Genomic DNA, 45,536 nt, shown 5'->3' on the forward strand with positions numbered 1-45,536 from the left:
CTAAAGACTTGGTAACAGTAACACCTTGGCGCTGAACTTCATCGGGTAAACGGCGTATGACACCACTAATGCTATTTTGAACTTGTACCTGAGCAGTATCTGGGTTGGTTCCATTATCGAAACTAATGGTAATTCGGCTACGCCCAGATGAATCACTTGATGAGCTAAAATAGAGTAAGTGATCAATCCCTTGTATTTGCTGTTCTAAAATTTGGGTAACACTTTGCTCAACCGTTTGTGCATCTGCCCCGCTATAACTTGCCGACACTGTAATTTTTGGAGGTGCAATATCGGGATACCGTTCTACGGGCAAATGCATCACCGAAAAAATACCAAAAGCCATAACAATGATCGCCAGTACATTGGCAAAAATGGGGCGCTGAATAAAAAATTTAGATAGCATGGCTGCTCGGTATGGTGTCGTTAATTAACAGGAGAAAATGCCGCTTTGAGACCTTGTGATCATCAACGAGCGGTGTAAAAAAGACAAGTGGAATTAAAACAATAAATGTAATTAAGACAAAAACAAAGCGGGTTTCACTATTTCCAACAAAGCAATAAAGAACCAGTTAAATAGTGTCACTTAAAATTCATGAATTCTTCATCATCACGTCAAACTAAATCCCAATACTTGAGTCGTTTCAATTAAAACAATATGAGTAGAATTATGTTTAGAAAAGCACTTTTATGCTTAAGTTTAATTAGCTTGGTCGGTTGTAATGACGATGATAAAACCGAAACAACCCCAACCACACCAGAATATCAACTTCCTAAAATTTTAGTCATCGGACACCGTGGCGCAAGCGCTTTACGTCCTGAACATACCTTGGCTTCATATCAAAAAGCCATTGATGATGGTGCTGACTTTATTGAACCCGACTTAGTGTCAACAAAAGATGGTGTATTGGTTACGCGTCATGAAAACGAAATTGGTGGAACTACCAATATCAGTACCCTTGCCCAATTTGCGGACCGCAAAACCACCAAAAATATTGATGGTGTAAATTTAACGGGTTGGTTTACGGAAGACCTCACCTTAAATGAATTACAGCAAGTTAAAGCACGTGAGCGTATTCCTGAGTTCCGACCAGCAAATACAGCTTACAATGATCTCTATTCAATTCCGACACTTGAACAAGTCATTGAACTTGCCGAAGCAAATTATAAAAAAACTGGCAAGATTATTGGCTTATATATCGAAACTAAACACCCGACTTATTTTAAAAATAAGAATTTGGCTATAGAAGACACACTTCTTAAAACTCTTGCCAAATATCAATATACACGTGATATCGCGCCTATCTATTTGCAATCGTTTGAAGTCAGCAATTTAAAATATTTAAAAGATCAACTTGATCTTTATAAGACGCTTAAACATGCACAAATCATTCAGTTATATGATGCAAAAACATCTCGACCAGCCGACTTTGTTGAATCTGGCGTGTCTAAAACATATGGTGATTTAGCCACAGCACAAAGCTTAAAAGATGTTGCTAAATATGCAAATGGCGTAGGGCCAAGCAAAAACTATATTCTCAGTTTCAATAATGATGGTTCAGTACAAACCACTTCATTTATTACAGATGCACATGCCGCTGGCTTAAAAGTCCATCCTTATACTTTCCGCCCAGAAAATAACTTCTTACCACAGCCTTTAAAATGTAGCGATAAACCTGCTGAACGTTGTCCAACAGGTGCTCTAAAAGAGTTTGAAGCATATTTCAAAGCAGGCGTGGATGGTGTCTTTACAGATGACCCAGCACTCGGCCGTGAAGCAGTCAATAATTTCGAGAAAGCAACTAAATAGTTAAATGCTTAATAAAAAAACAGGGCATTGAATGCCCTGTTTTTTTACTTATCAAGACTGTTATTAAAATATAAAGGAATCCACTGGTATTGTTCTGCATTCACTTTATACACATGACCAATGCCTGGGAATGGCAAATGTGGAGCAGCTACCCATTGCTGTTTATTTGAAATTTCAGCAAACATTTTCAAACGAGTGTTAATTGCCTGCTCAGAATTTACATCAAAATCTACACCAGTTTTTGGAGCATCAAACTGTAAAGAATGTGAGTGGACAATGTCACCTACAAAGACAATTTGTTGACCTTTACTCTTCAAACGGAAGCTATGGTGACCCGGTGTGTGGCCTTGTGTATTGATCACTTCAAAACCTTGAATGACATCGCCATCTTTAAAGGTTTTAAATGCTTTTTTCGCTTCATACGGCGCAAGTGCAGCTTTTACATTTTTAACAGTGCCTAAATAATTTTCTTTTTGATTTGCTGGTACTGTTTTTTCAGAAGCTGGGTTTAACCAGTAATCTGCTTCACGTTCATGCGCATAAATCGTTGCATTAGGAAATACTGCTTTTCCATCTTTAGCAATTCCACAAACATGGTCTGGGTGCAAATGTGTCAATAAAACCGTTTTCACATTCGCAAGTTGATAGCCTGCCAGTTCAAGATTTTTAGCAATTGAACCCAACTGTGGGCCAAAACAACTTGAAGCTCCACTATCAACAAGCGTTAAACTTTTACCGTCATCTACCAAGAATGCATTTACCGAAGTTTGAATCCCCTTCTCATTAACAGCAGCGTACTTGGTTAAAATTTTAGTCTTCTCAGCCTGACTCAAATTTTTGAACAACTTAGGGGCTAAATAAATGGTACCGTCAAGTAAAGAGGTGATGCGGTAATTACCAAATTGATGCTTATAATATCCCGGTACTTGCTGAGCTGAAGCAGGCTCTGCATAGCTTACATGTAAGCCACCCATGACAAGTCCTAATGCTACAAATAGTTTTTTCATCTCTTCTTCTCTATCAAATTATAAAGTCAAAATCTTTAAAAAAGATTTAATATTTTTTTTGAGGGCCGCGATATATAATGCATGAAAAGTGTTAAAAATATAAGTGAATGAATAGTTATTCTCCCTACAAAGGCAAAAGCGGACTTAAGCGCATCTTGAATGCGACAGGTTATTCAATTTCAGGATTTAAGGCAGCTTATAAAAATGAAGCCGCTTTCCGACAAATTGTTTTAATTAATGTTGTGCTTATCCCTACTAGCTTTTTCCTAGATGTGACTCGTGGCGAACATGCACTTATGGTCGTTGTATGTTTATTTGCAATTATTGTAGAACTATTCAATTCTGCGATTGAGGCAGTAGTTGACCGCGTATCACTTGAAAAACATCAACTCTCTAAAAATGCCAAAGATATGGGAAGTGCTGCACAGTTTGTTGCACTGTCTATTATTGCGGTTACATGGCTTATCATTTTATTAGGCTAAAAAAAACCATGCTTATAAAAGGATAAGCATGGTGTAACAAAAAAGAGGAACTACAGCTACTGTTCCTGACTATAAGTTTAAGAATATCAACTTAACTTTTTCTTAATTTATATAAGAAATAAAAAAATCCCCGCAAATGCAGGGATTTTTTTATTTAGACGTTGATGTTTATTACATCATGCCGCCCATTCCACCCATACCGCCCATGTCTGGAGCAGCTGGTTTGTCTTCAGGAATGTCAGTAATCATACATTCTGTAGTCAACATTAAGCCAGCAACAGAAGCAGCGTGCTCAAGTGCAGAACGAGTTACTTTAGCTGGGTCAAGAATACCCATTTCTAACATATCGCCATATTCACCAGTTGCAGCGTTGTAACCGAAGTTACCTTCACCTTTCTTAACTGCATTGATTACTACAGATGGCTCATCACCAGCATTCGCAACGATTTGACGAAGTGGAGCTTCGATCGCACGACGTAAAATGTTGATACCTGCAGTTTGGTCTTCGTTAGCACCTTTCAAGCCGTCAAGAACGTTTACAGCACGTACAAGCGCAACACCACCACCTGCAACAACACCTTCTTCAACTGCTGCACGAGTTGCGTGAAGAGCGTCGTCTACGCGGTCTTTCTTCTCTTTCATTTCAACTTCAGTTGCTGCACCGATTTTAATTACAGCAACACCGCCTGCCAATTTAGCAACGCGTTCTTGTAATTTTTCACGGTCATATTCTGAAGTAGATTCTTCGATTTGAGCACGGATTTGTTGAACACGCTCAGCGATAGCAGCAGCATCACCAGCACCGTCAACAATAACTGTGTTTTCTTTAGAAACAGTGATTTTGTGCGCTGTACCTAAATCTTGAAGAGTCGCTTGTTCTAAAGACATACCAACTTCTTCAGAAATTACAGTTGCGCCAGTCAAGATTGCGATGTCTTGAAGCATAGCTTTACGACGGTCACCGAAACCAGGAGCTTTAACAGCACACACTTTGATGATACCGCGCATGTTGTTTACAACAAGAGTTGCAAGCGCTTCACCTTCAACATCTTCAGCGATAATAAGAAGTGGTTTACCAGTTTTAGCAACTGCTTCTAAAACAGAAATCAATTCACGAATGTTGCTGATTTTTTTGTCAACAAGAAGGATGAATGGGTTTTCAAGTTCAGCAGTCAAAGTATCTTGCTTGTTAGCAAAGTACGGAGAGATATAACCACGGTCAAACTGCATACCTTCTACAACGTCTAATGCGTCTTCGAAGCCAGAACCTTCTTCTACAGTGATTACGCCTTCTTTACCTACTTTTTCCATTGCTTGAGCAATAAGTTTACCAACAGTAGTATCAGAGTTAGCAGAGATAGAACCAACTTGTTCAATTGCTTTGAAATCATCAGCTGGTTTAGCAATAGAACGGATATTTTCAACTACAGTTTTTACTGCAATGTCGATACCGCGTTTTAAATCCATTGGGTTCATACCAGCAGTTACTGATTTGATACCTTCGTTTAAAATTGCTTGAGCAAGTACAGTCGCAGTTGTTGTACCGTCACCAGCGATGTCGTTAGTTTTGCTTGAAACTTCACGAACAAGTTGAGCACCCATGTTTTCAAACTTGTCTTTTAATGAAATTTCTTTAGCAACAGTTACACCGTCTTTAGTGATGTGCGGCGCACCGAAAGAACGGTCGATCACAACGTTACGGCCTTTAGGACCCAAAGTCACTTTAACCGCATCTGCAAGTACGTTTACACCTGCAATCATTTTTGAGCGAGCTGAATCACCAAATTTTACGTCTTTAGCTGACATATTAAACTCCGAATCTTTTTAAATACTGAATCTGATAATGAATTGAGTTATGGATCGATTAGCCTTCTAATACAGCTAAGATGTCTGACTCTTTCATGATTAAGAGTTCTTCACCGTTTACTTTAACTGTTGTACCTGCATAAGTACCAAATAACACCTTGTCACCAACTTTAACATCCAAAGCACGTACGCCGTTATCAGTGATTTGACCATTACCTACTGCAATTACTTCACCTTGAGATGGTTTTTCAGCAGCAGAACCTGGCAATAAAATACCGCCAGCAGTTTTGGTTTCTTCTTCTACACGACGAATCACAACGCGATCATGTAATGGACGAATGTTGCTCATAATTAACTCCATCAGACTTAGTCTTTTTGATTAATCGTTATTGCCTTAATCCAGAGCAATAACAAAATATTTAGATGTCACTTTTGTGGGGATGAAAAAAATGGCTTCAAGGGGAAATAAGAAAAATTTTCTTCTTTTTTGAATATTTTTTAAACAATCAAATATTTAATCTCATCTAAACCAAATCAATCTGAAGTGAATTCAGCCAACTGTTCATTGAACCAGTAATGCTGAATCTTTCCTGTATTTGAAACTGTATTAAAGCTATTCGGATTGTGATGATATAAACGAGTAGAAGTTGCTGTACCCGCATGAATATCATATATAGGATGGTCTATTTCCAGATGGTAAATCTGAGTTAAATCATATATAGCCGTTTTATGAAGATGACCATGCAGCATTCCAAATAATCCGGTTGTACTCCACTTTTCTAAAGCAATTTTGCCCAAAACCGGACAATCCTTTATCCCATGCCTATTATCGGGTGGTGTATAAAAAGGTTGATGGAAAACCACCAGCTTTATTTTATCTTTTGGCGCTTTTTCTAAACGCTCATAAGTATCTTGAATTTGTTCAATCGAAATATGCCCACGTGTGTGATAACGACGACGTATGCTGTTTACCCCAACAATATAGAAATGTTCGGTTTCTAAAGTCGGTTCTAATTCACCAAAAAAATATCGATACCGAGTAAATGGAGAAAAAAAACGGTTCCAGACATGATACAAAGGAATATCATGATTTCCAGGCACTACAAGATAAGGAATATTGAGGCTATCTAAAAATTGCCGACATTTAAAAAATTGTTCATATTTAGCACGTTGAGTAACATCGCCACTCACGACAATCACTTCAGGCTTTTGCTGAATACAAAAATGTCTTATTGCTTCTAAACACTCTTTTTTTTCTGTCCCAAAGTGTAAATCAGACAGATGTAATAACATTCGGCACCATAATATTTAAAGCATTTTTTTCTACAGTGAAATTTAGAGGTGGTTTCATCTCTATGATTTCACCATCTAAAGCCACTGTGAGTTTCGATTTTTTTGCACATTCCACCACAACATGATCTGCACAAAAACTATATACGTCTTCTGCATCTTCAACTTTACCTTGAACCCATTGCCAAAGCATATGCAGCAAACTCAGCTTATCACTTTTTGTAATTACAACTCCAGCCACTCTTCCCTGCGCCGCACACTCTGCAATCCTGAGTTTCATATCACATAACTGTAGTTGGTTATTTCCAAAGAAAATTAGAGGTGCTTTAACGGGATATTTTTTACCATCTACCGTTATCGACAACTTCATTGACTTATTTTCTCTTAATAAAACATCTAAAGCTGAGGTATAAGCGTGTAAAGGAAGTCTTCCTAAATATTTATTGTAGAGTTCGCGCTTTTTAATAAAGAGTGGGTATAGACCTAAACTGGCATTATTCAAATAAATATGATCATTGATGGCTGCTATATGAACCGATCGAGGTGTACCCGTGGCAATAACTTCGGCAGCGTCCAAAAGATCTAGCGGAATATCTAAAACTTTAGCCACATAATTAAAAGTACCTAAAGGCAAAATTCCCATTGGAATAGAGGTATTTCTAAGTTTAGATGCAACAGCATTTAAAGTGCCATCTCCACCTGCTGCAACAACTACCCCTATATTTTCATTTTGTGAATGTCGATGAATCACATTATTCATCAGATCATCAAACAATGTATTTTCATTTAATTCAAAAACTTGTATCTCAAAACCATGTTCAGTGAGTACAGTCATCAGTTGCTCATAAACATCTTCATGTTTTGAAGCATGAAATCCTGATTTTTCGTTATAGATGATCGAAAGAGGTTTCAAAGGCCGCATTTTATTATCGTAAAGTGGGATGTTTATTCTATTTTGTACACAAAATCACCTATTAAAAGTCTCTTTATGTAAATTTTGAATGATCTTCATTTGTTTAATCAATAATAATTCTCAAGAAAAATTTAAGAGTTAATTTATTGATTTAAAACAAAATAATTTAAGTAAATAACACACATACAACATAAAAATATAAAAGTAAAAACCTTATAAAAAACTATAAACAAATGATTTTCATCAAAAAATGATCGGAATTCCAAATATCTAATTGTTAGTCTTTAGTCTTATTTTTTTTATGATTTTATGCTTTAATACAGCCACTTTTTTATTTGATCTTTCATTGTACCCCAATGAATAGACTTGTACGTTGTACATATTTTGAATAGGCCTCACCATGACCACAGTGAACGCACCAGAATTCGTTCGTCATCCTAAGCTTATAGCATGGGTTGAAGAAATTGCAAACTTAACCAAACCAGCAAAAATCGAATGGTGTGACGGAAGCGAAGAAGAGTATCAACGTCTAATCGACTTGATGATCGCTAACGGCACCATGCAGAAATTAAACCAAGAAAAACATCCTGGTTCTTATCTTGCAAATTCTGACCCATCTGACGTTGCGCGTGTTGAAGATCGTACTTACATCTGCTCTCAAAATAAAGAAGATGCTGGTGCGACAAACAACTGGGAAGATCCAGCTGTTATGCGTGAAAAATTAAATGGTTTATTTGAAGGTTCAATGGAAGGCCGTACGATGTACGTTGTTCCTTTCTCTATGGGTCCTTTAGGTAGCCATATTGCTCATATCGGTATCGAGTTAACTGACTCTCCTTACGTTGCTGTTAGCATGCGCAAAATGGCTCGTATGGGTAAAGCAGTTTATGACGTATTAGGTACAGACGGCGAATTTGTTCCTTGTGTACACACAGTAGGTGCTCCACTTGCTGAAGGTCAAAAAGACGTTGCTTGGCCTTGTAACCCAGAGAAATATATCGTTCATTATCCAGAGACTCGCGAAATCTGGTCTTTCGGTTCTGGTTACGGCGGTAACGCATTACTTGGTAAAAAATGTTTAGCTCTTCGTATCGCTTCTGTCATGGGCCGCGAACAAGGTTGGTTAGCTGAACACATGCTTATTCTTGGTGTAACTAACCCTCAAGGTGAAAAACACTACATCGCTGCTGCATTCCCATCTGCTTGTGGTAAAACAAACTTTGCGATGTTAATTCCACCAGCAGGTTATGAAGGTTGGAAAATCGAAACTGTAGGTGACGATATTGCTTGGATCAAACCAGGTGAAGACGGTCGCTTATATGCGATTAACCCTGAAGCTGGTTTCTTCGGTGTAGCGCCTGGTACAAATACCAAGACTAACCCGAACTGTATGGCAACTCTTCATAAAGATGTTATCTATACAAACGTAGCGGTAACTGAAGATGGTCAAGTATGGTGGGAAGGTCTTTCTAAAGAAGTTCCAACAAACTTAACAAACTGGAAAGGTCAACCTCACGTAAACGGCGAAAAAGCAGCACATCCAAATGCGCGTTTCACTGTTGCAGCAGGTCAATGTCCATCTATCGATGCTGATTGGGAAAACCCAGCAGGTGTTCCAATTTCTGCATTCATCTTCGGTGGTCGCCGTGCAGATACAGTTCCTTTAGTTTCTGAAGCTTTTGACTGGGTTGACGGTGTATATAAAGCGGCAACTATGGGTTCTGAAACTACTGCTGCTGCTGTTGGTCAACAAGGCATTGTTCGTCGTGACCCATTCGCGATGCTTCCATTTGCTGGCTACAACATGGCTGACTACTTTGACCACTGGTTAAGCCTTGGTGCAAAAGTAAGCGAGAAAGCTGAGGCTTCTGGCAACAAATTACCGAAAATCTTCAACGTAAACTGGTTCCGTCGTGATGCTGAAGGCAACTTCGTATGGCCTGGTTTTGGTCAAAACATGCGTGTTCTTGAGTGGATCATTGACCGTTGTGAAGGTCGTGCAAACGCTGTTGAAACACCAATCGGTTTTGTTCCAACATATGAAGACTTGAACTGGAAAGGCACTGAGTTCAGTAAAGAACAATTTGACCTTATCACTACTCAAGATAAAGACCAGTGGGTTACTGAAATTGAAAGCCACACTGAGTTATTCAATAAACTTGGCGAGCGCTTACCAAAAGCATTAAAAGAACGTCAAGCAGCATTACTTGAAGCTGTAAAAACTGGCTTCTAATTGCTCAATATAAAAAAGGCCGCTTTATGCGGCCTTTTTTATTATGCGGCATCATCTTTTAGTCTACGTTCAGATAAATAAGCTTCTAACACTTTTACCTGTTTCTCATTAAACGCCAAACCTAATTTAGATCTTCGCCAGAGTATGTCTTCTGCAGTATTTGCCCACTCATATTCACATAAATATTTAACTTCACATTCAAATAAATCGTGACCAAAATTTTGCCCCAATTGTTCTATAGCATTTCGTTCTTGAAGCATGTTCCAAACTCTTGTGCCATATGCATGTGCCCAACGTTTGGCAAGGGATTCTGAAACTCCATTTACACGTAATTGAATCTGGTTGATTAAATCATCTAGTGTGGTCCAGTTCTCAGCACCGGGTAACGGCTTATTGGCAGTCCACTCCTCTGCCATTTCACTAAAGAACGGAGACAAATGTTCTAAAGCAGCCTCAGCCAGTTTTCGATAGGTCGTAATCTTGCCGCCAAATACTGATAACAATGGTGCATTAGTATTTTCTGTCTGTAGTGCCAAAGTATAGTCACGGGTAATTGCCGAAGGGTTATCAGACTCATCATCACATAAAGCACGTACACCTGAGTACTGACTTACAATATCTGCTCGCGTTAACTGCTTTTTAAAATGTGAATTTGTGACTGTCAAAAGGTAATCTATTTCTACATCAGTAATCTCTACCTTTTGTGGATCACCTGTATATTCCTGATCTGTCGTACCAATTAGGGTATATTTTTCTAAATATGGAATTGCAAAAACGATGCGTCGGTCTTCATTTTGCATAATAAAGGCTTTATGGCAGTCATATAGCTTTGGCACAACAATATGACTTCCTTGGATCAATCGGACTTGATAAGGCGATCTTAAATTTAAGTTTTCACTAATAATTTCTTCAACCCAAGGACCAGCTGCATTTACTAAAGCTTTCGCACGTATCTGATAAACCTCAGCTCCACTTTGTAGTTCCAAATGCCACAGTTCTTGTTCTTGATAAGCCTTCACACATCGTGTCCGTGTCACGACTTTGGCACCCTGTTCTTTAGCTTGGAGGGCATTTAATACAACAAGACGTGCGTCATCTACAGTACAGTCAGAATATTCAAAGCCACGCGTTATAGCTGGTTTTAAGGGGCTATCTTCTTTGAAATAAATAAGATTTGAACCTAATAATTTTTCTCGTTTTCCCAAATGATCATAAAAAAATAGGCCCGCTCGAATTAACCACGCAGGACGTAAATGTGGCCGATGCGGCATAATAAAACGCATTGGTGCAATAATATGTGGAGCTTTTGCCAACAACACTTCTCGCTCTGCTAATGCTTCTCTGACCAGTCTAAATTCTTTATGTTCTAAATAGCGTAGACCGCCATGAATTAATTTACTGCTAGCAGATGAGGTGTGACTGGCTAAATCATCCTTTTCACATAAAAATACGGATAATCCACGGCCTACCGCATCATTAGCAATACCGACGCCATTAATACCGCCACCAATTACGGCAATATCATATACTTTTGAATAATCATTAGATTGTATTTTCATTTCTCATATTCTTTTTATTGTTGATCTTATAAAAATTAAAACATCAAATTGATGAAACAACAATCTAAAAAGTAGAATAATCAAATTTGAATTAGCAAACCTTTAGCCATTAATTGATTACTCTACAATTTAATTAATTTAAGAAAAAATCAATCCTCAGCCCAATTTTGACTACGCTTAACCGCCTTAAGCCAACCTTTATAAATCAGCTCAGATTGTTCAGCAGACATTTTTGGCTCAAATACCTTTTCTATGGCAGATTTATTTCTTAACTCATGAAGATCCTGCCAAAAACCCGTCGCCAAACCTGCAAGGAAAGCTGCACCCAAAGCAGTTGTTTCTTTCATTATTGGGCGTTCTACTGGTGTCGCCAAAATATCGGCTTGGAATTGCATCAAGAAATTATTTTCCGTTACTCCCCCATCAACACGAAGAGTACGAAGCTCTTCTTCTGCATCTTGCTGCATGGCATCAAGTACATCTCTTGTCTGGTAAGCAATGGACTCTAAAGTTGCACGAATAATATGTTCAATGCTAGCTCCACGTGTCAGACCAAAAATTGCCCCACGCGCTGTTGGGTCCCAATACGGTGCACCTAATCCGGTAAAAGCAGGAACCACATATACACCATTACTGTCTTTTACCCGTGTTGCATAAAGCTCAGAGTCTTTAGCGTTCTTAATGACCTTTAATTCATCACGTAACCACTGTACACAAGAGCCACCATTAAATACGGCGCCCTCTAAAGCATAGTTCACCTCACCGCTCGCACCACATGCAATAGTTGTGAGTAATCCATGCTCTGAACGGACAATTTTTTTACCTGTGTTCATGAGTAAAAAACAGCCAGTACCGTAAGTATTTTTAGCCTGCCCTGCCTCAACACACATTTGACCAAAAAGCGCAGCTTGTTGATCACCTGCAATTCCAGCAATTGGAATACCGACTTCTTGCCCACTAATAGTATGTGTATATCCATAAACCTCAGATGAACTTCGTACCTCAGGTAACATTGCTTTAGGGATATCTAAGGCCTGTAAAAGCTTTTCATCCCATTCAAGCTTTTCAATATCAAACAGCATAGTTCGTGAAGCATTGGTAAAATCAGTGACGTGAACACCGCCATTGGTTAATTTCCAGATTAACCATGTATCCACCGTACCAAACAACAACTCTCCTCGCTTAGCGCGCTCACGACTTCCGTCAACGTGATCTAAAATCCATTTAATTTTTGTCGCTGAAAAATAAGGATCAATGACTAAACCCGTTGTTTTACGGATATATTCTTGCCAACCTGCTTTATGCAATTGATTACAAATTTCAGTCGTCTGTCGGCTTTGCCAAACAATTGCATTGTAAATCGGCTTACCTGTTTTTTTATCCCAAACAACTGTAGTTTCGCGCTGGTTTGTAATGCCAATTGCCGCAACTTGTTCACTCTTAATACCAGCTTGAGCCAATGCCTCTACCCATACCGCACTTTGTGTTGCCCAAATTTCCATAGGGTCATGCTCAACCCAACCCGGCTGAGGATATATTTGAGTAAATTCTTTTTGTGCAATACTGACAACGTTTGCATCATGGTCTAAAACAATTGCTCTTGAGCTTGTTGTTCCCTGATCAAAAGCAACAATATATTTTTTTGGGCAATTTGACATCTGAATGTCCCTTTCATTATCTACACACATCTAGTCCACAATGCTAAGACATTATGTCCAACTGCATTTATTTAAAATTTTCTTTGGAATATATCATTATTTTTAAGGGATATAGGTTTTGTTCTTCCAAAGATTGCTCATTCTTTATCAGTTTTTACTAATTGGGAAAAAATAACAGCCCAAAGTTTCAGATAAGATCACAAAAACCAGTTGGTCGACTGATTTGAAATCACATAAATATTCAACTTATTCCTTCGCTTAAATAATAAACATTGTTTTACAGACATAAAAAAAATAAAGTGAAATACTCTTCTAGATAATATGAAAAATCAGAATAAATCCTCTCTTTTTTAGCATTCAACCCAAGCAAAACATGGAGCGAATCATGGTTGATCAACCTTCTACCGCAACACCTCCACATTCTAATTTAGATACAAAAACTCGTCTAAAATCAATTTTGGGCGGTTCTGCCGGTAACCTTGTCGAATGGTACGACTGGTATGTATATGCCGCATTTACGCTCTATTTTGCTCATGCCTTTTTCCCAAAAGGAAGTCAAACAGCTCAACTCCTACAAGCAGCTGCAATTTTTGCAGTAGGTTTCCTTATGCGTCCCATCGGCGCATGGATTATGGGGATTTATTCAGACCGTAAAGGACGTAAGGCGGGTCTTACACTTTCCGTTACTTTAATGTGTGTTGGCTCTCTACTTATTGCAGTTACACCATCTTATGAAAGCATTGGTGTATTTGCCCCTTTACTTCTGGTTGTTGCACGTTTAATACAAGGTCTAAGTGTAGGCGGTGAATATGGTGCAAGTGCTACTTATTTAAGTGAGATGGCAGAAAAAGACCGACGTGGTTTTTTTTCAAGCTTTCAATATGTCACCTTAATTGCCGGACAGCTCACTGCCTTGTGTGTTCTTTTAATATTACAAATGGTACTTACCGAACAACAATTGCATGATTGGGGATGGCGTATTCCATTCTTTATTGGTGCTTTACTTGCCATTGTTGTGTTCCGTATTCGTCGTGGCTTATTAGAAACACAATCTTTTAAAAATGCTCAAGCTGAAAAAGACCAACCACAATCAGGCATGTTTGCTTTGTTTAAACACTACCCTAAAGAAGCATTCACCGTATTATTCTTAACTGCTGGTGGTACATTAGCTTTTTATACTTACACGACCTATTTACAGAAATATTTAGTGAATACTTCTGGTTTTTCTAAACCTGAAGCTACTCAAATTACCACTTTAGCGTTATTTATTTTCATGTGTCTACAACCTGTAGCGGGTGCTTTATCAGACCGAATTGGTCGAAAACCTCTTATGATTTTCTTCGGAATAACAGGTGTTTTATTCACATACATTTTATTTGATGCACTGGCAAACACGCATAACTACTGGACAGCATTTTGGTTATGTTTTGGAGGTCTAGTAATGGTGACTGGCTACACTTCAATTAACGCTGTAGTGAAGGCCGAACTTTTCCCTGCTCATATTCGCGCTTTAGGAGTAGCTTTACCCTACGCGATTGCCAATACTTTGTTTGGTGGCACAGCTGAGTTTTTCGCATTAAGTTTCAAAGAGGCTGGACATGAGTCTTGGTACTTTATTTATGTCAGTATCATGATTTTCATTTCATTACTCATTTATATTTTTATGAAAGACACTAAGCATCATTCAAAAATTAAAGAGCATTAATATTTTACAATTAGAGTCAATATCGTCAGTTAATATTGGCTCTAACCAAGCGAATAAGCACAAACAACACATCTATTTTATGAGATACTTCATATAAGAAAATAAGGACGATACTGATGAACAAAAGTATTTTATGTTTGGCATTAAGTAGTATGTTTATTTTAACTGCTTGTCAGACTACACCTCGACAATATAATGGTTCAACTGGCTATCAGATTGAAAACCAAACTAAAACTTCAGCGACTTTAGCTTATACTTTAGCTGGTCGTAGTAACCAGCAACTTGATGAGCGTAAATTACAACGTGCTTGCCAAAATGTGTTAGGTGCTCAGAAAGTTTATAAATTATCAATTTTAAGTGTCAATGAAATTCCAAACCCAGCTAAAGATGAGCAATATGGAATTAAATTGGGTGAAACTCGTGCTTCTTTCGGTTTATCAAACACACCAAGTCTAAATAATGGTGAAGATTACGCGACTCGCCAAGCACTTGAAGCTCGCCCAAGTACGTTAAAAGTGGTTCGTTATACTTGTTCATAATTAAAAAAAAGACGCTGTTATTTTACAGCGTCTTATAAAAACTTACGTTTCTAAATTCTCTTGCTTCATCCAGATCTGGCCACGTAGTAGCGCTTCTTTCTTCAATTTTTTCATATTTTGGATGACTAAAATTTTTAACTCTACTATCTGCCACCCAAACTTCTGGCGCAAATTTTAAAAATTCGTCTAAGAAAAAGCGGTTACATTGGTCATATAACACATCAGCAGCCAATAGAACATCAACTTGTTCAGCTTTATATAAATCATCCAGATATTCGAGTTCTACACTATTAAGCAATGCATTTTCACGGCAAGCATTTAGACTAACTTGATCAATGTCACAACAGATTACTCGTTTTGCTCCTGCCATTTTTGCAGCAATAGCGACTACACCAGAACCCGCGCCGAAATCTAATACCACTTTATCTTTAACATGGTGCGGCTCTGCAAGTATCCACTGAGCCATCGCCAAACCTGATGCCCAACAGAAAATCCAATACGGCGTGTCATTCCAAATACGGCGAATAACTTCATCATCTAAACGATCAGTTGGAAAAACAGGTGGAATCAACCATAAAGAGATTGGAGTTTCAGGCAACTGTTGTGCCATTAATTCACAATGAGGAATCACTTCATGTAAGGCTTGAAGTAAATGTTCTGGGGCTTTGGTCAATTGAAAGGTGCAGCTCATCAGATTTCTTTTAATTCATTTTTATAACAAGCATAACAGAGTCATTCCATTATGATTTGAATTTTTACCTTAACCTTGGTTAGACCTGAGAAGCCCTGCTTCGCAAGGCTTTCGTAAAAATTAGGTCTAACCATTGTCACCCGCAAAACTCGGCAGATACTCTCTAGAACCGAAAGCATCGCAGAAACATTAATTTTTTAATGTATTTCTGCCTCAAACAATTGCGGATGACGGTTACGCGTATCAATAATAGCCTAGTGTTAATTAAATTAACCTAAAGCTTTTTCAGCAGCTTCTACAGTTTGACGAATCAAAGTTGTGATTGTCATTGGACCAACACCACCCGGTACTGGTGTATAAGCAGAAGCAATTTCTTCAATACCTTGTAATTGAATATCGCCAACACCGCCACCATCACGTGGATGAAAACCTGCGTCTACAACAACTGCACCTTGTTTAATCCAGTCTTTTTGAATAAGTTCAGCTTTACCTACAGCACCAACAATAATGTCAGCTTGTTTTACAAGCTCAGGTAAATTTTGTGTACGTGAATGGCAAATCGTTACTGTTGCATTTGCTTGTAACAACATCATTGCCATTGGTTTACCTAAAATTGCTGAACGGCCAACTACAACTGCATGTTTGCCCGCAATTTCGATATTGTTTTCTTTAAGAATCGTCATAATGCCAGCAGGAGTCGCTGAACCGTACGCAGCTTCACCCATTGCCATACGACCAAAACCAAGGCAAGTTACGCCATCAACATCTTTTGCTAATGAGATTGCATCAAAACATGCACGCTCATCAATTTGTGCAGGAACTGGATGTTGTAAAAGAATACCGTGAACATCTGGATTGGCATTTAGCTTTTCAATTTCAGCTAACAATTGTTCTGTTGTCGTTTCTTGTGGTAATTCGATTTTTAATGAATCCATACCTACGCGGCGGCAGGCATTACCTTTCATACGTACATAAGTTGCAGATGCACCGTCATCTCCAACCAAAATAGTCGCCAAAATCGGGGTACGACCTGTTTTTGCTTTTAAAGCTTCAACACGTACCGACAAATTTTCTTCAATTTGCTTTGCTAATGCACGACCGTCTAAAACCAATGCCACAGCACATCTCCAAGGTAGACATGAATTTAATGTGCCAATAATACATGATAATTTCGCTAATTTTATTCTAGATGTTGTTTTTATGTGCATCTTCGCTCAAAACGGTATTGTTTTTTTCGTAAAGGTTGCTAATATGTGCATCACCAAATGTAGGCGGGGTGGCAGAGTGGTCATGCAGCGGACTGCAACTCCGTGGACGCCGGTTCGATTCCGACCTCCGCCTCCAAATTTGGTAAAGCCCGGGTGGTGAAATAGGTAGACACAGGGGATTTAAAATCCCCCGCCCACAAAGCGTGCCGGTTCGAGTCCGGCCCCGGGCACCATTTTCAAGTACTGAATATGGTGTCATAAAGAATCCAGCGTAAGCTGGTTTTTTTATATCTAAAAAAAAGGGCTACATATGTAACCCTCTATTCTTTTATGCTTTAAGCAGTTTTCTGATCTTGCTTTAAAGGCGTCAAATTCAGATCCAATATAATCTCGTTTTGCCTGCTTGAATCCACTTGATATTCAGCATTCTTAATTGAATCTAAAAATACCCACTCTGAATGAACTTGTGCCTGATCGAGAGTAACGAGCAAGTATCCACGTTGATTTAAATTACAATAGACCAATTCATCAATCAATGTAGTAAACGCAAACTCAAACTGCTGTAACTGTGCCAATGGAATACTTAAATATTTTTCTAAGCCAGGAGATGATACAGAGCTTGTTGCCAGTTCAACACCTACATATTTTCCTTTTTGGCTATATAAATAAGATGCCCAAGCATTGTGTGTATCTCCCGCAAGCACAATCATCTTTTTATTAAACTCTGCCAATTTATCGTATACAAACTCTCTCTCAGCATAGTAACCATCCCAAGCATCAAGATTGTATGGTGCAACCGTCATAATCCTTGCTTTTTCTTGAACTGTTAATGTCGGATCATTTTGTTGTAAACGAAGTTTTAAAGTGACCAACTCAGTAATTTGTGCGTTCATCTTAGCAAGTGCTTCAGATGAAGTTCCTCCTGAAGTAATCTGCCCTAAAGATGCCAGCAATTCGGCTGGAATCCACATTTTACTCATTAAGACTTGCTGACCCACCACATTCCATGTTGCTGTAGATTGCTTTAATTTATCGACCAACCAATCTCTTTGCGTATACCCCATTAAAGTACGCGCCGGATTTGTTAAATCTGCTTGAAATTTTGCAATATCTAAGCCAGAGGCTGTCATATAGTCCGCATATTCAAGTTGCTTGTCACGCGCAATAATGCGTGTATCTAGCATAGTGAGTTGGACAAGTGAGCCAAAGTTAAACTGGCGATAAATATTTAAATGGTCAGAACTAGAAACTGGGCGAATTGGCATCCATTCAAAATAAGCTTGTAGAGCAGCTAATTTACGATCTGAGAAAGATCCTTCGCTACTTTGATGGTTTTCCGCACCATCACGCCAAGCATCGTTCGCTAACTCGTGATCATCCCAAATTACAATAAAAGGATGGCGTTGATGAGCTGCTTGTAAATCTTTATCCTGACGATAAAGTGCATAGCGTTTGCGATAATCATCTAATTTAATAATTTCTTTATTATTGTCAGCAGGTAACGTACGACCTAGCTTTGCAGCATCTTCTGTCGCATAACCATCTGCCCCATACTCATAAATATAGTCACCTAAATGAATAATGACATCGACGTTTTGTTTTGCCATTTCACGATAAACATAAAAGTAACCCGCAGGATAGTTAGAGCAAGAACATACTGCAAAGCTTACTTTATTGGTCGATATTGGTAATGTTTTCGTCTGCCCTACTGGTGAAACCTTACTACCAAACTTAAAACGGTAGTAGTACACCGTATCTGGTTGTAAACCAGCTGCATCAACTTTCACTGTAAAGTCATCAGTTTTGCTTGTTTCAACCATCCCCGTCTTTAAATTTTGTTTAAACTGATTATCGGTTGAAATTTCCCACACAACTTTTAAACGCACCCCAGAGTCTGTAGGTGTCACTCGTGTCCATAAGATGACTTTATCCTGTAAGGGGTCTCCACTTGCAACACCATGAAGAAAATCTGCTTGTACTTGAGGACTTTCATCTTCTGAACCATCATTACAACCAGTGAAAGCAACAGGCATAGATAAAGCCCCAAAACCGAGTAGACTTTTTTGAATTAATTCTCGGCGTGAAATTTTCTCTGACATAAAATTCTCTAAGTTTTAAGCAATGAGTGCTTTAAACTTAAGTACAGAAGATGAACGTCTGATCTCAGTTTAATGAATAAATCATGACACAAACTGGTTAATTTATATAAATACCGACAAGAACTGATTGAAAATAAAGCAAACTCTCCGTTTTTCTCTTGCCAATCGCGCACTTGTCCTCTATTATTGCGCACATGCCCGGGTGGTGAAATAGGTAGACACAGGGGATTTAAAATCCCCCGCCCACAAAGCGTGCCGGTTCGAGTCCGGCCCCGGGCACCATTTTCAACTATTGAATTTGGTGCTACAAAGAATCCAGCGTAAGCTGGTTTTTTTATGCCTGATGAAAATAAAAATTATGATAAAAACAATCATATTTATTTCCACCCTACTTTTTATATCGATTGCAGATGCCGAAGATATCTTTAACGGCACAATCTTATTTAAAAATAATGATTGGCACTTTATACGCTGCTCTCTAACTCAGGATGACTACCTGATCAAAACATCTCAAGATGTAATTACTCAATTAAAAGCATTACAACATCAAAAGACAACCTATTGGATAAGCGTATTAGCAGATGCAAATGAGCAGCAAAATGGAAATTTAATTTTAAAAATTAAAAAAATAGATCAAGTACATTTAGGAGCATCATGTCATTTATTAGATGCGATTGAAAATTTTGAGAATCGAGAGTAATTACCACTCTCGATTCATCACCAGCTCTTCCATTTCAAGATCTAAAAATCCAGCATCTTGAACTACCATCATCATTGCCTCAGCAATGTAATCGGCAGCACTATCATCAAGCGATGAATCCAGATCTTCAAACTGTGGCTTCATTTCATTAATTTCATTTACAGTCTGATGAGCATATCGATAAACATCTTGATCAGCTAAAGCAGGCTTCTGAACTTTTTTAGCAAATTGTTCAATAAGCTGCTTAAGTTCAGCGACCAAAATATCTGGATAATATTCATCATCAAACATTGGGAGAAGTAGGTCTTCGAACATACAAAAGATTACACAACAGCAAAAACTTGCCGCTTATAACATATTTTCGCAAAAATCACGAGATTTTTACCCGACTCCTCATCCACCTTTATGTGATACACAGACATCTAATTCAATAAGAATACACTTTATGCCTGCTGCATAGCTTGCCAAACCAGAATTGCATCATGCATCGCTTTTACATCATGCGCCCTTACAATCGACGCTCCTTGCTGAATACTTAACAAATGCCCAGTAACGCTTCCTACAGCACGCTGATCAGCAGCTGCGCCTTTTAAAGCCTCACCTATAAAGCGTTTACGAGAAAGACCTGATAAAATTGGATAACCTAGCTCATTAAGTTTCCAAAATTCTTTTAATAATTTTAAATTCTGCTGTGCATTTTTTGCAAAACCAAATCCAGGATCAATAATAATATTATGCTGTTTAATTCCAGCAGCCAAAGCCTCATCAATGCGTTGTTGCAGCTCTTGCATCACATCAAGTGTTACATCAGTGTACTGATCCAACTGATTCATTGTGGTTGGCTCACCACGCATATGCATAATCACTACAGGTATATCTAACTCTGCTGCGGTCTTCAATGCATTAGGGCGTGTTAAAGCGCGTACATCATTCCAAATATGCGCCCCTGCTGCTTTTGCTGCACGAATAACTTCTGGCTGGCTCGTGTCGATCGATAAAATAATATTATGATGAGATAAAGCTTCAACAACAGGTACCACACGGCATATTTCTTCTTCTATCGCCACTTCTGAAGCACCTGGTCGGGTAGACTCCCCTCCAATATCAATAATAGTAGCGCCTTGTTCAATCATATTAAGCGCATGCTCAACCGCTTGGTCTAATTGGTTATGTTTACCACCATCGCTAAAAGAATCTGGGGTAACATTTAAAATACCCATAACATGTGGCTGAGATAAATCTAGTTGAAGCTGTCCACACTGTAAAATCTGCTTTGGTAAAGATATTAACTGCATAAAAAGCTCCGGTTCAAAATCAGGTGATATTTTAGCAAGTCTATACTTTACATGCTGTTGATTTCTTTTCAGCTTTAGCTGAATTTAAGACAAATAAAAAAAGCCACATGACTGTGGCTTTTTTATTAATTAACTTAATTCATCGCTGGTAATGGTGGTGGTGTAGATGGACCATCTTTTGGTGGTTCAAATGCAGCCACTGGATTTTCAGCAACATAGACTTTAGGTGGTTGTGGCTCACGACCTTCCATAATGTCACGAATTTGATCACGATCAATGGTTTCCCATTCCATCAAAGCTTTTACCATTGCATGGGCAATATCTTTATTACCTTCTAAGATATTACGTGCAACTTTATATTGCTCATCAAGAATACGGCGTACTTCTTCATCAACTAACTGTTGAGTTGCTTCAGAAATCGTACGACTTCCTACATTTCCAAAGAAACCATTCTGGTTCTCATCTTCGTAAACCATTACACCCATTTTGTCAGACATACCGTACTTAGTAACCATTGCACGAGCCATTTTCGTAGCACGCTCAAAGTCATTTGAAGCACCAGTAGATTGCTGCTGAATAAAGACTTCCTCAGCAATACGACCACCAAACAAAATTGCAATTTCATTTAACATTTTGTCTTTATAGTGGCTAATCTGGTCTTGTTCAGGTAACTGCCAAGTTACACCTAAAGCCCAACCACGCGGCATAATTGTTACTTTATGCACAGGGTCAGTACCCGGTAAAATCTCAGCAACAATTGCATGACCAGCTTCATGATAAGCAGTTGCACGACGCTCTTCTTCACGTAGAACCATCGACTTACGCTCTGGCCCCATGTAGATCTTGTCTTTTGCATCTTCAAAGTCATGCATATCGACAGTATTCTTATTACGGCGTGCAGCAAATAATGCAGCTTCGTTAACAAGGTTTGCCAACTGTGCACCAGAGAAACCTGGCGTACCACGTGCTAACACTTTCATGTCCACACCAGTCACTGAAGGTAACTTTTTCAAATGTACATTCAGGATTTGCTCACGACCACGGATGTCCGGTAGACCTACCATAACTTGACGGTCGAAACGGCCTGGACGTAATAACGCTTTATCCAACACATCAACACGGTTAGTTGCAGCAATAACGATTACGCCTTCATTACCTTCAAAACCATCCATCTCTACGAGCATTTGGTTTAAGGTTTGTTCGCGTTCGTCATGTCCACCGCCAGTACCTGAACCACGGTGACGACCTACTGCATCAATCTCATCAATAAAGATGATACATGGTGCATGACGTTTTGCTTGTTCAAACATATCACGGACACGGGACGCACCCACACCCACAAACATCTCAACAAAATCAGAACCAGAAATGCTGAAGAATGGAACTTTTGCTTCACCAGCAATTGCTTTAGCTAATAACGTTTTACCAGTACCTGGAGGACCAACCATAAGTACGCCACGTGGAATTGTAGCGCCCAAGCGTTTGAACTTTGCAGGATCTTTTAAGAAATCTACAATTTCTACAACTTCTTGTTTAGCTTCATCACAACCGGCAACGTCAGCAAAAGTCACTTTGATTTGGTCTTCAGAAAGCATTTTTGCTTTTGACTTACCAAAACTCATCGGACCATTTTTACCGCCTGCACCACCACCCATGTTACGCATAAAGAACATGAATAACAGAATGATTAACAGTACAGGGAAACTAGCAATGAGAAGTTGCATCAAAATGCCTTGACGTTGTGGTGCTGTGCCCTCTACAACAACATTTTGCTTGTTTAAGCTTGGCATAAGTTCAGTGTCTTCAACTTGCGGACGAACAGTTTCAAACTGAGATCCGTTAGTTTTTTCACCACTAATATTTAAACCGTCAATCGTGACTTGCTTAATTTGGCCAGCATTCACCGCTGCAACAAAATCTGAATATTTCATTGCAGAAGGCTTATTGCGGTCACTGATATTACTGAAAATTAAAATCAGAACACCCAGTATTATTAGCCACAATACGGCATTCTTGAAGTAATCGCTCAAAGCTTTATTCCCATATCGATCTAATTTGATCATGCCCAATCTTGGCCGATCGTCTTAAAAACAGCAATTGTCTTGCTTGCGGATAACCTAAAAGATACAAAATGCACAATTTTTAGGAGCTTGGCAAGTAAACTTTATTGCAATGCTTTCTTACGCCCTTGTCCAACCAAAAAAACTTCTTTAGACCGTGCCCGAGAAGCTGCTGGTTTTGCTGTTTTTAACACATCAAAACTATCAACTACTTGTTTACGAAACTCATCAAATCCTGCGCCTTGGAACACTTTAACAACAAACTGTCCATTGGGACCCAAGACTTTCTGAGCAAAGTCTAAAGCAAGTTCACACAAGTAAATCTGTCTAGGTTGATCAACAGCCCTATTACCTGATGTATTGGGGGCCATATCAGAAATTACAATGTCTACTTGTCTTCCGTTTAAAATATTTAACAATTTTTCAAATACAGCTTCTTCTCTGAAGTCGCCTTGTAAGAAAGTGACATCCGGCAAAGCATCCATAGGCAAAATATCGGAAGCAATAACTAAACCCTTGCTACCAACAAGTTTCCCAGCAATTTGCGACCAACTCCCAGGAGCTGCTCCCAAATCAACCACTGTCATGCCTGGCTTGATCAACTTATATTTTTCTTGAATTTCAAGAAGTTTATATGCTGCTCGTGCACGATATCCTTCCTTTTGTGCTTTTTTTACAAAAGGATCGTCTAGATGTTCCCTCATCCACGCACGACTACTTTTAGACAATTTTTGGTTTGTGATGCGTGTTGCCATAACTCACTAAATATCAAAAAAACTTCTGATTGTTCATTGTACGTGAAAATTACTCTCATTACAGTACGGATGTAACCTAATCTCAATAACTTTTACAGTTTTTTTCCAATAATGTTGATCGATTATTTATACAGTTTTTCGTACATTTGATTTTAAGTTTTTTGCTATACTAAGTCGTTTTTAAAATCAGGTATTTTTAATGGCCGCTTTATCTATTCATGAACGTAAACGTTTACGTCAAATTGGTCACGTGCTTAATCCGGTTGTCATGATTGGTGGACAAGGCTTAACAGATGCTGTAATCGAAGAAACTCTTCGTGCTTTAAATGATCATGAACTCATCAAAGTAAAAATTGCTGGTGAAGACCGCGAAGCTCGTGCAGCTGTAATTGATGCAATTGTAGAAGCGACTGGTGCTGAAGCTGTGCAAAAAATCGGTAAAATCGTTTTACTTTACAAAAAAGCAGCTAAGCAAAACCAACACTTATCTAACCTCGTTCGTCACGCTCACTTAGCAAACTAACTTATTGACTACTTATGGCAAGTTACGAACTTTCAGCTTTTGATCGTTTTCATGCTGTTTCTGTTGTTGGCGCAATTGAACAGCAAGCCCCGCATACATTAAATGTGGGTTTTTGGATTCGTGATCCAAACCAACTTATTATCTGGCCCCAAGAAGTCGCGGCTCATCCTCGTCAAGATTTTTTGTGGGAAGAGACTTGTTTTGAAATTTTTATCGGCGTGCATGATGAAGATTTCTACCGGGAAATTAACCTTTCCCCTTCTCAAGCATGGCAGACCTACCAGTTTGAAGAATATCGATATCCGGAAAGCATGCCTCCCCTCGTTGCTTACGATATTGAACTAAATCATCTCAAGCGTACCCATTATGGTTTAAATGTAAGTCTTGATTTAGGCCAGTTTATGCAGCAGCACCGTTTGAAATGGGCAAACCTCTATTTAGGTTTAACTGCTGTTTTAAAAACAAAAGATGGTATGCAGTACTATGCAATGCAGCATAGTGGAAAAAATGCTGATTTTCACAATAAACGTGATTGGCTGCATCAGTTTTAAAAAATAAAAAAGCGAGAAATTAATTCTCGCTTTTTTATTGAATTTTAATTTTAAATCTTTAGTGATCTCTTGCTTTGTTCCAAGCCTCAACCGCATTATTTTTAGTGCGCTTTAAGCTCTCACTTAAAGAATCTTTATGTTTTAAAGAAATCTGACTAATGTCACCCTTAAGCTCTTTAGTCACTTTTGTTAAATCTTCAATTAACGCATTAATTTCAGCTTTCAATGTATTTTTCAGTTCATTCAGTCCTTCTTGAGAAGTATTGAACTGAGCTTTAATCACATCAAGACGTTGTAAAATATCTTGTTTAATCTGAGCAAACTGGTTTTGAATATTCTGATTCAATTCTTGAGTTTCAGCCTCAATTTTTTCTTCAGTCTCGGTAATTACAGCTTTGACTTGTTCTTGAGTTTCTGCAATAGCTTCTTTAACTTGCGAAGTTGCTTCATGAGCGACTTCTTTCACCTGTTCTGTTTTTTCAGCTACAACTTCTTTTACCTGTGTTGCTTTAGTACTCACTGCTTTTTTAGCTCGAGTTGTTGTTTTCACTACAGCTTCTTTTGCTTCAGTTACTTCGGTCTTAACCGTCTCTGCTACAGACGAAGCATTCTCAGCTATATCTTTTGAAACTTGATTATTGCTCATGCTATTTCCTCATATTGTTTATTTTTTAGCTAGCATTACAATAAGTGGAATTAGCTTATTTCAGCCACCAGATTGTTAGACAATTTGCTAAAAGTATCAATTTCAGACAAGCGGATGAATTTTTTTGCAAAAAGCAAGCAAGGAATTATATTTTTTAATAGAAAATAAATAGACTTTTTAGGGTTCCATGCGTATAATGCGCTGTTAAGTTACAAGCGGGCAGACCGATAAGGAGGGGCATGTTTTTTTAGAACATCGCCTATCTTTTTTAGGTCTACTCGCTTTTTTACAGCCGAAATTCAGGAGCTTTGGTTTGAGCACCCCCGCCATTTTAGCCCTCGCAGATGGAACGATCTTTAAAGGAACGTCAATCGGCGCAACGGGAAGTACGACTGGAGAAGTCGTTTTTAACACAGCCATGACAGGCTATCAAGAAATTTTGACTGACCCAAGTTATGCACAACAAATTGTGACATTAACTTACCCTCATATTGGTAACACTGGTTGCAACGAAGAAGACGTTGAATCTGGTCGTATCCATAAAGTATGGGCGAATGGTTTAATTATTCGTGACCTTCCACTACTACACAGTAACTTCCGTTCTGAGCAGTCGTTAGGTGAATATTTGCAGGCGCACAATGTTGTTGCAATTGCTGATATTGATACACGTAAACTCACTCGTATCTTACGTGACAAAGGTGCACAAAATGGTTGCATCCTTGCTGGCGAAAATATTACTGAAGAAGAAGCGATTGCTAAAGCTCGCGCTTTTGGTGGTTTAAATGGTTTAGACCTTGCCAAAGAGTGCTGTGATCCTACAGGTTTTGAATGGTCTGAAGGTTCATGGGTATTAGGTAAGGGCTTTACTCAACCTGAGTTAAAATACCATGTGGTTGCATACGATTATGGTGTCAAAACCAACATCTTGCGTATGCTTGCAGACCGCGGTTGCAAACTCACAGTTGTTCCTGCTGAAACTCCGGCTGAAAAAGTATTAGCACTTAATCCAGATGGCGTATTCCTTTCAAACGGTCCTGGCGACCCAGCGGCTTGTGACTACGCAATCGAAGCTGTAAAAACTATTGTTGAAACCACAACATTACCTGTATTTGGTATCTGTTTAGGACACCAAATCTTGGCACTCGCTTCTGGTGCAAAAACTGTAAAAATGAATCATGGTCACCACGGTGCAAACCATCCTGTACAAAATCTTGAAAACGGTACAGTGATGATCACCTCTCAAAACCATGGTTTTGCTGTAGATGCAGAGACATTACCGGCTAACTTAAAAGCAACGCATAAATCATTGTTCGATGGCACCTTACAAGGTATCCACCGTACTGACAAACCAGCTTTCAGCTTCCAAGGTCACCCTGAAGCAAGCCCTGGTCCACATGATTGTGCACCTTTGTTCGATCACTTCATCGAACTTATCGAAGCATCTAAACAGTAATTACGGAGCGAATAATGCCTAAACGTACGGATATTAAAAGCATCTTAATTATTGGTGCTGGCCCGATTGTGATTGGACAGGCATGTGAGTTTGACTACTCAGGTGCTCAAGCATGTAAAGCACTTCGTGAAGAAGGCTATCGTGTTATTTTGGTTAACTCTAACCCAGCGACCATTATGACTGACCCTTCAATGGCGGATGCAACTTACATTGAGCCAATTACTTGGCAAACTGTTGCTCAAATCATTGAAAAAGAGCGTCCAGATGCAGTCCTTCCAACTATGGGTGGACAAACTGCATTGAACTGCGCACTTGCACTGGATGAAAACGGCGTATTAGCGAAATACAACGTAGAACTTATTGGTGCAACGAAAGAAGCGATTGAAAAAGCTGAAGACCGTAAACTCTTCGACATCGCTATGCGCAAAATCGGTTTGGAATGTCCAAAAGCTGCTATTGCTGAAACCATGGAAGAAGCTTTGGAAATCCAATCTCGCTTTGGTTTCCCAGTAATTATCCGTCCATCATTTACAATGGGCGGTTCAGGCGGCGGTATTGCATATAACCGTGAAGAATTCCTTGAAATTTGTGAACGCGGTTTCGACCTCTCTCCTACTCACCAGTTATTGATTGATGAATCTTTAATTGGCTGGAAAGAATACGAAATGGAAGTTGTTCGTGACAAAAACGACAACTGTATTATCGTATGTGCGATCGAAAACTTTGACCCAATGGGTGTTCACACAGGTGACTCAATCACTGTAGCACCAGCTCAAACATTAACTGACAAAGAATACCAATTGATGCGTAATGCTTCAGTTGCGGTTCTTCGTGAAATTGGTGTTGAGACAGGTGGTTCTAACGTTCAGTTCGGTATTAACCCGAAAGACGGCCGTATGGTTGTGATCGAGATGAACCCTCGTGTATCTCGTTCGTCTGCGCTTGCTTCTAAAGCAACTGGTTTCCCGATTGCAAAAATTGCTGCGAAACTAGCTGTTGGTTATACCCTTGATGAATTGAAAAATGACATCACTGGCGGCGTAACTCCTGCGAGCTTTGAACCATCAATCGACTATGTTGTAACGAAAATTCCTCGTTTTAACTTCGAGAAATTCCCACAAGCAGAACCAGTTCTTACCACTCAGATGAAATCTGTTGGTGAAGTCATGGCAATTGGTCGTAACTTCCAAGAATCTGTACAAAAAGCATTACGTGGTCTTGAAGTTGGCGTAAGCGGTTTCGATGAAAAAATCGAAGCTGGTGCAACAAATGTAAAAGAAACCATTTTAAAAGAGCTTAAAGTTCCAGGTCCTGAGCGTATTTGGTACGTAGCAGATGCATTCCGTCATGGCTTCTCTTTAGATGACGTATTTGAAGCAACTAAGATTGACCGTTGGTTCTTGATCCAAATTCAAGATATCGTTAAGACAGAAGCTCAAGTAAAAACTTTAGGTTTTGGTGATCTAACTGCTGAAAATATCCGTTCGTTCAAACGTAAAGGTTTATCTGACCTTCGTATTGCGAACCTTATGGGTATTTCTCAAAAGCAATTCCGTAAGCAACGTTGGAACTTGGGTGTTTATCCAGTTTACAAACGTGTTGATACATGTGCTGCCGAGTTTGAATCTGGTACAGCATATATGTATTCAACTTACGATGAAGAATGTGAAGCAAATCCATCAAACCGTGACAAGATCATGGTAATTGGTGGTGGACCAAACCGTATTGGTCAAGGTATCGAATTTGACTACTGCTGTGTACACGCTGCTTTAGCAATGCGTGAAGACGGTTATGAAACAATCATGGTGAACTGTAACCCTGAAACTGTTTCTACCGACTATGACACATCTGACCGTTTATACTTCGAACCTGTAACACTTGAAGATGTTCTTGAAATCGTACGTACTGAGAAGCCAAAAGGCGTAATCGTACAATACGGTGGTCAGACTCCACTTAAGTTAGCACGTGCTTTAGAAGAAGCTGGTACTCCTATTATCGGTACTTCTCCAGATGCAATTGACCGCGCAGAAGACCGTGAACGTTTCCAACAAATGATTCAACGTTTACAGCTTCGTCAGCCAAACAACAGCATTGTAAAATCTGCTGAAGAAGGTATCTCTGAAGCTGCCAAAGTTGGTTATCCGTTAGTTGTTCGTCCATCTTATGTATTGGGTGGCCGCGCAATGGAAATCGTGTATAACGAAGATGAACTTAAACGTTACCTTCGTGAAGCAGTTCAGGCATCTAACGAAGCGCCTGTTCTTCTTGACCACTTCCTTGATGATGCAACTGAAGTTGACGTTGACTGCGTATCTGACGGTAAAGATGTCGTAATCGGCGGTATCATGCAGCACATCGAACAAGCTGGTATTCACTCTGGTGACTCAGCATGTTCTATTCCTCCTTACTCTCTTTCTAAAGAAGTTCAGGATGAAATGCGTCGTCAAACAGTTGCTATGGCGAAAGAACTTGGTGTAGTTGGTTTAATGAACGTTCAGTTCGCAGTTAAAGGCGACGATATTTACGTTCTTGAAGTAAACCCACGTGCATCACGTACTGTTCCGTTCGTATCAAAATGTATTGGTGAATCTTTAGCAAAAGTAGCTGCTCGTTGTATGGCGGGTCAATCACTTGAATCTCAAGGCTTTACTAAAGAAATCATTCCAACTCACTTTGCTGTGAAGGAAGCTGTTTTCCCATTTGCTAAGTTCCAAGGCGTAGACCCAATGCTTGGGCCTGAGATGAAATCTACAGGTGAAGTAATGGGCGTTGGTAAGACTTTTGGCGAAGCGTTCTATAAAGCCGTTTTAGGTTCAAATGATCGCTTACCAGGCCTACCAACTGAAGGCGAAGAAAAGATTGCTTTCTTATCTGTTCGTGAATCGGATAAGAAATATATTGCTGATATCGCTAAAAAGTTCGTGGCATATGGTTTCAAACTGGTAGCAACAGGTGGAACGTATAAAGTACTTAAAGAAGCAGGTTTGGAATGTGAACCTGTAAATAAAGTAACTGAAGGACGTCCACATATTGTTGACCGCTTGAAAAATGGTGAAATACACCTTATTGTCAACACTACTGAAGGCAAACAAGCTCAATATGATTCTGCAATGATTCGTCGTGCTGCCCTACAAGGCAAAGTGTATTACACAACGACTATCAATGGTGCAGAAGCGGTTTGCCAAGCCTTTGCTGTGAAATTGCCAATGGATGTATACCGCTTGCAAGATTTAACTGTAGGTTAATTTTTTTCCGATAAGTCCCGCCACCTTATCGGTGGCGGGATTTTTTCATTTTTTTAACTGTGTTTTCTCAACTTAAGAGGGACCGAAATGCAACGTTATCCAATGACCCCTGAAGGTAAAAGCGCCTTAGAGAAAGAATTACAACATCTGAAATCTGTTGAACGTCCACGTATTACTCAAGCAATTGCTGAGGCACGTGAACATGGGGACTTAAAAGAAAACGCAGAATATCATGCTGCTCGTGAACAGCAAGGTTTCTGTGAAGGCCGTATCCAAGATATCGAAGGAAAATTGGGTGCTGCACAAGTCATCGATGTTAAAGACTTAGAACAAAACGGTCGTGTTGTATTCGGTGTTACGGTAACGATTGAGAACCTTGATACTGAAGAACGCAAGACTTATAAAATTGTTGGTGATGACGAAGCTGATTTTAAAATTAATAAAATCTCAGTGAACTCACCAATCGCTCGCGGCCTTTTGGGTAAAAATGAAGGTGATGAAGTAAAAATCACCACTCCTCAAGGCGAAGTTGAGTATGAAGTTGTAAGTGTAGAATATCTCTAAGATACTGCTCTTGAACCCCTCTTCCTGAGGGGTTTTTATTTAATATGGTTTAGCTTATTTTTGTTTGGATAATAGATTATGGACACGCCTCTGATTAACACACCAGTCCGTCATTGGTGCGAATTTGAGTTTATTTCCAAAACTGTAAAAAATCCGAATATCCATATTAAAGGTAATTATTCTTACTACTCAGCCTATTGGGATCAAGGTTTTGAACGTTGTGTCGTACGCTATTTACACGACAAAGCTTCGACCCCAGACAAACCTATCGATCAGCTTTATATTGGTAATTTTGTATGTTTTGGGGCTGAGTGCGTGATTATGATGGGTGGTAATCAGCTTCATAGACCAGACTGGATTTCGACTTTCCCTTTTGATACCCGCAGTTTTTTAGCAGCTGGTGACACCATTATTGCAGATGGTTGTTGGATTGGAAGCCGTGCAATGATTATGCAAGGTGTAAAAATCGGTGAAGGTGCTGTAATTGCAACTGGAGCCGTCGTAACAAAAGACATTCCACCCTATGCAATTGTTGGTGGTGTACCAGCAACAATTATTAAATACCGGTTTCCTCCCGAGCAAATAGAAAAACTACTCGCTTTAAAGCTTTATGAATTAGATGAAAAACGAGTTTTAAAAATGCGGGAATATTTGCAAACTGATGATATTGATGCTCTAACAGTTCATATTGAAAATTTACGAGACAAATAAAATGTATTCTCAAGTTTTATTGTTTAAAATCACAAATGATTACGAGCTCGAATTTAAATCGTAAGAAAAGAAGTATAAAGTATTGAATAAATAAGCATCATTACAATAAGGAACAATCTCATGTTATATCAACATATTCTTGTACCAATTGACGGTTCTGAAACTTCTATGGTCGCTATGAAAGAAGCGATAAAACTTGGAAAAGCATTAAATAGTAAAATTACTATCGTACAGGTCATGGCACTTGATCCAATTATTGCAGATCTTTATGTGAAGACTGGTCAAACCAATGAACTAATTGAGCGGACTAGAACATACTTACTCGATATTTTAGAACAAGCCAAACAACAATTTTTACAAGAAGGGCTTACTGTAGAAACCAAATTACTTGAAGGTTTCGTTGTTCACGAAGAAATTATTCAAGCTGCACAAGAGCTTAATGCTGACCTGATTGTAATGGGCTCTCATGGCCGTACAGGTGTGCGAAAACTTGTATTAGGAAGTGTCGCACAAAAAGTTTTAGGTGAAAGTCATATTCCAGTTTTAATTGTTCGCTAAAAAAATGCCTGTCTGGCTCAATTCAGCCAGATAGGCACCTATTTTTTAAAAGGAATAACATCTTCTCTTGATTGCTCAACCGTTATCGTTTTTTTACTTTTAAAAGCATCCCAAGAATAATTTTTATAATTTAACTGCCATAAATAGTAAGATTGACCGATATCTTTAAACCTAATATTTAATGTCATCCATTTTTCATCATGGCAATGCGGTGACTTCTTATACTCTTGTTCTGAAAAACATGCCCGAATCATTTCACTCGAAGAAAAATTAATATCTTTTAATGCAACCTGATACTGCCCTTTAGGCTTAAGCTCAACAAAATCAGCATTTTCCTCAAAACGCCCTCCTCCAGAATAACCAGTAAACCATATATTTAGCACTGCTATGGCATATTCACTTTTATTAAGTGGATATAGTGCTGGAAAGATTTTGAGTCCATTAGGGCCTAAATCATCAGAGTGTGGCTCTTTATTACTATGTTCATAATTTTTAAAGTTCCACTGATTTATTACTGTGTATTGGTTATTTAGCTTTTTAACTTGAGCAATTTGCGGAGTCTCATCTATTAAATAATAAATCTGATCTTGTGTATTTTTGGATTTCCATAGCTTAGCTTCATCGCTACATTTCTGACTCAACTGCTGACAAATCGAATGTATATCTTGTGATGAAGCTTTCACATTTATAAAAGGTTGAGCTGAAATAGCCTGCTCTGCAAAACTCGATTGCACTGTTAAACCTAATAGTAATATGGCTAGACTCCGCCATTTATAATTCTGCATTTGTATTTGTTCTCTTTAATAATTTTAAGGTTGCCATGCAAACTGCTTTAAGTTCACTTTGCCATTCAACAAATAGATTCCTTCTGCTTCAAGCTTTAACTGCTGAACATTTTCACCTTTTTCATTAAATTTACTTAGGCTAATTTTACCTTGTGAGTTAATAACACGGTACCAAGGAACTTGATGATCTGCTTCAAGATGTTTAAGAACATAACCCACTAGTCTGGCGTGTTTAGGTAACCCAGCCATACGTGCTATTTGTCCGTAAGTTGCTACTTTTCCATATGGAATGAGAGCGATGACTTCTAAAATTTGTCGATGTAGTTCATACTGAGTTGTCAAAATGGAATCCATAAAAATTGACATCGTTCATATCATATAAAAATTTACTTTAAATCTCTTTAAAAGAATATGCAGAGACAATGCGATGAATATGAAAAAAACCTTGCTGATGATTACAGGGACACTTCTGTGTGTTTCTTGTACGACCCGTCCTCCTCTACAAACGCCAGATTTATCAGAGGAGCCTGCCAATAATAGACCTGTAGTTCCAGTCACTTTCGTTTTTACTACTGACAATCCTTCTGCTGCACGTTTTGATAATCTGACACAAATGCGAAAAGAAGTCCGCATCTTAAATAAATATTATTTAGATGACCAAGGAAATAAAATCTTTAATTTCAAATTAAATCGTTATATTTCTTACCAAGATTTTTCAAAAATGCACTGCGAACTTGGTAATGAGATAAACCAAGCTCGTCCTATTTCTATAGGCTCTATTCCCGCAAGTGCCAATGCATGTTTCCCTAAACGCACAGCACGTAAAGAAGTCATCATCTTTATATACGATGCATATTCAAAAAACTTAGAGTTTGATGATGTTACCAGTCGGACATTCCGTAATAATGGAAAACCTTTTATTTTATTAGACTGGAATCGTTTAAATTACAATATTCAAGCAGGTAGTATTCATGAAATGGGTCATGCTTTCGGCTTAAAACATGTATGTGCACCTAATGCTACTAAAACTACTCCGACCAATATTATGGCCAGTGCTGAATGTAAATTAGGCAGTGGTGGCTTAAGAAACTTAGGCTTTACGCAAGCACAGCTTCAAACCATTTTATCTAGTTATAAACAATATACTTAAAATTTAATTTCAATATACACCCCCAAGTTGTCTTGGGTAGTAGTGTAATCCTCATGGGCCAGTAAAGATGTCATATAAGTACTGGCCTTTGAGAAATCCTCAGTATCTACAGGATACGGTTGCCAAAAAGTTTTTAAGTTATTCGTATAAATTGGATAAAGTCGAAGCAAGTCCTTTGCTAGATCTAGTCTCGCTATACAGCCAAATGGCAAAGCACTTTGCTGTTCATACTCTCCATCACTATTAAACACAGCATTACCAATACCCAACACAACTGGCTTATGGTTGATGATCTGAATGGGTTGAATAGTATGAGCACCATGACCAATAATCAGGTCAGCTCCCGCCTGTGTAAGAATAGCGGCAAGTTTAATTTGCTCTTTTGTGGGAGGTTTAAAGTCGATTCCCCAATGGCAAATAACAATAATTTTATGCTTAGGATGAGTCTGTTTATAACGTACCATCTGCTCAAGTAAAACTCCATTTAAACAAGCTACTCCTCTTCGCGATCCTAATGCATAGAAATCATAGTCTAGATAAGCGGTGTCTCTATGCCAGTAACCATTAAAAATCGCATAGTGCTTATTTTCAAAAGATATTTCAAAGTAATTGTGGGCATCTTTTTGATTTAGTCCAGCACCTATATATGAAACATTCGCCTGTTCCAACTGTTGTAGTGTATAGACCAGCCCTTCATCGCCATAATCTTTCAAATGATTATTTGCCAACACCAAATAATTCAAATGAATGCTCTTAAACTCTTCTAATGTCTTTTTAGCATCGGCTTTTAGAATAAATGGCTTTTTATCTTTTAAAGGTGATCGACTTTCTAAAGAAAAGACTGCTTCAAAGTTAGCTATATTTATGTCATTTTTACCTAAAAATGGCTGTATTTTTTCAAATGAATAGTGATATCCATATTGTTGCAGAGCATCTATTTTCCCTCTAGATTTACGCTTTTCAGTATACATTTCACCGAAATATGTATCTCCAAGAATATTGATGATCCCAGTCTGTGAAGTACAACTCTTCGCCTTTACGTGCTCTTCTTTGAAACAGTGATAATAAGGAACCAAATGCTCGAGACGGTGAATGTCATCTAAAAAAGAGAAAAAGCCAATGCTCTGGTTATCTTCAAGATAAGTAATATAAATTTGTCTAACTGTATGTGAAATATATAAAATCGAAGTTAACACAGGATGAGCAAGCAAAGGCGTAATGGGTTGATATGCTTTATTTTTAAAAGAAAGGTTTTTAATAAAGAAAAGATTCTTTAGCTCGGCTGGATAACTATAAATGTGCTGTACTAATAGAAAGAGTTTTTTTAATTGATGAGATGGATTTAAAGTTAAATGATAGTTTGCTGCTCTTTGAGACAAGGTCAATTGTGCTTGCTCAACTGAACCAAAAAGTATATTGCTTAAAGCATGTTTGACATCATTTGCCTGAGTAAAAATTAAGAATTGTAGGAGTTCGACAAATGTATACGTTTCATTTTTTTCTAAACCTAAATTTTGCTCACCAATTTGCTTAAGCTTTTGCTCAGATACAACATAGGTCTTACCTGCTTTGATATTTTTTTGATGAAACTGATCTAATGCATAATCAATGAGCAACAAAGTTGAAATGTCTCCATCAATTTCAAACTCCCAAACCGCATCATCAAAGTTCGTATTATCAAGAGCTGCCAATAACTTAATTTCAGACAGAGGATCAGTCATGTCTCCTCTCCTTCGAAATCTTTTACATAGGCTATATAGCCCGATAAGTTATGTTCTTGGTCATCTATTCTTACTCTAAAGCGATCATGTCGTACATAAAAAGCATGCAATATTTTATCTGGACGTGCCATGTACATCGCTATTTCCGGATAGAAAAAACCTGTGGTTTGAAACTCAGCCCGAAATATAATCAGTTTTTTTAATTCGTGCATATAAGCTTGTTCAAAAAGTTTTTGATGGCCTTGCTCTTTTAAACGATTTACCATTTTATAAGCAGCCATGAGCATTTCTAACAAAGTCGCATACGTTGTTTTTCTATTTCGAATAAAAATAAAATGTTTTAAATAATTATTTAAACCAAAAATAAAATATTTTTCTTCAGGACATAATTTTGTAAGCTCATTGGTACAGTAACTTAACCAATGATCATGATATTTTTCATATCTTTTACAAATAAAATTTTCAAACATTAATTTAACGGTATCTAATAATCTTTTATCCTGATTTATTTGATATAACCTGAGCAAAGCTAATGCTGCTTCTCCATCGTAATAAATAATTCTAAACTTTTCTTTTAAATCATAGTTTGGATAATTTAATACATGAGTAGTTAATCCATCTAAATCAACTAATTTTAAAATACCATTTGCAAGCTTCTCTGCATATTTTAAATAATCTGTTTTTTGAGTAATTTCCTGATATTTCGTTAGCATTAAAATAGCTGCTGCGTTTGCACCTAATTTAATTTCAAACTCCCCTTCTTTTCCATCAATCATAAAAGCAGTTGTAGAGTCTTTTTCTTTATAAAAGTGAGTAAGTGCATATTGGATGGCACTCACAATTTTAGGCCAATATTCAGGTTTATTTTGTACTTCGAAAGTTTCTAAGAGTGCATAAAGTGATGTGCAGTGGCGTACCGTATTGTAGTTGCGGATATCTCGATCGAAGGCAGGAAAATAGCCATAAATGAATTTGCCATTTTCTTGAATTTGGCTGTGCAAAAACGCTGCATTTTTCTCAATGAGCTCTCTAAAATGCTGCTTCTTGTTGGTCGCAATAGCTCTAATACCATTTGCATCATAACAGCTTACTAAATTAATAAACTGCCCATTTTCATAAAAAATTGCATAGGTATCGAAAGTCCAAACATCTTGTAGCTCTTGTAGTCTAATTTGTGGTTTAGTAGCGTTATATTTTTGCTTAATTGCATAGTTCAGATTGGTTTCATCAAAAAAGTTAGGTTTGTCATAACTTAATCCTCGGATAATTGCTTTGCCATATATCTCTTGCTCAAGAAAAACTACCGAACATGCTTCATCAAATGCAATTCCTCTACGATAGTGGTTATTGTGGAATTGATGATGAACAAGTTGTTCTATTTGACTCCAACTTTGTTTTTCTAGGTTGTACGCAACATCAATTTTTATATAGTCTGGAAGTTGATCTGGAGAAAACTGTTTATCAATAAAATCGAATAATTGTACAGTTGCTTGTGAAAAAGTTGTTTTTTCGGTATGCCAGACATTACATTTTTGATCTTTAGGACCAAATGATATAAACAAAATTGTTTCTTCTGGAAGGTCTGGAACATGCTGAACAATATGTTCCAACCAAAGCTTAAGTTGTCTTTTAAAGTCTAGAAATACCGACACTCGAATTAAGTCCCTATTCGTTATTTGTTGTTCTATAAAATTTTCAATACATCATAGCATGAAGTCTTTAAAAGCTCAGTTAACGTATTGTTTAAACATAAAAAAAAGAGAACCCTAGGGTTCTCTTTTTTTATTTGGTTAATTATCTATTAATAGATAATTTGACCATTGTTGAGAAGATCATTAAGCGTTAATGATGTTCTAGCTTGATCCAAATGAATCGTCAACAATTGCGTACTTGAATAAGTTAAACCTAAACCATCACGGTCTACACTAATTGTGGCATTTTGTGTGGCAGCGTCATAGCTTACAGATACATATTGACCAATGGTTAAACTGTTTGGATGAGTAAGTAACAAGTTACTAATATCGATCTTATCAGCTTGACTATCAGTTGCTGTATTACCTACATGGAAATCAGTCCATGTATCTACACCACCAGCTGTTGTGTTACCACCTGTTGGGCTATTCACACTAGCAGCAGTCAACGTGTTGTAAATCAAGGTATCCGAGCCATTTCCAAGCGTAAATGTATCATTTGCTCCTGTACTTACAGCTAGGCTATTCAACTCTTGACTTAAATTGATGGTTAATGTGCTAGTTGACTCTGCACCAGTCACCGATACGAGTTTGTAGTTAATCGTATCAATCGTAGCATTTGCCGCAGTATCAAGAGCTTTATAGTAGTACGAGCCATCATGGTAGAGATACAACGTACCTTCGCCAGTATTGATCGCCTGACCAGCAGCAATTTGATAATTTCCTGGTGTAACTTCAACATATAGTTGAGAAGCAGCTGAAGTATCTGCAACGCCACCAGTTGTATCGCCTAACAAGATATTGCCGTGAATCCAATCAGACTGACCATCAGGTGTATAAGTATCTAGATGGGTTGTTTTGGTCGTTACAACTGAATCAAGTGACATATTACCAATTGGAAGTAAGCTAGATAAGCTAAATACCACTCGATAAGTACCAGCAGATAAGTGAGATACGTCAGCTGAGTATGCTGGTGCACCTAAAATACCTGCCAAAGCGGTCGCAGAACCTGAGTAAACTGTATCAACCCATGCTCCCCCAACAAATTGTTGGATCTTATATCCAGTCGTTGGTAAAACAGACAGGCTTAAAGATGCTAAATAGTTCAACTGAACATGTACATCAGTAACAGTATTAGCTGCAACAACAAATTGGTTCGATGTCACTGTACTACTTAAAACTGGAGGTAATGTACTAAGCGATACGTTACCACTTGGTACATCAACAACTGCATCAGTCACTTGTTTCATACTAACAGTTGCATGATTAGTATCAGCATTTGCTACAGGTAACGGAATTACCGCATCTGCACCAGGGTTAGCATTGTTCCAAGTGATATTCACATCTGGAGAACCAATTTGGATATGCAATGTTGCTGTGTCTGTTCTACCAGTTACAGGGTCTGTCACGGTATAGGTAAAGCTATCAACTTTTCCTATATTTTGTGTGTTCGCTGTAGCTTGATAACTATAAGTCCCATCAGCATTAATCGTTAAGGAACCATAAGCACCTACAATAACAGTTGATGAACCTACATTCACAGCCGATGTATTACCAAGTTCAGAAGTTACCGAAGTCACAACTGTCGTAGTCGTAATGTAGTCTGGCGTATAGTTTGGTCCATATACAGCCGAGTTGTCGTCTGAAAGAACATTGCCTGTAACCGGAGTTACAACCAAGTTAGGTACTTGCGTAATATCACCATTATTCAAAGTAATACTTGCAGTGACACTACCTAGAGCTGTTAGAAGCGTATTGCTTTCCATAAATAGCTCATAACTACCAGAACCTAAATTATCAACTTTGAATTTTACTTCAGAGCCGAAGATACCTAATAGGTCAAGCACTCCTGTATTTGCACTATCTGCAATTACTGTACGAGTACCGTCTGGATTTACTCGTGTTAATACCACATGTAAACCATCAACAACTGTAGCTACTGAACCAAAGTTAACCGAGATGATAGCTTCAGAAACATGTCCTTCAGCTACATTAAAAGTTGCTGTACCTTGTTTAGAACCAACAACAACGCCACCAACACCTAACAACCAGCTATAGCTAATCGCGTTATTAAGAACTTGTTGTGTAGTCGGGTAAACCATATCAATTGCTGCTGAAGCAACGTTATCCATTGCATCAACTGGAACATGACCTGTAATAACCGCAGGTTGTGATGGATCTGCTGCATTCCAAGTCATAGCAACCTTGTTACTATCCAAGTGGACATACAAGATAGCTTGAGACGTATTACCTGTTGCTGGGTCTAGTAACGTATACGAGAACTGATCAACTTTACCAAGGTTGAGACCATTTGCATTTGGTGTATAGGTGTAATTACCATGTTGATCAATGACTAACGTACCGTAAGTACCAGTGATTGTAGTTGTACCAGTTGCGTTAACGGCATTTCCGTTCACTGCTGAGATCACTGCATTATTGCTTGCAGCATCTACCGCACCATTAATACCAGCATCTTTGATGACGTTACCAGAGATCGGATCAACTGAATATCCAGATACAACATATGGGTTATACACATCCATTGTACCTGTCAATGTACCACCAATACCCACACCTGCTAGACCACTGTAGCCCATGAATGCACGATATTGTCCTGGATCTAGCCCTTCAATGACTGCGGTTGGAGTACCTCCTATTAGAGATAAGCTAACTAAAGTCGCTTGTGGGTTGTTTCCGCCAATAGATACCCATTGTCCTGTTGCAGCATCATATTTTTGAACAACAATCGAATAGTCATTCAATACACCAGCGTTGAGTAAACCACTGAATGTAAATGTCGCAGTACCTTGACGGTCAGCATCCACATTAAATGCAACTGTTGGGTTACCAAGAAGTTGTAAATTTAGACCTGCTAACGATACTGCTGCTAAATAACTTGCACTACCAAGCGCTACATCATTCGCAACAAGTAAAGATTCTGGGTTAATTTCAGCAACTGCCAAGTTATCTGCAGCTTTAACAGAACTTAATTGAATGTTAAGTGCTGCTTGGGCCACATCACCAGTTACAGAATCTTTTAAGGTATATACAAAGTGATCGACTTGCCCAACTCCAGAAGCATTTTGATTTGGAGTATAAACGTATGAACCATCAAGGTTGATCACCAACGTACCGTATGTACCATTAATGACTGTGCCATTAGCAAGAACAGGTTGGTTATTAACTTCACTCACAACTGTATTTGGAGTTACGACATCAGCTTGGCCGCTTGAGTTAATATCTACGATCACATTACCGTCCGCAGTTTCTGTGTAGAAACTACCGATTTGAGTTGTATCATAAATATCCATAGTACCTGTTAAAGTACCGAGTAAACCAATACCTGCTAGACCGTTATAAGTCATGAATGCACGGTATTGACCTTGCTCAAGCCCATCGATAACAACACCTGGTGTAGAACCTAATAGAGTCAGGTGAAGAATATCTGCTTGACCACCACCATATATAGAAGTCCATTGACCAGTAGCTGTATCAAATTTTTGTACAACTAATGAGTAATCAGATAGAGCATTGACCCCAATTAAAGCACTGTAGGTGAATGTCGCATTACCTTCTTGATTTGCAGCTACATTAAAGCTAACCGCTTCAGAGCCAAGCTGTAGGTTAAGACCAGCAAGCGATACAAGCGCCAAGTAAGTTTTGCTACCAAGAGCCGCATCATTTGCAATTTGTAATGGTTGTGGAGCAAGAACAGCCGTATCAAAGTTGTCATATGCAATGATTGAAGAACTTGCAATTGTATAACTTTGAGTAGCTTGCAAATTACTACTGTTGCCAGCAGCATCCGTAAAGGTTGCTTTTGCATCAACTGTCAAATCAGTATCAGCTACAAGCTGGCTACCAGATACACCTATTGTCCATGTTCCACTTACTGGATCTACTACAGCTGTGTAGTCTGTGCCATTAACGTTAACAACAACCGAAGTAATAGTTGCATCAGCAGGAATAGTCACCGTTCCAGTAATATTTACTGTTCCTGCAGTCTCAACTGGACTAAGGACGTTATCACCTGTAATCGGATTAATCGCAATTGCAGCTGTATTGATATCTGGTGGCGTAGTATCCACAGTTACTGTGACATCAGTAGCATTATCGACATTGCCTTGTGCATCTACTGCTTGTGCATGGATAGTTACTGGGCCGTCTGCAGTTACTGCGATTGCTGCTGTGATATAACCATTGCTCAAGTCAGTTGCATTGACAGTGTAGTTAGTGCCGTTAACATTCACGACAGTACCTACCGCTGCATCTGGACCTAATCCTACACGGGCATTAAAGCTACCGTCAGTGCCAAGTTCTGCTGCATTGATGATGCCATCAATGTTTAAGTCATCCGGTACTGTGATCGCACTAATCAAATCAGCTGGTGTGGTATCTACAGTCACAGTGACATCGGTAGGACTACTAATGTTGCCTTGCGCATCCACTGCTTGGGCATGGATGGTGATTGCACCATCCGCTGTCACAGGAATTGCTGCGGTGATATAGCCATTGCCAAGATCAGTAGCATTGACAGTGTAGTTGGTGCCGTTAACGTTTACGACAGTACCCACCGCTGCATCTGGACCCAACGCTACACGCGCATTGAAGCTGCCGTCTGTACCCAATTCTGATGCATTGATAATGCCATCAGTGTTTAAGTCATCCGGTACTGTAATCGGACCAAGTAAGTTCGCTGGTAGCGTATCTACTGTCACGATGACATCTGCCGGGCTGCTGATATGACCTTGTGAATCTACTGCTTGGGCATGGATGGTAATTGGGCCATCCGCTGTCACAGGAATTGCTGCAGTGATATAGCCATTCGTCAAGTCAGTCGCATTGACAGTGTAGTCAGTGCCGTTAACGTTTACGACAGTGCCCACCACTGCATCCGGACCCAACGCAACACGGGCATCAAAGCTGCCGTCTGTGCCAAGTTCTGCTGCATTGATAATACCGTCACTATTTAAGTCATCCGGTACTGTAATCGGGCCAAGCAAGTTCGCTGCCGCAGTATCTACAGTCACCACCGCACTGCCAGTGCCCACATTACCTGCAGGGTCGGTTGCTGTCACAGTCACAGTGTGTGGACCATCGGTCAACACTGGAAGTGTATTGTCTGCAAGTGTCCAGCTACCATTGCCATTGTTCACCGCAGTATAGTCCACACCATTTACAGTCACCACAACTGTCGCAGTTGGATCGTTCACTGTACCTGTTAATTCAGGTGTACTGTCATTGGTGGTTACATCACTTAACGCAACTGTTGGTGCAGTAGCGTCTAAAGTTACCGTCACATCTGCTGGACTGCTGATATTACCTTGCGCATCCACCGCTTGAGCATGGATGGTGATTGGACCATCTGCTGTCACAGGAATTGCTGCGGTGATATAGCCATTGCCTAGGTCAGTTGCATTCACCGTGTAGTCAGTGCCGTTAACGTTTACGACAGTACCCACCGCTGCATCTGGACCCAACGCAACACGGGCATTAAAGCTACCGTCTGCGCCAAGTTCTGATGCATTGATGATGCCGTCAGTGTTTAAGTCATCCGGTACTGTGATCGCACCAAGTAAGTTCGCTGGAGTTGTATCTACAGTTACAGTGACATCGGTAGGACTGCTGATATTACCTTGCGCATCCACCGCTTGAGCATGGATGGTAATTGCACCATCTGCTGTTACAGAAATCGCTGCGGTGATATAGCCATTCGTCAAGTCAGTTGCACTCACTGTGTAGTCAGTGCCGTTAACGTTTACGACAGTACCCACCGCTGCATCCGGACCCAACGCAACACGCGCATTGAAGCTGCCGTCTGTGCCAAGTTCTGATGCATTGATAATACCGTCAGTATTTAAGTCATCTGGTACTGTAATCGGACCAAGTAAGTTCGCTGGAGTTGTATCTACAGTTACAGTGACATCGGTAGGACTGCTGATATTACCTTGCGCATCCACCGCTTGTGCATGGATGGTAATCGACCCATCTGCTGTCACAGGAATCGCTGCGGTGATATAGCCATTGGTCAAGTCGGTTGCACTCACTGTGTAGTCAGTGCCGTTAACATTCACGACAGTACCCACCGCTGCATCTGGACCTAATGCTACACGGGCATTAAAGCTACCGTCTGCACCAAGTTCTGATGCATTGATAATGCCATCAGTATTTAAGTCATCTGGTACTGTGATCGCACCAAGCAAGTTCGCTGGAGTTGTATCCACTGTCACAGTGACATCGGTAGGACTGCTAATATTACCTTGCGCATCCACCGCTTGTGCATGGATGGTAATTGGGCCATCAGCAACCACTGGGATCACTGCGGTGATATAGCCATTCGTCAAGTCAGTTGCACTTACTGTGTAGTCAGTGCCGTTAACGTTTACGACAGTACCCACCGCTGCATCTGGACCCAACGCAACACGGGCATTGAAGCTATTGTCTGCACCCAATTCTGATGCATTGATAATGCCGTCAGTATTTAAGTCATCCGGTACTGTAATCGCTCCAAGTAAGTTCGCTGGAAGCGTATCTACAGTTACAGTGACATCTGTTGGGCTGCTGATATTACCTTGCGCATCCACTGCTTGTGCATGGATGGTAATTGCACCATCTGCTGTCACAGGAATTGTTGCGGTGATATAGCCATTGCTCAGGTCAGTCGCACTCACTGTGTAGTCAGTACCGTTAACATTCACAACAGTACCCACGGTTGCGTCAGAACCCAACGCAACACGGGCATTGAAGCTACCATCTGCACCAAGTTCTGATGCATTGATAATGCCATCAGTATTTAAGTCATCTGGTACTGTAATCGGGCCAAGTAAGTTCGCTGGTAGTGTATCTACTGTCACGATGACATCTGCTGGACTGCTGATATGGCCTTGGGCATCCACTGCTTGTGCATGGATAGTGATTGGACCATCCGCTGTCACAGGAATTGCTGCGGTGATATAGCCATTCGTCAAGTCAGTTGCACTCACCGTGTAGTCAGTGCCGTTAACATTCACGACAGTGCCCACCACTGCATCTGGACCCAACGCGACACGGGCATCAAAGCTGCCGTCTGTGCCAAGTTCTGCTGCATTGATAACACCGTCACTGTTTAAGTCATCCGGTACTGTAATCGCACCAAGTAGGTTCGCTGCCGCAGTATCTACAGTCACAACCGCACTGGTTGTACTCACATTACCTGCTGGGTCGGTTGCTGTCACAGTCACGGTATGTGGACCATCGGCCAACACTGGAAGTGTATTGTCTGCAAGTGTCCAGCTACCGTTGCCGTTATTAACCGCTGGATAGTTCACACCATTTACAGTCACGACCACAGTCGCTGCTGGATCATTCACTGTACCTGTTAATTCAGGTGTGCTGTCATTGGTAGTTACATCACTTAACACAACTGTTGGCGCAGTAGTGTCTAAAGTTACAGTGACATCTGCTGGACTGCTGATATTACCTTGTGCATCCACCGCTTGTGCATGGATGATGATTGGACCATCTGCTGTTACAGGAATTGCTGCGGTGATATAGCCATTGCCTAGGTCAGTTGCACTCACCGTGTAGTCAGTGCCGTTAACATTCACGACAGTACCCACCACTGCATCCGGACCCAACGCAACACGGGCGTCAAAGCTGCCGTCTGTGCCAAGTTCTGCTGCATTGATGATGCCATCAATGTTTAAGTCATCTGGTACTGTAATCGCACCAAGTAAGTTCGCCGGTGTCGTGTCTACAGTTACTGTGACATCTGCCGGGCTGCTGATATGACCTTGTGAATCCACTGCTTGGGCATGGATGGTGATTGGGCCATCTGCTGTCACAGGAATTGCTGCGGTGATATAGCCATTCGTCAAGTCAGTTGCACTCACTGTATAGTCAGTGCCGTTAACGTTCACGACAGTGCCCACCACTGCATCCGGACCCAACGCGACACGGGCATCAAAGCTGCCGTCTGTGCCAAGTTCTGATGCATTGATGATGCCATCAATGTTTAAGTCATCAGGTACTGTAATCGCACCAAGTAGGTTCGCTGCTGCAGTATCTACAGTCACCACCGCACTGGTTGTACTCACGTTACCTGCTGGGTCGGTTGCTGTCACAGTCACAGTATGTGGACCATCTGCCAATA

The 45,536-nt window shown here is 39.4% G+C and carries 35 protein-coding genes, 3 tRNA genes and 1 pseudogene (1 of these 39 only partly in view); 17 read left to right on the forward strand and 22 right to left on the reverse strand.

Annotated features, from left to right (window positions below; genetic code table 11):
• On the reverse strand, positions 1 to 403 hold the start of the coding sequence (locus RMA95_RS02360; RefSeq protein ID WP_311069486.1) for a multidrug efflux RND transporter permease subunit. Its footprint begins 2,693 nt before the window's first position; only the first 403 of its 3,096 coding nucleotides appear in the window; the start codon lies at positions 401 to 403; the stop codon falls past the left edge of the window.
• A 264-nt stretch (positions 404 to 667) separates the two neighbouring features.
• On the opposite strand from RMA95_RS02360, the gene RMA95_RS02365 reads away from it, so the two are divergent.
• Positions 668 to 1,807 (forward strand): glycerophosphodiester phosphodiesterase, encoded by a 1,140-nt coding sequence (locus RMA95_RS02365; RefSeq protein WP_311069487.1) that lies wholly within the window; start codon positions 668 to 670, stop codon positions 1,805 to 1,807.
• 44 nt (positions 1,808 to 1,851) lie between these two features.
• On the opposite strand, the gene RMA95_RS02370 is transcribed toward RMA95_RS02365, so the two are convergent.
• Complete coding sequence (locus tag RMA95_RS02370) at positions 1,852 to 2,814, reverse strand: MBL fold metallo-hydrolase (RefSeq protein ID WP_311069488.1); 963 nt, start codon at positions 2,812 to 2,814, stop codon at positions 1,852 to 1,854.
• Between the two features lie 107 nt (positions 2,815 to 2,921).
• Between RMA95_RS02370 and RMA95_RS02375 the strand changes: the two genes are divergently transcribed.
• Positions 2,922 to 3,296: a diacylglycerol kinase gene (locus RMA95_RS02375; protein WP_004699662.1), complete on the forward strand. Its 375-nt coding sequence runs from the start codon at positions 2,922 to 2,924 to the stop codon at positions 3,294 to 3,296.
• Between the two features lie 171 nt (positions 3,297 to 3,467).
• Here RMA95_RS02375 and groL read toward each other — a convergent pair whose 3' ends face one another.
• From groL to RMA95_RS02395, 4 genes are all read right to left on the reverse strand, one after another.
• Complete coding sequence (gene groL / locus RMA95_RS02380) at positions 3,468 to 5,102, reverse strand: chaperonin GroEL (RefSeq protein WP_134263511.1); 1,635 nt, start codon at positions 5,100 to 5,102, stop codon at positions 3,468 to 3,470.
• A gap of 58 nt (positions 5,103 to 5,160) precedes the next feature.
• Positions 5,161 to 5,451, reverse strand: coding sequence for a co-chaperone GroES (gene groES / locus RMA95_RS02385; protein ID WP_000065579.1), 291 nt, complete (start codon positions 5,449 to 5,451; stop codon positions 5,161 to 5,163).
• 185 nt (positions 5,452 to 5,636) lie between these two features.
• Positions 5,637 to 6,395 (reverse strand): metallophosphoesterase family protein, encoded by a 759-nt coding sequence (locus tag RMA95_RS02390; protein ID WP_263614439.1) that lies wholly within the window; start codon positions 6,393 to 6,395, stop codon positions 5,637 to 5,639.
• Complete coding sequence (locus tag RMA95_RS02395) at positions 6,376 to 7,314, reverse strand: diacylglycerol kinase family protein (protein ID WP_311069489.1); 939 nt, start codon at positions 7,312 to 7,314, stop codon at positions 6,376 to 6,378. The genes RMA95_RS02390 and RMA95_RS02395 overlap by 20 nt, the downstream gene beginning before the upstream one ends.
• Before the next feature lie 391 nt (positions 7,315 to 7,705).
• On the opposite strand from RMA95_RS02395, the gene RMA95_RS02400 reads away from it, so the two are divergent.
• Positions 7,706 to 9,538 carry a phosphoenolpyruvate carboxykinase (GTP) gene (locus tag RMA95_RS02400; RefSeq protein ID WP_233929914.1) on the forward strand — a complete coding sequence of 611 codons (1,833 nt, stop codon included), beginning with the start codon at positions 7,706 to 7,708 and terminating at the stop codon, positions 9,536 to 9,538.
• Between the two features lie 41 nt (positions 9,539 to 9,579).
• Here the strand turns inward: RMA95_RS02400 and glpD are convergent, their stop codons facing one another.
• Both glpD and glpK read right to left on the reverse strand, forming a co-directional pair.
• Positions 9,580 to 11,097, reverse strand: a complete 1,518-nt coding sequence (gene glpD, locus RMA95_RS02405; protein WP_311069490.1) for a glycerol-3-phosphate dehydrogenase — start codon at positions 11,095 to 11,097, stop codon at positions 9,580 to 9,582.
• Positions 11,098 to 11,246: 149 nt separating this feature from the next.
• Positions 11,247 to 12,755, reverse strand: a complete 1,509-nt coding sequence (glpK, locus tag RMA95_RS02410) for a glycerol kinase GlpK (protein WP_311069491.1) — start codon at positions 12,753 to 12,755, stop codon at positions 11,247 to 11,249.
• A 373-nt stretch (positions 12,756 to 13,128) separates the two neighbouring features.
• Here glpK and RMA95_RS02415 point away from each other — a divergent pair, with 373 nt between their 5' ends.
• Both RMA95_RS02415 and RMA95_RS02420 read left to right on the forward strand, forming a co-directional pair.
• Positions 13,129 to 14,460, forward strand: coding sequence for an MFS transporter (locus RMA95_RS02415; RefSeq protein ID WP_191012067.1), 1,332 nt, complete (start codon positions 13,129 to 13,131; stop codon positions 14,458 to 14,460).
• A 116-nt stretch (positions 14,461 to 14,576) separates the two neighbouring features.
• The gene (locus tag RMA95_RS02420; protein WP_004699645.1) at positions 14,577 to 14,999 is read left to right on the forward strand and encodes a hypothetical protein; all 423 of its coding nucleotides are present in this window, start codon (positions 14,577 to 14,579) and stop codon (positions 14,997 to 14,999) included.
• A gap of 22 nt (positions 15,000 to 15,021) precedes the next feature.
• Here RMA95_RS02420 and RMA95_RS02425 read toward each other — a convergent pair whose 3' ends face one another.
• Entirely contained in the window at positions 15,022 to 15,690 is a 669-nt protein-coding gene (locus RMA95_RS02425; RefSeq protein ID WP_311069492.1) for a 50S ribosomal protein L11 methyltransferase, read from the reverse strand.
• 269 nt (positions 15,691 to 15,959) lie between these two features.
• The gene (gene folD, locus RMA95_RS02430; RefSeq protein ID WP_016140185.1) at positions 15,960 to 16,808 is read right to left on the reverse strand and encodes a bifunctional methylenetetrahydrofolate dehydrogenase/methenyltetrahydrofolate cyclohydrolase FolD; all 849 of its coding nucleotides are present in this window, start codon (positions 16,806 to 16,808) and stop codon (positions 15,960 to 15,962) included.
• A gap of 152 nt (positions 16,809 to 16,960) precedes the next feature.
• Here folD and RMA95_RS02435 point away from each other — a divergent pair.
• Positions 16,961 to 17,034 (forward strand) — tRNA-Cys (locus tag RMA95_RS02435).
• An 11-nt stretch (positions 17,035 to 17,045) separates the two neighbouring features.
• Positions 17,046 to 17,131, forward strand: a tRNA-Leu gene (locus tag RMA95_RS02440).
• A gap of 102 nt (positions 17,132 to 17,233) precedes the next feature.
• Here the strand turns inward: RMA95_RS02440 and RMA95_RS02445 are convergent.
• Complete coding sequence (locus tag RMA95_RS02445) at positions 17,234 to 18,997, reverse strand: alkaline phosphatase D family protein (protein ID WP_311069493.1); 1,764 nt, start codon at positions 18,995 to 18,997, stop codon at positions 17,234 to 17,236.
• A gap of 196 nt (positions 18,998 to 19,193) precedes the next feature.
• Between RMA95_RS02445 and RMA95_RS02450 the strand changes: the two genes are divergently transcribed.
• Both RMA95_RS02450 and RMA95_RS02455 read left to right on the forward strand, forming a co-directional pair.
• Positions 19,194 to 19,279, forward strand: a tRNA-Leu gene (locus tag RMA95_RS02450).
• Positions 19,280 to 19,355: 76 nt separating this feature from the next.
• Complete coding sequence (locus tag RMA95_RS02455; protein ID WP_311069494.1) at positions 19,356 to 19,697, forward strand: hypothetical protein; 342 nt, start codon at positions 19,356 to 19,358, stop codon at positions 19,695 to 19,697.
• On the opposite strand, the gene RMA95_RS02460 is transcribed toward RMA95_RS02455, so the two are convergent.
• From RMA95_RS02460 to rlmE, 4 genes are all read right to left on the reverse strand, one after another.
• Positions 19,698 to 20,012, reverse strand: coding sequence for a DUF5713 family protein (locus RMA95_RS02460; RefSeq protein WP_004699637.1), 315 nt, complete (start codon positions 20,010 to 20,012; stop codon positions 19,698 to 19,700). It lies immediately after the preceding gene.
• Between the two features lie 128 nt (positions 20,013 to 20,140).
• On the reverse strand, positions 20,141 to 20,992 hold the full coding sequence (folP, locus tag RMA95_RS02465) for a dihydropteroate synthase (RefSeq protein ID WP_311069495.1): 852 nt from the start codon (positions 20,990 to 20,992) through the stop codon (positions 20,141 to 20,143).
• A 134-nt stretch (positions 20,993 to 21,126) separates the two neighbouring features.
• On the reverse strand, positions 21,127 to 23,022 hold the full coding sequence (ftsH, locus tag RMA95_RS02470) for an ATP-dependent zinc metalloprotease FtsH (protein WP_191106317.1): 1,896 nt from the start codon (positions 23,020 to 23,022) through the stop codon (positions 21,127 to 21,129).
• A gap of 134 nt (positions 23,023 to 23,156) precedes the next feature.
• Positions 23,157 to 23,807, reverse strand: a complete 651-nt coding sequence (gene rlmE / locus RMA95_RS02475; RefSeq protein WP_000235573.1) for a 23S rRNA (uridine(2552)-2'-O)-methyltransferase RlmE — start codon at positions 23,805 to 23,807, stop codon at positions 23,157 to 23,159.
• A 199-nt stretch (positions 23,808 to 24,006) separates the two neighbouring features.
• Here rlmE and yhbY point away from each other — a divergent pair, with 199 nt between their 5' ends.
• Both yhbY and RMA95_RS02485 read left to right on the forward strand, forming a co-directional pair.
• Complete coding sequence (gene yhbY, locus RMA95_RS02480; protein ID WP_000729551.1) at positions 24,007 to 24,330, forward strand: ribosome assembly RNA-binding protein YhbY; 324 nt, start codon at positions 24,007 to 24,009, stop codon at positions 24,328 to 24,330.
• Between the two features lie 14 nt (positions 24,331 to 24,344).
• Positions 24,345 to 24,881 (forward strand): DOMON-like domain-containing protein, encoded by a 537-nt coding sequence (locus RMA95_RS02485; RefSeq protein WP_002048508.1) that lies wholly within the window; start codon positions 24,345 to 24,347, stop codon positions 24,879 to 24,881.
• A gap of 58 nt (positions 24,882 to 24,939) precedes the next feature.
• On the opposite strand, the gene RMA95_RS02490 is transcribed toward RMA95_RS02485, so the two are convergent.
• Entirely contained in the window at positions 24,940 to 25,527 is a 588-nt protein-coding gene (locus tag RMA95_RS02490) for a hypothetical protein (RefSeq protein ID WP_311069496.1), read from the reverse strand.
• 313 nt (positions 25,528 to 25,840) lie between these two features.
• Here RMA95_RS02490 and carA point away from each other — a divergent pair, with 313 nt between their 5' ends.
• The 5 genes from carA (at position 25,841) to RMA95_RS02520 (ending at position 32,058) form a co-directional block, all read left to right on the forward strand.
• Positions 25,841 to 26,980 carry a glutamine-hydrolyzing carbamoyl-phosphate synthase small subunit gene (gene carA / locus RMA95_RS02500; protein ID WP_191010362.1) on the forward strand — a complete coding sequence of 380 codons (1,140 nt, stop codon included), beginning with the start codon at positions 25,841 to 25,843 and terminating at the stop codon, positions 26,978 to 26,980.
• A 14-nt stretch (positions 26,981 to 26,994) separates the two neighbouring features.
• The gene (carB, locus tag RMA95_RS02505) at positions 26,995 to 30,225 is read left to right on the forward strand and encodes a carbamoyl-phosphate synthase large subunit (RefSeq protein WP_311069497.1); all 3,231 of its coding nucleotides are present in this window, start codon (positions 26,995 to 26,997) and stop codon (positions 30,223 to 30,225) included.
• Positions 30,226 to 30,312: 87 nt separating this feature from the next.
• On the forward strand, positions 30,313 to 30,789 hold the full coding sequence (gene greA / locus RMA95_RS02510) for a transcription elongation factor GreA (protein WP_191010364.1): 477 nt from the start codon (positions 30,313 to 30,315) through the stop codon (positions 30,787 to 30,789).
• Positions 30,790 to 30,867: 78 nt separating this feature from the next.
• A complete protein-coding gene (locus tag RMA95_RS02515) occupies positions 30,868 to 31,500 on the forward strand; it encodes a CatB-related O-acetyltransferase (RefSeq protein WP_233929903.1) in 633 nt (210 codons plus the stop codon).
• 120 nt (positions 31,501 to 31,620) lie between these two features.
• Positions 31,621 to 32,058, forward strand: a complete 438-nt coding sequence (locus RMA95_RS02520; RefSeq protein WP_233929902.1) for a universal stress protein — start codon at positions 31,621 to 31,623, stop codon at positions 32,056 to 32,058.
• Between the two features lie 38 nt (positions 32,059 to 32,096).
• Here the strand turns inward: RMA95_RS02520 and RMA95_RS02525 are convergent, their stop codons facing one another.
• Positions 32,097 to 32,843, reverse strand: a complete 747-nt coding sequence (locus RMA95_RS02525; RefSeq protein WP_311069498.1) for a hypothetical protein — start codon at positions 32,841 to 32,843, stop codon at positions 32,097 to 32,099.
• Positions 32,844 to 32,867: 24 nt separating this feature from the next.
• Positions 32,868 to 33,197, reverse strand: coding sequence for an MGMT family protein (locus RMA95_RS02530; RefSeq protein WP_151750000.1), 330 nt, complete (start codon positions 33,195 to 33,197; stop codon positions 32,868 to 32,870).
• 79 nt (positions 33,198 to 33,276) lie between these two features.
• On the opposite strand from RMA95_RS02530, the gene RMA95_RS02535 reads away from it, so the two are divergent.
• Positions 33,277 to 33,993 carry a metalloprotease gene (locus RMA95_RS02535; protein ID WP_311069499.1) on the forward strand — a complete coding sequence of 239 codons (717 nt, stop codon included), beginning with the start codon at positions 33,277 to 33,279 and terminating at the stop codon, positions 33,991 to 33,993.
• Here the strand turns inward: RMA95_RS02535 and RMA95_RS02540 are convergent.
• The 4 genes and pseudogenes from RMA95_RS02540 to RMA95_RS02550 form a co-directional block, all read right to left on the reverse strand.
• Positions 33,990 to 35,714, reverse strand: coding sequence for a CapA family protein (locus RMA95_RS02540; protein WP_311069500.1), 1,725 nt, complete (start codon positions 35,712 to 35,714; stop codon positions 33,990 to 33,992). The two genes, RMA95_RS02535 and RMA95_RS02540, sit on opposite strands and share 4 nt — an antisense overlap.
• Positions 35,711 to 37,366: a poly alpha-glucosyltransferase gene (locus RMA95_RS02545; RefSeq protein ID WP_311069501.1), complete on the reverse strand. Its 1,656-nt coding sequence runs from the start codon at positions 37,364 to 37,366 to the stop codon at positions 35,711 to 35,713. Before RMA95_RS02545 ends, RMA95_RS02540 begins: the two co-directional genes overlap by 4 nt.
• Before the next feature lie 149 nt (positions 37,367 to 37,515).
• Positions 37,516 to 39,171 (reverse strand): BapA/Bap/LapF family large adhesin, encoded by a 1,656-nt coding sequence (locus RMA95_RS17645; RefSeq protein ID WP_409187555.1) that lies wholly within the window; start codon positions 39,169 to 39,171, stop codon positions 37,516 to 37,518.
• 198 nt (positions 39,172 to 39,369) lie between these two features.
• Positions 39,370 to 45,536: pseudogene (locus tag RMA95_RS02550) on the reverse strand (BapA/Bap/LapF family large adhesin); the annotation flags it as partial.

This window comes from Acinetobacter sp. V110_1 (assembly GCF_031798975.1).
Lineage (GTDB): Bacteria > Pseudomonadota > Gammaproteobacteria > Pseudomonadales > Moraxellaceae > Acinetobacter > Acinetobacter nosocomialis_A.

What these genes read in the sequence shown, in the direction of transcription:
- groL (WP_134263511.1), bottom strand. Translation starts at nt 5,102, where the DNA reads ATGTCAGCTAAAGACGTAAAATTTGGTGATTCAGCTCGCTCAAAAATG.
- carB (WP_311069497.1), top strand. Translation starts at nt 26,995, where the DNA reads ATGCCTAAACGTACGGATATTAAAAGCATCTTAATTATTGGTGCTGGC.
- RMA95_RS02400 (WP_233929914.1), top strand. Translation starts at nt 7,706, where the DNA reads ATGACCACAGTGAACGCACCAGAATTCGTTCGTCATCCTAAGCTTATA.
- RMA95_RS02525 (WP_311069498.1), bottom strand. Translation starts at nt 32,843, where the DNA reads ATGCAGAATTATAAATGGCGGAGTCTAGCCATATTACTATTAGGTTTA.
- groES (WP_000065579.1), bottom strand. Translation starts at nt 5,451, where the DNA reads ATGAGCAACATTCGTCCATTACATGATCGCGTTGTGATTCGTCGTGTA.
- RMA95_RS02455 (WP_311069494.1), top strand. Translation starts at nt 19,356, where the DNA reads ATGATAAAAACAATCATATTTATTTCCACCCTACTTTTTATATCGATT.
- RMA95_RS02425 (WP_311069492.1), bottom strand. Translation starts at nt 15,690, where the DNA reads ATGAGCTGCACCTTTCAATTGACCAAAGCCCCAGAACATTTACTTCAA.
- RMA95_RS02445 (WP_311069493.1), bottom strand. Translation starts at nt 18,997, where the DNA reads ATGTCAGAGAAAATTTCACGCCGAGAATTAATTCAAAAAAGTCTACTC.
- RMA95_RS02390 (WP_263614439.1), bottom strand. Translation starts at nt 6,395, where the DNA reads ATGTTATTACATCTGTCTGATTTACACTTTGGGACAGAAAAAAAAGAG.
- yhbY (WP_000729551.1), top strand. Translation starts at nt 24,007, where the DNA reads ATGGCCGCTTTATCTATTCATGAACGTAAACGTTTACGTCAAATTGGT.
- RMA95_RS02515 (WP_233929903.1), top strand. Translation starts at nt 30,868, where the DNA reads ATGGACACGCCTCTGATTAACACACCAGTCCGTCATTGGTGCGAATTT.
- RMA95_RS02535 (WP_311069499.1), top strand. Translation starts at nt 33,277, where the DNA reads ATGAAAAAAACCTTGCTGATGATTACAGGGACACTTCTGTGTGTTTCT.
- RMA95_RS17645 (WP_409187555.1), bottom strand. Translation starts at nt 39,171, where the DNA reads ATGGAAAGCAATACGCTTCTAACAGCTCTAGGTAGTGTCACTGCAAGT.
- RMA95_RS02490 (WP_311069496.1), bottom strand. Translation starts at nt 25,527, where the DNA reads ATGAGCAATAATCAAGTTTCAAAAGATATAGCTGAGAATGCTTCGTCT.
- RMA95_RS02370 (WP_311069488.1), bottom strand. Translation starts at nt 2,814, where the DNA reads ATGAAAAAACTATTTGTAGCATTAGGACTTGTCATGGGTGGCTTACAT.
- RMA95_RS02485 (WP_002048508.1), top strand. Translation starts at nt 24,345, where the DNA reads ATGGCAAGTTACGAACTTTCAGCTTTTGATCGTTTTCATGCTGTTTCT.
- RMA95_RS02540 (WP_311069500.1), bottom strand. Translation starts at nt 35,714, where the DNA reads ATGACTGATCCTCTGTCTGAAATTAAGTTATTGGCAGCTCTTGATAAT.
- glpK (WP_311069491.1), bottom strand. Translation starts at nt 12,755, where the DNA reads ATGTCAAATTGCCCAAAAAAATATATTGTTGCTTTTGATCAGGGAACA.
- RMA95_RS02530 (WP_151750000.1), bottom strand. Translation starts at nt 33,197, where the DNA reads ATGGATTCCATTTTGACAACTCAGTATGAACTACATCGACAAATTTTA.
- rlmE (WP_000235573.1), bottom strand. Translation starts at nt 23,807, where the DNA reads ATGGCAACACGCATCACAAACCAAAAATTGTCTAAAAGTAGTCGTGCG.
- RMA95_RS02415 (WP_191012067.1), top strand. Translation starts at nt 13,129, where the DNA reads ATGGAGCGAATCATGGTTGATCAACCTTCTACCGCAACACCTCCACAT.
- RMA95_RS02375 (WP_004699662.1), top strand. Translation starts at nt 2,922, where the DNA reads ATGAATAGTTATTCTCCCTACAAAGGCAAAAGCGGACTTAAGCGCATC.
- RMA95_RS02395 (WP_311069489.1), bottom strand. Translation starts at nt 7,314, where the DNA reads ATGCGGCCTTTGAAACCTCTTTCGATCATCTATAACGAAAAATCAGGA.
- RMA95_RS02460 (WP_004699637.1), bottom strand. Translation starts at nt 20,012, where the DNA reads ATGTTCGAAGACCTACTTCTCCCAATGTTTGATGATGAATATTATCCA.
- greA (WP_191010364.1), top strand. Translation starts at nt 30,313, where the DNA reads ATGCAACGTTATCCAATGACCCCTGAAGGTAAAAGCGCCTTAGAGAAA.
- folP (WP_311069495.1), bottom strand. Translation starts at nt 20,992, where the DNA reads ATGCAGTTAATATCTTTACCAAAGCAGATTTTACAGTGTGGACAGCTT.
- RMA95_RS02365 (WP_311069487.1), top strand. Translation starts at nt 668, where the DNA reads ATGTTTAGAAAAGCACTTTTATGCTTAAGTTTAATTAGCTTGGTCGGT.
- glpD (WP_311069490.1), bottom strand. Translation starts at nt 11,097, where the DNA reads ATGAAAATACAATCTAATGATTATTCAAAAGTATATGATATTGCCGTA.
- RMA95_RS02520 (WP_233929902.1), top strand. Translation starts at nt 31,621, where the DNA reads ATGTTATATCAACATATTCTTGTACCAATTGACGGTTCTGAAACTTCT.
- RMA95_RS02420 (WP_004699645.1), top strand. Translation starts at nt 14,577, where the DNA reads ATGAACAAAAGTATTTTATGTTTGGCATTAAGTAGTATGTTTATTTTA.